Annotated in this window: 56 protein-coding genes and 2 tRNA genes (2 of these 58 cut by a window edge); 33 read left to right on the top strand and 25 right to left on the bottom strand. The window is 73.4% G+C overall.

The annotated features are described in order from the left end of the window. The 6 genes from SM452_RS01585 to SM452_RS01560 all read left to right on the top strand — a co-directional run. Positions 1-1860, top strand: the 3' portion of a protein-coding gene (locus SM452_RS01585; RefSeq protein WP_463839381.1) for an ATP-dependent helicase. Its footprint begins 1830 nt before the window's first position; only the last 1860 of its 3690 coding nucleotides appear in the window; its start codon lies beyond the left edge, outside the window; its stop codon occupies positions 1858-1860. After that, positions 1857-5261 carry an ATP-dependent helicase gene (locus SM452_RS01580; protein ID WP_262013981.1) on the top strand — a complete coding sequence of 1135 codons (3405 nt, stop codon included), beginning with the start codon at positions 1857-1859 and terminating at the stop codon, positions 5259-5261. Before SM452_RS01585 ends, SM452_RS01580 begins: the two co-directional genes overlap by 4 nt. A gap of 204 nt (positions 5262-5465) precedes the next feature. Beyond that, positions 5466-5669: a transcription antiterminator/RNA stability regulator CspE gene (gene cspE / locus SM452_RS01575; protein WP_013288421.1), complete on the top strand. Its 204-nt coding sequence runs from the start codon at positions 5466-5468 to the stop codon at positions 5667-5669. A gap of 177 nt (positions 5670-5846) precedes the next feature. Then, positions 5847-7100: a DEAD/DEAH box helicase gene (locus SM452_RS01570; RefSeq protein ID WP_463839189.1), complete on the top strand. Its 1254-nt coding sequence runs from the start codon at positions 5847-5849 to the stop codon at positions 7098-7100. Between the two features lie 170 nt (positions 7101-7270). Beyond that, positions 7271-7456 carry a hypothetical protein gene (locus tag SM452_RS01565; protein WP_262013979.1) on the top strand — a complete coding sequence of 62 codons (186 nt, stop codon included), beginning with the start codon at positions 7271-7273 and terminating at the stop codon, positions 7454-7456. A gap of 51 nt (positions 7457-7507) precedes the next feature. Then, positions 7508-8026 carry a GNAT family N-acetyltransferase gene (locus SM452_RS01560; RefSeq protein WP_262013978.1) on the top strand — a complete coding sequence of 173 codons (519 nt, stop codon included), beginning with the start codon at positions 7508-7510 and terminating at the stop codon, positions 8024-8026. 11 nt (positions 8027-8037) lie between these two features. Here SM452_RS01560 and SM452_RS01555 read toward each other — a convergent pair whose 3' ends face one another. From SM452_RS01555 to SM452_RS01540, 4 genes are read right to left on the bottom strand one after another with little or no spacing between them, the layout of a single operon-like run. Next, positions 8038-8481 (bottom strand): RrF2 family transcriptional regulator, encoded by a 444-nt coding sequence (locus SM452_RS01555; RefSeq protein ID WP_262013977.1) that lies wholly within the window; start codon positions 8479-8481, stop codon positions 8038-8040. A gap of 4 nt (positions 8482-8485) precedes the next feature. Then, positions 8486-9370, bottom strand: a complete 885-nt coding sequence (locus SM452_RS01550; protein ID WP_262013976.1) for an ABC transporter permease — start codon at positions 9368-9370, stop codon at positions 8486-8488. Beyond that, positions 9360-10139 (bottom strand): ABC transporter ATP-binding protein, encoded by a 780-nt coding sequence (locus tag SM452_RS01545; RefSeq protein ID WP_262013975.1) that lies wholly within the window; start codon positions 10137-10139, stop codon positions 9360-9362. Before SM452_RS01545 ends, SM452_RS01550 begins: the two co-directional genes overlap by 11 nt. Beyond that, positions 10136-11197, bottom strand: a complete 1062-nt coding sequence (locus SM452_RS01540) for an ABC transporter substrate-binding protein (protein ID WP_463839188.1) — start codon at positions 11195-11197, stop codon at positions 10136-10138. The genes SM452_RS01545 and SM452_RS01540 overlap by 4 nt, the downstream gene beginning before the upstream one ends. 148 nt (positions 11198-11345) lie before the next feature. On the opposite strand from SM452_RS01540, the gene SM452_RS01535 reads away from it, so the two are divergent. Genes SM452_RS01535 through nudC form a run of 3 tightly spaced genes read left to right on the top strand, consistent with a single transcriptional unit; the run spans position 11346 to position 14940 of the window. Beyond that, positions 11346-12656: a M16 family metallopeptidase gene (locus SM452_RS01535; protein ID WP_262013973.1), complete on the top strand. Its 1311-nt coding sequence runs from the start codon at positions 11346-11348 to the stop codon at positions 12654-12656. Continuing rightward, complete coding sequence (locus SM452_RS01530) at positions 12653-13996, top strand: M16 family metallopeptidase (RefSeq protein WP_355512329.1); 1344 nt, start codon at positions 12653-12655, stop codon at positions 13994-13996. The genes SM452_RS01535 and SM452_RS01530 overlap by 4 nt, the downstream gene beginning before the upstream one ends. Continuing rightward, entirely contained in the window at positions 13993-14940 is a 948-nt protein-coding gene (nudC, locus tag SM452_RS01525; protein WP_262013971.1) for an NAD(+) diphosphatase, read from the top strand. Before SM452_RS01530 ends, nudC begins: the two co-directional genes overlap by 4 nt. A gap of 287 nt (positions 14941-15227) precedes the next feature. Here the strand turns inward: nudC and SM452_RS01520 are convergent, their stop codons facing one another. The 3 genes from SM452_RS01520 to SM452_RS01510 all read right to left on the bottom strand — a co-directional run bounded on the left by SM452_RS01520 (position 15228) and on the right by SM452_RS01510 (position 16985). Next, complete coding sequence (locus tag SM452_RS01520) at positions 15228-15497, bottom strand: hypothetical protein (protein ID WP_262013970.1); 270 nt, start codon at positions 15495-15497, stop codon at positions 15228-15230. 196 nt (positions 15498-15693) lie between these two features. Further along, positions 15694-15933, bottom strand: coding sequence for a DUF397 domain-containing protein (locus tag SM452_RS01515; RefSeq protein ID WP_194800470.1), 240 nt, complete (start codon positions 15931-15933; stop codon positions 15694-15696). 71 nt (positions 15934-16004) lie between these two features. Continuing rightward, a complete protein-coding gene (locus SM452_RS01510) occupies positions 16005-16985 on the bottom strand; it encodes a helix-turn-helix domain-containing protein (RefSeq protein WP_355512325.1) in 981 nt (326 codons plus the stop codon). A 42-nt stretch (positions 16986-17027) separates the two neighbouring features. Between SM452_RS01510 and SM452_RS01505 the strand changes: the two genes are divergently transcribed. Beyond that, positions 17028-18386, top strand: a complete 1359-nt coding sequence (locus tag SM452_RS01505) for an MFS transporter (RefSeq protein WP_355512335.1) — start codon at positions 17028-17030, stop codon at positions 18384-18386. Positions 18387-18443: 57 nt separating this feature from the next. Here the strand turns inward: SM452_RS01505 and SM452_RS01500 are convergent, their stop codons facing one another. Then, the gene (locus SM452_RS01500; RefSeq protein ID WP_091422205.1) at positions 18444-18686 is read right to left on the bottom strand and encodes a mycoredoxin; all 243 of its coding nucleotides are present in this window, start codon (positions 18684-18686) and stop codon (positions 18444-18446) included. Positions 18687-18777: 91 nt separating this feature from the next. On the opposite strand from SM452_RS01500, the gene SM452_RS01495 reads away from it, so the two are divergent. The 3 genes from SM452_RS01495 (at position 18778) to SM452_RS01485 (ending at position 21783) form a co-directional block, all read left to right on the top strand. Then, complete coding sequence (locus SM452_RS01495) at positions 18778-20901, top strand: ATP-dependent DNA helicase UvrD2 (protein WP_355512323.1); 2124 nt, start codon at positions 18778-18780, stop codon at positions 20899-20901. A 129-nt stretch (positions 20902-21030) separates the two neighbouring features. Beyond that, the gene (locus SM452_RS01490) at positions 21031-21285 is read left to right on the top strand and encodes a hypothetical protein (protein ID WP_262013967.1); all 255 of its coding nucleotides are present in this window, start codon (positions 21031-21033) and stop codon (positions 21283-21285) included. Between the two features lie 132 nt (positions 21286-21417). After that, entirely contained in the window at positions 21418-21783 is a 366-nt protein-coding gene (locus SM452_RS01485) for a WhiB family transcriptional regulator (RefSeq protein WP_194800474.1), read from the top strand. Between the two features lie 332 nt (positions 21784-22115). Here SM452_RS01485 and SM452_RS01480 read toward each other — a convergent pair whose 3' ends face one another. The 3 genes from SM452_RS01480 to SM452_RS01470 all read right to left on the bottom strand — a co-directional run bounded on the left by SM452_RS01480 (position 22116) and on the right by SM452_RS01470 (position 24931). Beyond that, the gene (locus SM452_RS01480; protein WP_135241920.1) at positions 22116-23462 is read right to left on the bottom strand and encodes an ABC1 kinase family protein; all 1347 of its coding nucleotides are present in this window, start codon (positions 23460-23462) and stop codon (positions 22116-22118) included. Positions 23463-23472: 10 nt separating this feature from the next. After that, a complete protein-coding gene (locus SM452_RS01475; protein WP_463839187.1) occupies positions 23473-24585 on the bottom strand; it encodes a TOMM precursor leader peptide-binding protein in 1113 nt (370 codons plus the stop codon). Positions 24586-24763: 178 nt separating this feature from the next. Beyond that, a complete protein-coding gene (locus SM452_RS01470) occupies positions 24764-24931 on the bottom strand; it encodes a DUF5679 domain-containing protein (protein WP_007464795.1) in 168 nt (55 codons plus the stop codon). A 474-nt stretch (positions 24932-25405) separates the two neighbouring features. Here SM452_RS01470 and SM452_RS01465 point away from each other — a divergent pair, with 474 nt between their 5' ends. Together SM452_RS01465 and SM452_RS01460 are read left to right on the top strand one after the other, a co-directional pair. Next, positions 25406-25927 (top strand): M48 metallopeptidase family protein, encoded by a 522-nt coding sequence (locus tag SM452_RS01465; protein ID WP_262013965.1) that lies wholly within the window; start codon positions 25406-25408, stop codon positions 25925-25927. A 117-nt stretch (positions 25928-26044) separates the two neighbouring features. Next, positions 26045-26671: a hypothetical protein gene (locus SM452_RS01460; protein WP_355512316.1), complete on the top strand. Its 627-nt coding sequence runs from the start codon at positions 26045-26047 to the stop codon at positions 26669-26671. A 141-nt stretch (positions 26672-26812) separates the two neighbouring features. On the opposite strand, the gene SM452_RS01455 is transcribed toward SM452_RS01460, so the two are convergent. After that, on the bottom strand, positions 26813-28084 hold the full coding sequence (locus SM452_RS01455) for a zinc-dependent metalloprotease (protein WP_091423230.1): 1272 nt from the start codon (positions 28082-28084) through the stop codon (positions 26813-26815). 115 nt (positions 28085-28199) lie between these two features. On the opposite strand from SM452_RS01455, the gene SM452_RS01450 reads away from it, so the two are divergent. The 5 genes from SM452_RS01450 to SM452_RS01430 all read left to right on the top strand — a co-directional run bounded on the left by SM452_RS01450 (position 28200) and on the right by SM452_RS01430 (position 33314). Then, a complete protein-coding gene (locus SM452_RS01450) occupies positions 28200-29213 on the top strand; it encodes a YlbL family protein (protein WP_194800479.1) in 1014 nt (337 codons plus the stop codon). A 127-nt stretch (positions 29214-29340) separates the two neighbouring features. After that, positions 29341-32337 (top strand): UPF0182 family membrane protein, encoded by a 2997-nt coding sequence (locus SM452_RS01445; RefSeq protein WP_262013963.1) that lies wholly within the window; start codon positions 29341-29343, stop codon positions 32335-32337. A gap of 171 nt (positions 32338-32508) precedes the next feature. Next, positions 32509-32582, top strand: a tRNA-Met gene (locus SM452_RS01440). A 303-nt stretch (positions 32583-32885) separates the two neighbouring features. Then, positions 32886-32959 (top strand) — tRNA-Met (locus SM452_RS01435). A gap of 106 nt (positions 32960-33065) precedes the next feature. Beyond that, the gene (locus SM452_RS01430) at positions 33066-33314 is read left to right on the top strand and encodes a hypothetical protein (protein ID WP_210900112.1); all 249 of its coding nucleotides are present in this window, start codon (positions 33066-33068) and stop codon (positions 33312-33314) included. 47 nt (positions 33315-33361) lie between these two features. On the opposite strand, the gene SM452_RS01425 is transcribed toward SM452_RS01430, so the two are convergent. Further along, on the bottom strand, positions 33362-34687 hold the full coding sequence (locus SM452_RS01425) for an ABC transporter substrate-binding protein (RefSeq protein ID WP_366622321.1): 1326 nt from the start codon (positions 34685-34687) through the stop codon (positions 33362-33364). Positions 34688-34809: 122 nt separating this feature from the next. Between SM452_RS01425 and SM452_RS01420 the strand changes: the two genes are divergently transcribed. Continuing rightward, entirely contained in the window at positions 34810-35643 is an 834-nt protein-coding gene (locus SM452_RS01420; RefSeq protein WP_262013961.1) for a phosphoribosylaminoimidazolesuccinocarboxamide synthase, read from the top strand. A 3-nt stretch (positions 35644-35646) separates the two neighbouring features. Here the strand turns inward: SM452_RS01420 and glpK are convergent, their stop codons facing one another. Further along, on the bottom strand, positions 35647-37131 hold the full coding sequence (gene glpK, locus SM452_RS01415; protein ID WP_262013960.1) for a glycerol kinase GlpK: 1485 nt from the start codon (positions 37129-37131) through the stop codon (positions 35647-35649). A 64-nt stretch (positions 37132-37195) separates the two neighbouring features. Between glpK and SM452_RS01410 the strand changes: the two genes are divergently transcribed. Then, positions 37196-38134, top strand: coding sequence for a ribose-phosphate diphosphokinase (locus SM452_RS01410; RefSeq protein WP_262013959.1), 939 nt, complete (start codon positions 37196-37198; stop codon positions 38132-38134). A 10-nt stretch (positions 38135-38144) separates the two neighbouring features. On the opposite strand, the gene SM452_RS01405 is transcribed toward SM452_RS01410, so the two are convergent. Continuing rightward, positions 38145-38612, bottom strand: a complete 468-nt coding sequence (locus tag SM452_RS01405; protein ID WP_366622325.1) for an ATP-binding protein — start codon at positions 38610-38612, stop codon at positions 38145-38147. Positions 38613-38727: 115 nt separating this feature from the next. Between SM452_RS01405 and macS the strand changes: the two genes are divergently transcribed. Together macS and SM452_RS01395 are read left to right on the top strand one after the other, a co-directional pair. Further along, on the top strand, positions 38728-39849 hold the full coding sequence (gene macS / locus SM452_RS01400; RefSeq protein WP_463839186.1) for a MacS family sensor histidine kinase: 1122 nt from the start codon (positions 38728-38730) through the stop codon (positions 39847-39849). Positions 39850-39860: 11 nt separating this feature from the next. Further along, positions 39861-40493, top strand: a complete 633-nt coding sequence (locus SM452_RS01395) for a response regulator transcription factor (RefSeq protein WP_355512333.1) — start codon at positions 39861-39863, stop codon at positions 40491-40493. 4 nt (positions 40494-40497) lie between these two features. Here the strand turns inward: SM452_RS01395 and SM452_RS01390 are convergent, their stop codons facing one another. From SM452_RS01390 to SM452_RS01380, 3 genes are all read right to left on the bottom strand, one after another. Continuing rightward, positions 40498-41070, bottom strand: a complete 573-nt coding sequence (locus SM452_RS01390; protein ID WP_262013956.1) for a DUF5709 domain-containing protein — start codon at positions 41068-41070, stop codon at positions 40498-40500. A gap of 79 nt (positions 41071-41149) precedes the next feature. Beyond that, positions 41150-41821 (bottom strand): ATP-binding protein, encoded by a 672-nt coding sequence (locus tag SM452_RS01385; protein ID WP_355512307.1) that lies wholly within the window; start codon positions 41819-41821, stop codon positions 41150-41152. Positions 41822-41877: 56 nt separating this feature from the next. Further along, complete coding sequence (locus SM452_RS01380) at positions 41878-42876, bottom strand: SDR family oxidoreductase (protein WP_463839185.1); 999 nt, start codon at positions 42874-42876, stop codon at positions 41878-41880. 192 nt (positions 42877-43068) lie between these two features. Here SM452_RS01380 and SM452_RS01375 point away from each other — a divergent pair, with 192 nt between their 5' ends. Continuing rightward, positions 43069-44337 (top strand): glycosyltransferase, encoded by a 1269-nt coding sequence (locus SM452_RS01375; protein ID WP_262013953.1) that lies wholly within the window; start codon positions 43069-43071, stop codon positions 44335-44337. On the opposite strand, the gene SM452_RS01370 is transcribed toward SM452_RS01375, so the two are convergent. From SM452_RS01370 to aroA, 4 genes are read right to left on the bottom strand one after another with little or no spacing between them, the layout of a single operon-like run. Next, positions 44220-45185, bottom strand: a complete 966-nt coding sequence (locus tag SM452_RS01370; RefSeq protein ID WP_357209831.1) for a hypothetical protein — start codon at positions 45183-45185, stop codon at positions 44220-44222. The genes SM452_RS01375 and SM452_RS01370 overlap by 118 nt on opposite strands. A gap of 60 nt (positions 45186-45245) precedes the next feature. Further along, on the bottom strand, positions 45246-46064 hold the full coding sequence (gene hisN / locus SM452_RS01365) for a histidinol-phosphatase (RefSeq protein ID WP_194800491.1): 819 nt from the start codon (positions 46062-46064) through the stop codon (positions 45246-45248). A 60-nt stretch (positions 46065-46124) separates the two neighbouring features. After that, positions 46125-47252 (bottom strand): ribosome small subunit-dependent GTPase A, encoded by a 1128-nt coding sequence (gene rsgA / locus SM452_RS01360; RefSeq protein ID WP_262013952.1) that lies wholly within the window; start codon positions 47250-47252, stop codon positions 46125-46127. After that, positions 47222-48523, bottom strand: a complete 1302-nt coding sequence (aroA, locus tag SM452_RS01355; RefSeq protein WP_355512302.1) for a 3-phosphoshikimate 1-carboxyvinyltransferase — start codon at positions 48521-48523, stop codon at positions 47222-47224. Before aroA ends, rsgA begins: the two co-directional genes overlap by 31 nt. Positions 48524-48625: 102 nt before the next feature. Between aroA and SM452_RS01350 the strand changes: the two genes are divergently transcribed. The 5 genes from SM452_RS01350 (at position 48626) to rsrA (ending at position 51980) form a co-directional block, all read left to right on the top strand. After that, positions 48626-49333 (top strand): SOS response-associated peptidase, encoded by a 708-nt coding sequence (locus SM452_RS01350; protein ID WP_262013950.1) that lies wholly within the window; start codon positions 48626-48628, stop codon positions 49331-49333. 213 nt (positions 49334-49546) lie between these two features. Next, positions 49547-49939: a WhiB family transcriptional regulator gene (locus tag SM452_RS01345; RefSeq protein ID WP_013288375.1), complete on the top strand. Its 393-nt coding sequence runs from the start codon at positions 49547-49549 to the stop codon at positions 49937-49939. A gap of 101 nt (positions 49940-50040) precedes the next feature. Beyond that, complete coding sequence (locus SM452_RS01340; RefSeq protein ID WP_262013949.1) at positions 50041-50652, top strand: alpha/beta hydrolase family protein; 612 nt, start codon at positions 50041-50043, stop codon at positions 50650-50652. A gap of 228 nt (positions 50653-50880) precedes the next feature. Further along, positions 50881-51690: a sigma-70 family RNA polymerase sigma factor gene (locus tag SM452_RS01335; protein WP_315985935.1), complete on the top strand. Its 810-nt coding sequence runs from the start codon at positions 50881-50883 to the stop codon at positions 51688-51690. A 2-nt stretch (positions 51691-51692) separates the two neighbouring features. Further along, positions 51693-51980, top strand: a complete 288-nt coding sequence (gene rsrA / locus SM452_RS01330) for a mycothiol system anti-sigma-R factor (RefSeq protein ID WP_135241896.1) — start codon at positions 51693-51695, stop codon at positions 51978-51980. 81 nt (positions 51981-52061) lie between these two features. Here the strand turns inward: rsrA and SM452_RS01325 are convergent, their stop codons facing one another. Further along, positions 52062-52136, bottom strand: coding sequence for a 50S ribosomal protein bL37 (locus SM452_RS01325; RefSeq protein WP_369752275.1), 75 nt, complete (start codon positions 52134-52136; stop codon positions 52062-52064). Positions 52137-52375: 239 nt separating this feature from the next. Here SM452_RS01325 and SM452_RS01320 point away from each other — a divergent pair, with 239 nt between their 5' ends. Both SM452_RS01320 and SM452_RS01315 read left to right on the top strand, forming a co-directional pair. Next, the gene (locus tag SM452_RS01320; RefSeq protein ID WP_135241895.1) at positions 52376-52591 is read left to right on the top strand and encodes a biotin/lipoyl-binding carrier protein; all 216 of its coding nucleotides are present in this window, start codon (positions 52376-52378) and stop codon (positions 52589-52591) included. Continuing rightward, entirely contained in the window at positions 52588-53100 is a 513-nt protein-coding gene (locus SM452_RS01315) for a GNAT family N-acetyltransferase (protein ID WP_357209818.1), read from the top strand. Before SM452_RS01320 ends, SM452_RS01315 begins: the two co-directional genes overlap by 4 nt. Before the next feature lie 6 nt (positions 53101-53106). Here the strand turns inward: SM452_RS01315 and SM452_RS01310 are convergent, their stop codons facing one another. Further along, positions 53107-53682, bottom strand: a complete 576-nt coding sequence (locus SM452_RS01310) for a TetR/AcrR family transcriptional regulator (RefSeq protein ID WP_355512297.1) — start codon at positions 53680-53682, stop codon at positions 53107-53109. Positions 53683-53801: 119 nt separating this feature from the next. On the opposite strand from SM452_RS01310, the gene SM452_RS01305 reads away from it, so the two are divergent. Beyond that, a complete protein-coding gene (locus SM452_RS01305; RefSeq protein ID WP_463839184.1) occupies positions 53802-55391 on the top strand; it encodes an MDR family MFS transporter in 1590 nt (529 codons plus the stop codon). Between the two features lie 235 nt (positions 55392-55626). Here SM452_RS01305 and SM452_RS01300 read toward each other — a convergent pair whose 3' ends face one another. Continuing rightward, positions 55627-56174, bottom strand: partial view of a tetratricopeptide repeat protein gene (locus SM452_RS01300; protein WP_463839183.1) — the 3' portion only. The gene runs 1054 nt beyond the window's last position; 548 of the gene's 1602 nt are visible here — the last part of the coding sequence; its start codon lies off the right edge, out of view; its stop codon occupies positions 55627-55629.

The raw sequence follows: 56174 nt of genomic DNA, 5'->3' as shown, positions 1-56174 counted from the left end.
GACGTGCTCTGGGCGGTGTGGCGGGAGAGCGGGCTGGCCGAACGCTGGGCCGGGGCGATCACCAGGGGGCGGGCGGCCACCGGCGAGCACGAGACCGCCCAGCGCTGGCGGGCCGAGGCCGCCGACCGTGACCTGGACGCCGTACTCGTCCTCTTCGACGCGGCGGCCCGGTTCACCGACCGGCTGCCGGGCGCGCGTACCGAGGTGTTCCTCGACCACGTCCTCGGGCAGGAGCTGCCCGCCGACACGCTCGCCGCCGCCGCCGACCGGGGTGACGCGGTACGCCTGCTCACCGCGCACGCCGCCAAGGGGCTGGAGTGGGATCTGGTCGCGGTGGCCGGGGTGCAGGAGGGCGTCTGGCCGGACCTGCGCCTGCGCGGCAGCCTGCTCGGCTCGGAGCGGCTCGTCGACGTGCTCGCCGGTCGCGCCGACGGCGCCGGGCTGCGGGCCAGCCTGGTCGGGCAGACGTCGGCGCTGCTGGACGAGGAGCGGCGGCTGTTCCACGTGGCGATCAGCCGGGCCCGGCGGCGGCTGCTGGTCACCGCTGTCGCGTCCGCCGCCGTCGGCGGGGACGACCACGAGGAGCAGCCGAGCCGCTTCCTGCACGAAATCGCAGCCGCCGACCCACCCGCCACCGGCGGAACCGGCCCGAACCCGACGGGGCACGGACCGACCGGGAACGGCTCGAACGGCCCGAACCCGGCCGGTCCGGAGCGCGACGCGCCGGACGGCTCGGCTCCGACCGGCCCGGCCCTGACCGGGAACGGCCCAACAGGTACGGCCACGCGCGGGGGCGCCGCGGACGGGCCGGTGCCGCACGGGGACGAGCACCCGCAGGACGGGCCGTCCGCCGCGCTCCCGGTCACCCTGCCGCCGCGTGGGCTCACCCTGTCCGCGCTGGTGGCGGAACTGCGTACCGCCGTCACCGACCCGGCCACGCCGATCACCCGGCGGCACGCGGCGGCGGGTGAGCTGGCGCGGCTGGCCGCCGCCGGGGTGCCCGGCGCGCACCCGGACGACTGGTGGGGGTTGCGCGGCCTGTCCGACGACCGGCCGCTTGTCGACGAGGGCGAGCCGGTGCGGGTCACCCCGTCGGCGATGGAGAGCGCATTGCGGTGCAGCCTGCGCTGGCTGCTGGAACGGCACGGCGGCAGCGGGCCGGCGAGCGCCGCGCAGGGTGTCGGCAACCTGGTGCACGCCGCGGCGATGCTCGCGGAGGACGCGAGCGTCGACCGGGAGGCGTTGCTGGAGTACGTGGCCGCCCGGTTCGACGCGATCGAGCTGGCCGCCCGGTGGATGGCCGGTCCGGAGCGGCAGCGCGCCGAGGCGATGGTGGACAAGCTGCTGCGCTGGCTGGCCGGCAACCCGCGCCGGCTGCTCGCGATCGAGCACGAGTTCGCGGTCCGCCTCGACGACCCGTCCCGCCCGATCGAGCTGACCGGCCGGGTCGACCGGCTGGAGGTCGACGACGAGGGGCGGCTCGTGGTGATCGACCTGAAGACCGGCAAGTCGACGGCGGTCACCGAGCGGGAGGTGGCCGAGCATCCGCAGCTCGGCGCGTACCAGGCGGCCGTGGAGGCGGGCGGGTTCGCCGAGTTCGGCGAGGAGCCGGGCGGGGCCGCGCTGGTGCAGCTCGGCACCGGCGCGCGGGACGCCAAGGAGCAGACCCAGGCCGCCGCCGGGGAGGGTCCGGAGGCCGGGTGGGCCACCGCGCTGGTACGCCGTACCGCGGACACGATGGCCGCCTCGACGTTCGCCGCCGTGGCCAACTCCAAGTGCCGGGTCTGCCCGGTGCGCACCAGCTGCCCGGTCTCCGGCCAGGGCCGCCAGGTGGTCGAACCGCCACCGGAGGGCTCGTGAGCGTTCAACCGGCGCTGTTCGGCGCCTCCGCCACGCCCGCGCCGCGCACCGCCGACGCGGGGCCCCGCTACACGCCCGTCGAGCTGGCCCGGCTGCTGCGGCTGCCGGCGCCCACCCGCGAGCAGGCCGCGATCATCGCCGCGCCGGTGGAGCCGCTGCTGGTGGTGGCGGGCGCCGGGTCGGGCAAGACCGAGACGATGGCCGCGCGGGTGATGTGGCTGGTCGCCAACTCCTACGTACGCCCCGAGCACATCCTCGGCCTCACCTTCACCCGTAAGGCGGCCGGCGAGCTGGCGCACCGGGTCCGGACCCGGCTCGACCAGCTCATCCGGCGGCTCGGCCGGCAGGGGCGGGACCCGCACGACGACCCGCTGGCGGGCGAGCCGACCGTGTCCACGTACCACTCGTACGCCGGGCGGATCGTCACCGAGCACGGGCTGCGCGCCGGGTACGAGCCGACCACCCGGCTGCTCACCGAGGCGTCCCGCTGGCAGCTCGTCGACCTGCTGGTGCGCAACTACGACGGCGACATGTCCGAGGTGGACCGGATGCCGTCGACCATCACCGACGCCGTGCTGGCGCTCGCCGGTGAGCTGGACGAGCACCTGGTCGACCCGGACGAGCTGGCCGCCTGGACCGGCCGGTTCTTCGCCGACGTGCAGTCCCGGCCGGGCCGGGTCTACGCCGACGTGCGCAAGGCGCTCCAGCTCCAGCGGACCCGGCTGAAGCTGCTGCCGCTGGTGCGCGCGTACGCCCGGCGCAAGGACGACTTCGAGGCGATGGACTTCGCCGACCAGCTCGCCCGCGCGGCCCGGGTGGCCCGCGACCATCCCGGCGTCGGCGTGATCGAGCGGGACCGGTTCCGGGTGGTGCTGCTCGACGAGTACCAGGACACCAGCCACGCCCAGGTGGTGCTGCTCAACGCGCTGTTCGGCGGCGGCCACCCGGTCACCGCCGTCGGCGACCCGTGCCAGTCCATCTACGGCTGGCGCGGGGCCAGCGCCGGCACGCTCGACCGGTTCCCGGCCGAGTTCGCCCGTACCGACGGCAGCCCGGCCGACGTGCTCAGCCTTACTACGAGCTGGCGTAACCGGCCGGAGATCCTCGGCGTCGCCAACACGCTGTCGGTGCCGCTGCGGGCGGCCGGCGCGCGGGTGCCGGAACTGCACGCCGCGCTCAGCGTCCGCGACCCGATCCCGCACCGCACGCCGGGCGGGCAGGCCGGCGGCACCGTGCACTGCGCGCTGCTGGAGACGTACGCCGACGAGGCCGACTGGATCGCGGACAGCGTGCTGGCGGCCTGGCGGGGCGCGGCCGGGATGCCCGGCGCGCTGCCCGAGCACATCCCGGCCGACCGCCGCCCGACCACTGCGGTGCTGGTGCGGCTGCGCAGCCAGATCCCGGCGATCGAGGCGGCGTTGCGCGCTCGCGGGCTGCCTGTCGACGTGGTCGGCCTGGGTGGGTTGCTGGACACCCCCGAGGTACGGGACGTGGTGTGCACGCTGCGCGTGCTCGCCGACCCGACCGACGGGGCGGCGCTGCTGCGGCTGCTCACCGGCGCGCGCTGGCGGATCGGCCCGCGTGACCTGGTCGCCCTGCACCGCCGGGCCCGCGCGATCGCCCGCAGCCGCCGGGAGCTGACCGGCGACGAGGGCCCGGAGATCACCGTGGACGCGCTGGACGAGGCCACGCTGGTCGAGGCGCTGGCGGATCTGGGGCCGGCGCAGGCGTACTCCGCCGAGGGCTACGCGCGGCTGCGCTCGTACGGGATGGAGCTGGCGCTGCTGCGCTACCGGCTGGACCAGTCGCTGCCGGAGCTGATCGCGGACATCGAGCGGACCATCGGCCTCGACGTGGAGGTGGCGGTCCGGGCCGGGCGGGACGGCGCGGGCGACGCCGGGCTGGCCCGCGCCCACCTGGACGCGCTCGGCGACGTGGCGGCCCGGTTCAGCGGCGAGACGCCCGGCGCCACGCTCGCCGGTTTCCTCGCCTACCTGGCCGCCGCCGAGGACGAGGAGCGCGGGCTGGCGCCCGGCGAGGTCGAGGTGGTGGCCGGCGCGGTGCAGGTGCTCACCGCGCACGCCGCGAAGGGCCTGGAGTGGGACGTGGTGGCGGTGGCCGGGATGACCCGGGGCGTCTGGCCGGGGCCGGTCCGCAACTCCGACCACTGGCTGGGCGGGCTGGGCGTGCTGCCGTTCCCGTTGCGCGGCGACGCGGACGGGCTGCCCGAACTGGGCCTGCCGGAGGCGGAGGACCAGCGTGGCGTGGCTCGGGCGCTGACCGACTTCACCGACGCGTGGCGGGCGCACGACGAGCGGGAGGAGCGCCGGCTGGCGTACGTGGCGGTGACCCGCCCCCGCCGGCTGCTGCTCTGCTCCGGCTACTGGTGGGGGGAGGGGACCAAGCGGTTCCGCGGCCCGTCGGTGTTCCTGCGGGAGGTGCACGACGCCTGCCTGGCCGGCGCGGACGGGCACGTGGTGGACGCGTGGACGCCCGAGCCGGCCGGTGACGCGGTGAACCCGACCACTGAGACGGTGCTGCGGGCCGAATGGCCGGCCGACCCGCTGGGCGCCCGCCGGCCGGCGCTGACCGAGGCGGCGGCGCTGGTCCGCCGGCACCTGGCCGACCCGGAGACGGCCCGCCGCGAGGCGGCAGTGCTCGCCACCACGGGAGCGGCGGAGGACGCCGAGGTGGCCCGCTGGCGGCGTGAGGCCGATCTGCTGCTCGCCGAGCGGGCGGAGCTGGCCCGGCAGGCCGAGGCGGTCGAGGTCGAACTACCCGGCCAGATGTCGGTGACCCAGCTCGTGGCGCTGCGCCGCGACCCGGAGGCGCTGGCCCGGACGCTGCGCCGACCGATGCCCACCGAGCCGAACCCGTACGCCCGGCGCGGTACCGCGTTCCACGCCTGGCTGGAGCAGCGCTTCGGCGCGGATCGGCTGCTCGACGTGGACGAGCTGCCCGGCGCGGCGGACGAGGACGCGGCCCCGGACGAGGCGCTGGTCGAGTTGCAGGAGCGCTTCCTCGCCAGCGAGTGGGCCGACCGGGTGCCGGTGGAGGTGGAGGTGCCGTTCGCCACCGTCGTCGCCGGCGTCGTGGTCCGGGGCCGGATGGACGCCGTGTTCGCCCGCCCGGGCGGGCGCTACGACGTGGTCGACTGGAAGACCGGGCGGCAGCCGTCCGGCCGGGAGGCCGACGCGGCGGCGGTGCAGCTGGCGGTCTACCGGCTGGCCTGGGCGGAGCTGGCCGGGGTGCCGGTGGAGCGGGTGGGCGCCGCGTTCCACTACGTGCGGGACTCCGCCACCGTCCGCCCGGCCGACCTGCTCGACGCGGAGGGACTGGCCGGTCTGGTGGCCGCCGTGCCGGAAATCCCGGGGGATCTCCCGCAGCGCACGAATCCGTGATACGTTGGCCGGGTTGCAGTTTTGGTTTCCAGAGACTCTGTGTGCGCCTGGCGGATTGTGGCCCCAGGCGCTCTTTGTTGTGTCCGGAGTTCTCCGGGCGGGGCGACCAGCAGCGACAGGCACGCCGCGTATTCCACGCGCGGGGTGCTCCTCTCCGGCCCGCAACACGTGCGGGCCGACCGTTCCGTCAAGGAGACGAAACACATGGCAATTGGCACCGTCAAGTGGTTCAACGCTGACAAGGGCTTCGGCTTCATCACCCCGGACGACGGCGGCGCCGACGTCTTCGCCCACTTCTCGGCGATCCAGACCTCCGGCTACCGGAGCCTGGACGAGAACCAGCGGGTCGAGTTCGAGGTGACCCAGGGCCAGAAGGGCCCGCAGGCGGAGAACATCCGCCCGCTCTGATCTTCGGATCAACCGGCACCACCACCGCGCCCTCTCGGGCGCGGTGCACGGGCCGGCCCGCCTCTGCCGGGCCGGCCCGTCCCTTCGGTTCGTGCTTGTGACCACCGGTTACGCCGGTGACGCGCCGTCTTCCGGCGCCCTTCCTCGACACGTGCCGCGTCGAGGAAGGCTTTCCGCATGACCACGACCCTGCCCACGTTCGCCGCCACCGGCCTGGCTCCGGCGCTCATCTCCGAGCTGGCCGCGCAGGGCATCTCCGCGCCGTTCCCGATCCAGGCGGCCACGATCCCGGACTCGCTGGCCGGTCGCGACGTGCTCGGCCGGGGCCGGACCGGCTCCGGCAAGACGCTCGCGTTCGGGTTGCCGCTGCTGCACCGTACGGCCGGTCGCCGGGCCTGCCCGGGCCGCCCGCTCGCGCTGGTGCTCGTACCGACCCGGGAACTGGCCGCGCAGGTGACCGACGCGCTCGCACCGTACGCCGCCACGCTCGGCCTGCGCTGCGCCACAGTGGTCGGCGGGCTCTCGCTGGGCCGCCAGGCGGCCGCGCTGCGCGCCGGCGCCGAGGTGCTGGTGGCCACGCCGGGCCGGCTGCACGACCTGATCGACAGGGGGGACGCGCGGCTCGACCAGGTGGCCATCACCGTGCTGGACGAGGCCGACCAGATGGCCGACATGGGCTTCCTGCCACAGGTGACGAAGCTGCTGGAGCAGGTCGCGCCGGGCGGGCAGCGGATGCTGTTCTCGGCCACCCTGGACCGCGGCGTGGACCGGCTGGTCCGCCGCTTCCTGACCGACCCGGTGACGCACTCCGTCGACCCGGGCACCGCCACCGTCACCGCGATGACGCACCACGTGCTTCACCTGGAGGCGGAGGACAAGCCGGCCGCGCTGGCGCACATCGCCGCCCGCGAGGGCCGCACGATCGTGTTCATCGCCACCAAGCACCGCGCCGACCGGGTGGCCCGCCAGTTGCTCGCCAAGGGCGTACGCGCGGCGGCGCTGCACGGCGGCAAGTCGCAGCCGCAGCGCACCCGCATCCTGGAGCAGTTCCGCACCGGCCAGGTCACCGCGCTGGTGGCGACCGACGTGGCGGCCCGTGGCATCCACGTCGACGGGCTGGACCTGGTCGTCAACGCCGACCCGCCCACCGAGGCCAAGGACTACCTGCACCGGGGCGGCCGGACCGCGCGGGCCGGCGAGTCGGGCACCGTGGTGACGCTCGTCCTGCCGGACCAGCGCCGCGACGTGGCCCGGCTGATGAGCACCGCGGGCATCAACCCCAAGACCACGCGGGTACGCGCCGGCGACGGCGAGCTGAGCCGGCTCACCGGCGCCCGGGAGCCGTCCGGCGTGCCGGTGACCATCACCGCGCCCGCCGCCGCGCACCCCGCCCCGGGAACCCGTCCTCGCCGGCGCCCGCGCCGCCGCTGACCGCGGCCCGCGCGTGACCGGCTCGTCTCCGGACGGGCGGAGCGTTCGCTCCTGAGTCGGGAATCAGTCGATGTTCGGTCGGCTGCCCGACTGCGCGACCGGACCCCGGCGGTGATGCTGCTGCGCGGGGGACCGGTCGGGGGGTCGGCCGGACGCGGAGGGAGCGGTTCATGGCGGGGGAAGCCGGATCGGGCGGAGCGCGGGAAGTGGTGCTGGTGCTCGCGGTGGCGGGGGCCGGCCTGGCGCTCGCCGCGGTGGCCGCGTTCGGGCCCTGGCAGCCCGCCGACGGCGGCTCGCCGGATCGCGGCGCCGCCCGCAGCTTCACCCCCGGGATGAGCGCCCCGCACACTCAGTAGACGCCCCGAAAAGGGGCGATGCCGGAACGGCCGGCCGCCTACGATGCGGCGGTGGACCCGTCGGTGACCGTTCGCAAGGCCCGGGCCGAGGACGCCGCCCATATGGCACGCGTGCATGTCCGGTGCTGGCAGGAGACGTACCGCGGGCTCATGCCGGACACGGTGCTCGACGACCCGGACCTCCCGGCCTTTCGGGAGCGGTTCTGGACCGCCGCGTTGACCGACGAGCGCTATCGGGAGAACCGGGCGGCGGTGGCCGAGCGGGGAGGCGAACTGGTCGGGATCGCGATGTCGGGCCCGCCGCTCGATGCCGAGGCGGCGTGGGCGCGCCAGCTGTACGTCCTCTACGTGCACGCGGCCGATCACGGCACCGGCGCCGGGCCGGCGTTGTTGCGGGCCGTCCTCGACCCGGCGGAGCCGGCGGCGCTGTGGGTCGCCGATCCCAACCCTCGTGCCCAGGCGTTCTACCGCCGGCACGGCTTCGAAGCCGACGGTACGACGCAGGTCCAGGACGGCGTATGCGAGATCCGCATGGTCCGCGACGGGCAGGTACGGCCGCCGACGTCGTGACCGGACGCGCGTCAGGGTGCCGTGGCCCGGTCGCTCAGCAGGTCGGTGAGTGTGGTCCGGTCCACGACCAGGGCGATCGCGCCGTCCACCGCCAGCCACACGTCCCGCAGGCCGGTGGCCACGCCGTGGTAGCCGGCCCGGTCGGCGGGGATGCCCCGGACGCTGGTGATCGCGCCACCGACAGCGCGCAGCACGTCACCGACGCTGATCTCGTCCGGTGGGCGGGTGAGCGCATACCCGCCCTCGGTGCCGCGGTGGCTGTGCAGCAGCCCGGCCCGCCGCAGGTCGAGCAGGATCCCCTGGAGGAAGCTGAGCGGGATGTCCTGGCTCTCGGCCAGGCTCGCTGCCTTGACCAGCTCGCCGCCGCCGGCCGCCGGGTCGCCGCTGGTGACGGCGGCGTCGGCGACGGCGAGCATGGCCCGGAGCGCGTAGTCGGCGCGCGCGGAGATGTACACGACGTCAGTTGCCGGCCTGGTCCAGCACGCCCCAGCGGCGGCGGATCGCCTTGTCGGCGGCCCCGAACGCGGTGTCCACGAGCAGGCCCACCACCAGGATGACGATCATGATGGCCATCAGGCGTGGCGCCTCGCTCAGCTCGCGTGCGTACGTGAGCTGCGCGCCGATCGAGGTGCGGGTGGCGATGACCACCAGCAGCTCACCGGCCATCAGGCTGCGCCAGGCGAACGCCCAGCCCTGCTTGAGCCCGGCCACGATGGCGGGCAGCGCGGCCGGCGCGATCACGTACCGGTAGAGGTTGAGCCCCCGGGCGCCGAGGTTGCGGCCGGCGCGGACCAGCAGCGGCGGCACGTAGTCCACGCCGTGGATGACGCCGTTGGCGACCGACGGCGCGGCGCCGAGCACCACCACGAAGAAGATCGCCTGCTCGCTGAGCTGGAACAGCAGGATGGCCAGCGGGAACCAGGCGATCGACGGCATGGTCTGCAACGCGGTGATCATCGAGCCGAGCGCGGCCCGGAGCACCTTGACCCGGGCCACGCCCAGGCCGAGCAGCAGGCCGACCGCGACCGCGGCGGCGAACCCGACCGCCGCGCGCCGGGCGGTGGTCGCAAGGCCCTCCCACAGCGCCGAGCTGAGCAGGTAGTCCCCGAGGTCGCCGAAGACCACCGCCGGGCCGGGCAGCGCCCACGGTTCCTTCCACCCGGACCAGACCACCGCCTGCCAGATGGCGACGGCCAGCGCGAGCGCGGCGAACTTGGGCCAGGTGGCCGACCACAGGCGGCGTACCCGGGACGGGCCCTTCTCCCGGCCGGCGATCTCCAGGGCGTCGAGTCCGGAGATCTCCGCGTCGGTACGCGCCGACCCGGCGAGGGTGTCACTGGCCATGCCGGCCCACCTCCTTGCGCAGCCGGTCGGTGACCTCGGCGGCGATGGCCGAGACCTCCGGCGAGTCGATCCGCCGGGGGCGCGGCACGGCGACCTCGGTGGAGTAGATGATCCGGCCGGGCCGGCTGGAGAGCAGCACGATGCGGTCGGCGAGCCGGGCCGCCTCGCGGACGTTGTGCGTGACGAACAGGACGGTGAGCTTGCGCTCGGTCCAGATCCGCTCCAGCTCGTCGTGCAGGATGTCGCGGGTCATCGCGTCCAGCGCGCCGAACGGCTCGTCCATCAGCAGCACCGGCGTCTCCAGCGCGAGCGTGCGGGCCAGCGCGACCCGCTGCCGCATGCCGCCGGAGAGCTGGTGCGGCCGCTTACGGCCGAACTCGGACAGGTGGACCGTGCGCAGCAGCTCGGCCACCCGCTCCTTGCGCTGGTCACGGGGGAGCCCGCGCAGCTTCAGCGGCACCTCGACGTTGCCCTCGACGGTCAGCCAGGGGAACAGCGCCGGCTCCTGGAACATGAGTCCCGGGTTGACGCCCTCGCCCAGTTCGATCGTGCCGCCGCTGGCCCGGTCCAGCCCGGCGACCAGGTTGAGCAGTGTGCTCTTGCCGCAGCCGGACGCGCCGACCATGCAGACGAACTCACCCGGGGCGACATCGAGCGACAGCCCGTCCAGCGCCAGGACCGCCTGCTCGCCCTGGCCGTACACCTTCGTCACGCCGCGCAGCGCGACCGAGCCGGTCGCGCTGCGCGGGGTCGTGCCGGTCGTCGTCACGGCTGGCTGACCTCGGGCTTGCCCTGCGTCTTGAGCACCTCGTTGAGGTACTTCAGGTCGTAGAGGCCGTTCAGGTCGACCGGCTGGGTCAGCCCGACCGCGACCGCGTGGTCCAGACCGGTCTTCAGCGACGACGGGATCGGGTCGTTCGTGAACTCCAGCGTCGGCCAGGCCTGCTTGATCAGCTTGAGGTCCAGCGGCTTGCCGGTGATCTTGCCGATGTGGTCGGAGATGGCCTGCTGTGCCTCGTCCGGCCTGGTGTTGACGAACTCGTTCGCCGCGACCTGGCCCTCGACCAGCTTCTTCACCACGTCCGGGTGCGCCTTGAGGAACTTGGTGCTGACCAGCAGGTTGGTGATGACGAACTTCTTGTCCGGCCACAGGTCGCGCTCGTCAACGAGCACCTTGCCGCCGGCGTTGACCAGCCGGGAGACGAACGGCTCGGGCACCCAGGCGCCGTCGATGGCGCCGCTGCCGAACGTCTCGACCGTCTGCGCGTTCTCCTGCGGCACGATCTTGACGTCGCCGCCGCCCTCCTTGGTGGTCTCCAGGCCCTTCTCCTTGAGCCAGAAGCGCAGCGCCACGTCCTGGGTGTTGCCGAGCTGCGGGGTGGCGATCTTCTTGCCGCGCAGCTGCTCCACCGAGGTGATGCCGGGCTTGACCACGAGCGCGACGCCGCCGGACGCGGCGCCGGAGATGACCCGGACCGCCTCGCCCTTGGACTTGGAGAAGGCGTTCACCGTCGGGTTCGGGCCGATGTACGTGGCGTCGAGCGCGCCGGAGAAGACGGCCTCGATGGCGGCCGGGCCGGCGTTGAACGTCTTGGTGTCCAGCTCGACGTCGCTGCCGAGCTTCTCGGCGAAGATCCCCTTCTCCACGCCGACCACGGCCGGGGCGTGCGTGATGTTGGGGAAGTAGCCCAGGCGCAGCGTCACCGGGCCGGACCCGGCGGCGGCGTCGCTGTCCTCGCCGCAGGCGGCGGTGGTGCCGAGCGTGGCCGCGCCGACCGCGGCCAGGGTCGCCAGGGTGACCAGGCGGCGCAGGGGAAGCCCTCTCATCGAATGTCCAATCCGCAGTATTCCTATTTAGTTGGTAGGAAGAGTGGGGCAAGCGGCCGTCGGCGTCAAGACCCGTCCCGCAACAGTCCACCGTTCGGCCAGGGCACACCGGCGATAGAGCCGGTGCCGAGGCGCTAGTGTCGATCTCGTGCCGACGCGGAGAGCGAAGATCCCAGCGACGAAGTACCCAGTCGAACGGTTCACCCTCGACAACGGCCTGCGCGTGGTGCTCACGCCGGACCGCAGTGCCCCGGTCATCGGGGTAGCGGTGGTCTACGACGTCGGCATCCGCTCCGAGCCCGAGGGACGCACCGGGTTCGCCCACCTCTTCGAGCACCTGATGTTTCAGGGCTCGGAGAACCTGGAGAAGCTGGCCCACTTCCGGCACGTCCAGGGCGCGGGCGGGACGTTCAACGGCTCCACCCACCTGGACTACACCGACTATTTCGAGACGCTTCCCGCGAACGCCCTGGAACGGGCGCTGTTCCTGGAGGCCGACCGGATGCGCGGCCCCCGGCTGACCGAGGAGAACCTGCGCAACCAGGTCGACGTGGTCAAGGAGGAGATCCGGGTCAACGTGCTGAACCGGCCGTACGGCGGGTTCCCCTGGCTGACGCTGCCCCCGGTGATGTTCGACACCTTCCCCAACGCGCACGACGGCTACGGCTCCTTCGTCGACCTGGAGTCGGCGACAGTGGCCGACGCCGCCGACTTCTTCCGCCGCTACTACGCCAGCGGCAACGCCGTACTCGCGGTCAGCGGCGACATCGACGTGGCCGAGGCGACCACGCTGATCGAGCGGCACTTCGGGGACGTGCCGGCCCGGCCCGCCCCGCAGCGGCCCGACTTCGCCGAGCCCGACCTGACCACCGAGCGACGCAGCACGTACACCGACGCGCTGGCCCCGCTCCCGGCGGTGGCCGGCGCGTGGCGGGTGCCCGACCCGGTCAGCGACTTCGCCGGTTATCTGCCGTACGTGGTGCTGGCCGAGGTGCTCACCGACGGCGACGCCTCCCGGCTGGTCGAGCGGCTGGTGCAGCGCGACCGGTCGGTCACCAGCCTCGGCGGGTACCTCGGCTTCATGGGCGACCCGTTCGACGTCCGCGACCCCACCGCGCTGCTGCTCCAGGCGCACCTGCCGCCCGGCGGTGACGTGGACAAGGTGCTGCGCACCATCGACGAGGAACTGGACCGGCTGGCGACCGGCGGGCTGACCGAGGGGGAGCTGGCGCGTACCCAGGCCCGGATGGCCACCCACCTGCTGCGCGACACGGACGCGGTGCTCGGCCGCGCGTTGCGGATGGCGGTGCTGGAACAGCAACGCGGCGAACCCGGCCTGCTCAACGACCTGCCCCGGCTGGTCGGCGAGGTGACCGAGGAGCAGGTCCGCGCCGCCGCCGCCACCCTGCGGCCCGAGCGCCGCGCGGCAGTCGAGGTCATCGCGGGAGGTGCTCGATGAGCACGGGTACGACCACCGCCACCACCGTCCGGCCGCTGCCGGCACTCGGTCCGAACCGCCGCCTCAAGGTGCCCAAGCAGGCCGAGCGCACGCTTGCCAACGGCCTCACCGTGATCGCGGTACGCCGATCCTCCGTACCGCTGGTCGAGCTGCGACTGTGGATGCCGTTCGGGCGCACCCACCTGGCCCGCGGCGCGATGCTGGCGCAGACCATGCTCTCCGGCACCGAGGCGCACAGCGCCACCGAGCTGGCGGCCGAGTTGCAGAAGGTCGGCGGCGGACTGACCGCCGGCCTCGACCCGGACCGGCTGATGCTCTCCGGCGCGGGCCTGGTCACCGGCCTGGACCGGATGCTGGAACTGCTCGCCGAGGTGCTCACCGGCGCCACCTACCCGGCCGACTGGGTGGAGACCGAGCGGGACCGCCTGGTCGACCGCATCCAGGTCGCCCAGAGCCAGCCGTCGCACCTGGCCCGCACCGCGCTGCTCAAGCGGGTGTACGGCCGGCACCCGTACGCGGAGCAGACGCCCGACCCGGACCAGGTCCGGGCGGTCCGCCCGGCCGCGTTGCGCCGGCTGCACGCCGAGCGGGTGCATCCGGCCGGCGCGGTGCTGGTGCTCGTCGGCGACGTGGCCCCGGAGCGGGCGCTGGACGCGGCCGAGAAGGCGCTCGCCGGGTGGCGCGGTGACGGACACGTCGCCGAGCTGCCCCCGGCGCCGCCGCTGGAACCCGGGCCGTTGCTGCTGGTCGACCGGCCCGGCTCGGTGCAGTCCTCGGTACGCCTCGCGCTGCCGGCGGTGCCCCGCACCCACCCGGACCACGCCGCGTTGCAGCTCGCCAACCTGATCTTCGGCGGCTACTTCTCCTCCCGCTGGGTGGAGAACATCCGGGAGGACAAGGGCTACACGTACGGGCCGCACTCGCTCGTCGAGCACTCGGTGGCCGGTTCGCTGCTCGTCGCCGGCGCCGAGGTGGCCACCGAGGTGACAGCGGCGGCGCTGGTGGAGACGACCTACGAGCTGGGCCGCCTGGCGACGGTGCCGCCGAAGACCGACGAGCTGGAGCAGGCCCGTCAGTACGCGCTCGGCACCCTTCAGCTCGGCATGTCCACCCAGGCCGGTCTCGCGTCGCTGACCAGCGCGTACGCCGGCAACGGGCTGCGGCTGGACTTCCTCGCCGAGTACGCCGCCCGGCTGGCCGCCACGACAGTGGACGACGTGGCCGAGGTGGCCGCCCGCTACCTGGCCCCGGCGCGCGCGGTCACCGTCGTGCTCGGCGACGCGGCGCGGGTGGCCGAGTCGCTCGCCGCGCTGACACCGGTGCGTACGGAATCGGCATGAGCGGCGAACCCGCCCCGCCGCTGGCCCGGTCGACGCTCGACCGGGCCGCGCACCGGCGTGGCGATCCGGCCTGGCTGACCGAGGCGTGGGAACGGGCAAGGGTGCTGGTGCTCGACTCCGCCGCCGAGGGGCGGGCGCTGGTCCGGGGCGCGTCTACCCCGCCGGAGCTGGTCCTGGTCGGCCCCGGTGAGCTGCCCGAGGTGCCCCGGTCGGTGCCGATGTTCCTCGGCGTCGAGCCGGACGGTGTGCCGGTGTTCGCGGTGGACGGGCCGCTGCCGGCGCTGCCGGACACCCGTCCGGCCCACCTGCGCGAGGTCGGTCACCTGATGACCGACCGGGACGCGGGCCTGTTCACCACCGCGCTGGCGCTGCTCAACTGGCACCTGCGGCACGGCTACTCGTCGACGACCGGCAAGGCGACGAGCGCCGACGAGGCCGGCTGGTCGCGGATCGACCCGGACGGCGGCCGGGTCTGGCCGCGTACCGATCCGGCCATGATCGTGCTGGTGCACGACGGGATGGACGGCCCGGACGGCCGCTGCCTGCTCGGCAACAACGCGGCCTGGCCGCGCACCCCGGGACAGCGCCGCTACTCCTGCCTGGCCGGATACGTCGAGCCCGGCGAGTCGGCCGAGGCCGCCGTGCTGCGCGAGGTCCGCGAGGAGGTGGGCGTCCCGGTCGAGGAGATCGTGTACGTGGGCAGCCAGTCCTGGCCGTTCCCCGGCTCGCTGATGCTCGGCTTCCTGGCCCGCGCCGACGCGGACGCGCCGATCCGGGTCGACCTGGCCGAGATCGCGCACGCGCGCTGGTTCACCCGCCGGGAGATCGGCGCGGCGCTGGCGGGCGAGCCGGTGCCGGTGGGCGGGGGAGACCGGCTGGTCCTGCCGCCGCCGTCGTCGATCGCGTTGTTCCTGGTGCACCGCTGGCTCGACGGCCACTGCTGACCCGCACTGGTTCCGCCCGCCCGCCCGTCGGGTTGGGGTGTTTCGGGCTGGTGGGTGGCGCCAGTTCGGGGAAGTGGCGTGGTCGGGGGCGGTGGGATGCAGCCACCTCCCCGAACTGGCGAGGCCGGGCGGACTCGGGCCGGGTGGGCCTGGGGCGGGGACGCGGCCCCGACCCGGACCGTCGTTGCCGCGACGGTCGCGGGCCGGGAACACGTGCCGTCGAGGCCGGGTGAGGCGGGAAAACGGCGGGGGAGGCCGGTCCGGCCACGACGGACGTCAGCGTCCGGTCATCCACCGTCCCAGCGGTACGGGTGCCCGGGGGTGGGTTCCGCGATCGGCAGCACCTTGACCCGGTGCCGGCCCGCGCGTACCGCACCGACGGCGGACAGTGCGCGGGCGAGCAGGAGTGCGGCGTCCCGGTCCTCGGCGTGGACGACCTGGCGGCGGGGTTCGGGCGTGCACGTCTCGTCCCGCAGGCGGCCTCCGCCGGCCCAGGCGGCGGCGATGTCGGCGTCGGCGGCGGTGCGGATCTCGGTGCGGACGATCAGGAACCGCATGGTGTCCCCCGGACAATCGGCGGTTACACGCTGGAACTTCCACGTCACTCCCGCGTCATGTTACGCCGATGTGTCCGCCCGGCAAGGGGAACGCGCCAGCTCGACCGATCGGGGGATCCCAGGTCAGCACCGTTGTCGGGGATGGACGCGCGAGGGGCCGCCGGCTCGCGCCGACGGCCCCCCGTGGTTCGCCGGATCAGTCCAGATCGAACTGACCGCTCTTCGTGCCGGCGAGGAAGCCGAGCCAACCGGCCCGGTCGAACAGCAGGACCGGTCCGCTCGGGTCCTTGCTGTCCCGCAGCGCCACGGTGCCCGGCCCGGAGCCGAGCGGTGCGACCTCCACGCAGTTGGAGGTCTGGCTGCGGGTGCTCTTGCGCCAGGCGGCGCCGGCGAGCCGTCCCGAGCGGGCGGTCGTGCTGGTGTGGATCTCGTTCATGGTGCTTGCTCCTGGTGAGGTGCTCCGATGGGACCGAGCGACGCCGGAGCGCGGGCGGTGTCCGTGCCGGATCACCGTTCCGTGGTGAGGCGCCCCGAGTCCCGGCGACGCTGGGCCGGCGCCGTTGCCGGCCCGTACGCCACCGTGGACTCGACTGCCGTGCCGGTCAGCCGTCCCGTCGCCTCGATCAACCAGGAGAGGGTGTCCGATGCGGAGAGTGCCGACGAGCATAGCCACTCGAACACCACTTTATAGCGATTTAGGGTGTTTGCCTCGGTCGACATGACGTCGGTGAACCCACCTTCGATGGCGAGTGTCTCCGGATCGAGGGGATCGGCGAACCGGTAGACCGAGAACGCGGTCGGCGGAAGGTACCAGTCACCGACCCGGGTGTCCCGCAGCAGCAGACGCAGCGTCACGTTCGGCAGCAGCGCCATCTCGCACAGGTGGACGAGCTGTTCGTGCAGCACCTCCGGCGGCCCGGCCCGGCGGCCGAGCGCCGCCTCCTCCAGCACCGCCGTGTAGCGGGGAACGTCGGGGGAGCGGGTCAGCAGCGACTGGCGGGCCTGCCGCGCGCGTACCTCGGTCTCGGGATCCTCTGTCTCCGGGTCGCCGGCCTCGGCGGCGACCTGCGCGGCGGACATGATCCGGTGCCGGGCGTACCCGGGCGTCTGCAGCAGCCCCGGCACCAGCACCGGGTTGTACTCGGAGATCTCCGCGCAACCCGCCTCCAGCTCGGCGAAGGCGCGCTGCTGCTGGGTCATCACCGGGAAGTTGCGCAGCCAGCCGCGCATGTCGCCGGCCTCGTGGGTGATCCCGGTCAGCTCCGCGCGCTGCTCCTCGTCGGCGCCGTAGAGCGTCAGCAACACGTCCACGTCGTCCGGGTCGGGGCGGCTGCGGCCGTTCTCCAGACGGGACAACTTGGATGCGGATGCCCAGCCGATCCGCTCGATGACCTGGTCACCGGTCAGACCGGCCTGTTCGCGGAGCCGACGCAGCTCGATGCCGAGGCGACGACGGCGCAGAATCGGGCCTGGTGCGGCAGGAGGCACGGCGTCCTCTTTCCCGTCGACCGTCGCTTGACGCGACGGTAACTGTATGAAATTCGCCCCCCACGGTCAGTATGGACGGCGCGACCGGCGTCGGAGGCTCCGGCACGGGCGTGTCACGAGACAAAAAGAGGACCGTGGAGGGACCTGATGCGCACCGTCCTGCGCCGCCCCGACTTCCGTCTCCTGTTCGCCGCGCTCGTCGCGAGCATGGCGGCGGAGTCGGTCCTGCTGCTCGCCCTGGCCGTCTGGGTCAAGGACCTGACCGGCTCGGACAGCATGGCCGGGGCGACCATCTTCGCGGTCATCGCGCCGATGGCGCTCGCCCCGCTGGTCGGCTGGGTGGTCGACCGCTACCGCAGGCGGCAGTTCTTCATCGCCGCCAACCTGGTCGCGGCAGTGCTGCTCGGCCCGCTGCTCATGGTCCGGGACAGGTCCGACGTCTGGGTGATCTACGTGGTCGCCGCGCTCTACGGGCTGTCGTACATCACGCTCACCGCCGTACTCAACGGACTGATCCGGCACCTGGTTCCGCCCGACCTGCTCGCCGACGCGAACGGGCTGCTCCAGACCGTTCGGCAGGGCCTGCGGCTGATCGGGCCGCTGGCCGGGGCGGGCGTGTACGCCGCCGTGGGCGGCTGGCTGCTGGTCCTGCTCGCCATGACCGGCTTCGTCACCGCGGCGGCGGTGGTCGCGCGGCTGCGCGTGGAGGAGGGCACGCCGGCACGGCCCGATCGGCGCGGGCCGTCCGAACTGGGTGCGGGGCTGCGCCACCTGACCGGCGAACCGGCGCTGCGCCGGGCGCTGCTCGGGTACGGGCTGGGCTCGCTGGTGATGGGTTTCACCGAGTCGCTGATCTTCGCGTACGTCGATCTGGGCCTGCACCGCGACGCCGCGTTCGTCGGCGTGCTGGTCATGGTGCAGGGCGTCGGCGGGCTGGTCGGCGGCCTGTTCTCGGCCGCAGTGGTCCGCCGGTTCGGCGAGGTCGGCGCGCTCGCGGCGGGCGTGACGTTCTTCGGACCGGCCGCGCTGGCGCTGGCGTACCCCCGGTTGTGGCTCGGGGTGGTGGCGCTGCTGCTGGCCGGCCTGTCGCTGCCGCTGACCATGGTGGGGTTGAACACGCTGATCCAGCGGCGGACGCCGCCGCGGCTGCTCGGCCGGGTCACCGCCGCGTCCGAGGCCCTGGTCAGCGGGCCGCAGGCGCTCTCCATCGGCACCGGCGCGCTGCTCGTCGGCGTGTTCGACTACCGGCTGCTGTTCGCCCTCGTCGGTGCCGTCACCACGGCAGCCGGCCTCTACCTGTGGCGGGGCCGCGGACTGACCGCGCCGGTCGCCGTGCCGGTACGGATCCCGTCACCACGCCGGCCGGCCGACGACGGGGTGCTCAGCCGCGGAGGCTCCTGACCGACGGCGAACGGCCGCACCCGGATCGGGTACGGCCGCTCGTGGTGTCGCGGGAGATCAGCCGGGCAGCGCCGCGAGGTGCTGCTTGACCTGGGTGATCGAGGGGTTGGTCAGGGCGCTGCCGTCGGCGAAGCGCAGCGTCGGGACGGTCTGGTTGCCGCCGTTGACGCTCATCACGAAGTCCGCGGCCGCCGGGTCCTGCTCGATGTCGACCACCTCGTACGCGATGCCCTCCCGGTCGAGCTGCGACTTCAGCCGGTGGCAGTAGCCGCACCACGGGGTGGAATACATCGTCAGCATGGTCTGATCCTCCAAGGGGTGACTCGCGCCCGGTCCGATCAGGCCAGGCTAACCGCTGCAACGTCACACGATGCTGGGATGATTCCCTGCTGTGGGCGTTCACTCAGCGGCGGAACGGGTGCTGGCCGGGCTGGATCCGGAGCAGCGCTCAGCGGTGACCGCCCCGGCCGGCCCGGTCTGCATCCTGGCCGGCGCCGGCACCGGCAAGACCCGGGCGGTGACCTCGCGGATCGCGTACCGGGCGCTGACCGGCGACATCGCCGGCCGGCACGTGCTGGCGGTCACGTTCACCGCCCGTGCCGCCGCCGAGATGCGCAGCCGGCTCGGCGTGCTCGGGGTGCAGGGGGTGCAGGCGCGCACCTTCCACGCCGCGGCGCTGCGGCAGGTCCGCTACTTCGCGCCCCGGCTGCTGGCCGGGCGGGCCATGCCGGAGCTGCTGGACAGCAAGGTGCGGGTGGTCACGCTCGCCGCCGCCAAGGTCGGCCTGCGCGCCGACCGGGCCGCCGCGCGGGACCTGTCCGCCGAGATCGAGTGGGCCAAGTCGTCGCTTGTCGAGCCCGGGGAATACGTGGTCGCCGCGGCCAAGGCGCTGCGCGAGACGCCGTACGAGCCGGCCCGGGTGGCGGACGTGTTCGACGCGTACGAGCGGCTCAAGCGCGGCAACGGGGTGATCGACTTCGAGGACATGCTGCGCGCCGCCGTCTGGGGCATCGAGGAGCACCCGGACGTCGCCGAGCAGGTGCGCAACCAGTACCGGCACTTCGTGGTCGACGAGTACCAGGACGTCAACCCGCTCCAGCAGCGGCTGCTGGAGGCGTGGCTGGGCGGCCGGGACGACCTGACTGTGGTCGGCGACGCCAGCCAGACGATCTACTCGTTCACCGGCGCCACCTCGTCGTACCTGGTCGACTTCCCCCGCCTGCACCGGGGCGCGACAGTGGTCCGGCTGGTCCGCGACTACCGCTCCACCCCGCAGGTGGTCGGGCTCGCCAACGCGGTGATCTCGCAGGCCCGGGGCACCGAGGCGCGGCTGCGGCTGGAGCTGCACGGCCAGCGCCGGCCCGGCCCGGAACCGGACCTGCGGATCTTCACCGACGAGCCGGCCGAGGCGAACGCGGTCGCCGCCCGATGCCGGGCGCTCGTCGCGGCCGGCACCCCGGCCCGGGAGATCGCGGTGCTGTTCCGCACCAACGCGCAGTCCGAGGCGTACGAGAAGGCGCTCTCCGAGGCCGGGGTGCCGTACGTGCTCCAGGGCGCGGAGCGGTTCTTCGAACGGCCCGAGGTGCGCCAGGCGATGATCGCGTTGCGCGCCGCCACCCGGTCGGCCGACGCGGGGACCCCGCTGCCGGCCGCCGTGGTCGAGGCGCTCACCGCCGTCGGCTGGGCGCCCGACGCGCCCCCGCCGGGCGGCGCCGCCCGCGAGCGGTGGGAGGCGCTCGCCGCGCTGGTCCAGCTCGCCGAGGAGTACGCGGCGCAGGCCGAGGAGGAACCGGGCCTGACCGGGTTCACCGAGGAACTCGCCCGGCGGGCCGCCCAGCAGCACGTGCCCACAGTCGAGGGCGTGACGCTCGCGTCGCTGCACTCGGCGAAGGGGCTGGAGTGGGACGCGGTGTTCCTGGTCGGGCTGGCCGAGGGCACGCTGCCCACCACGTACGCGAAGACGATGGAGCAGGTCGAGGAGGAACGGCGGCTGCTCTACGTCGGGATCACCCGGGCCCGGGAGTGGCTCTGGCTGTCGTACGCCACGGCCCGCTCGCCGGGTGGCCGGGCCCGGCGGCCGTCGCGGTTCCTGCCGCAGCTCGACCGCTCCGGCGGCGGTGAGCGGGCCGGCGGCGCCGGGCCGGCGCGGCGGGCCGAGCGGCGCCGGCCGCAGGTGGTCTCCTGCCGGATCTGCGGCGCCACGCTGCTCGCCGGCGCGGACCGCAAACTGGGCCGCTGCCCGACCTGCCCGTCCGACATCGACGAGGAGCTGTACGAGCGGCTGCGCGAGTGGCGGCAGCGGGTGGCGGGCGCCCAGAAGGTGCCGGCGTACGTGGTCTTCACCGACGCCACGCTCACCGCGCTGGCCGAGCGGAAGCCCGGCCGCACCGAGGAACTGGTGGCGATCGCCGGGATCGGGCCCCGAAAAGTCGGGCTTTACGGGGATACGGTGCTCGCCCTGGTGGCCGGTGCCACGGTGGACGACGTCTGCTCACAGAAAACTTCTGAAAACTAGCCGTAAATCGTTTGCCCTCCCCCGAGGGCGAGGAATAGCCTCATGACACACCTCGCGAGCGGCGCCGTTCTGGCTGCTCAAGAGGGATGAGTCCACGGTCGGCACGAGGAGAGTAGGGAGGTGGCACCAGTGAAGATCTTCAACTATGAGCGTCTCGCGGCGATGCCGTCTGCCGTCGCTCCGCTGTCGGCCGTCCGGGTGGCCCTCGCTGCTCGACCGTCGGCTCCGCAGGTGCACCAGGTCCCGGTTCAGGCCGAGCTGAACCTGACCGTTGCGCCGATCGCCGGAGTCGAGGGGACCAGTGGCTTCGCGGGCAAGGGCATCGATGGCGCCAAGAAGCGCACGGATGTCCGCGGTGTTCCACCTCGAGGTAGACCGGTCTGATCCATCAGACCACCGGCTCACCTCGAGGCCGCGGAACCCGCATACCGGGATCCGCGGCCTCAGTTTTTTGTCCCGCCGAAGTACGTCGGAATGCGATCCACGAGATCGAAGTGAGAGAGAGGTGACCGGAGGATGAGTCTGGCGTTGGCCCCCCTCGACGTGAGCGTCGACGTGGAGGCGAACCTGCCCTGCCGGAAGTTCGACCCCGACCTGTGGTTCTCCGACTCGCCCGCCGAGCTCGAGCTGGCCAAGTCGCTCTGCGGGGACTGCCCGCTGCGCGTCGAGTGCCTGGCCGGGGCGGTGGAGCGAGCCGAGCCCTGGGGCGTCTGGGGCGGCGAGATCTTCGAGCGTGGCGCGGTCGTCCCGCGCAAGCGGCCCCGTGGCCGTCCGCGCAAGGAGGACCTCGCCCGTGACGCGCAGCTCCGGGTCGAGGCGGAGGCGCGACTGGCGGCCAGCGGGCTGTCCGAGTCGCGGAACTCCGTCCGGCTGGCAGCCTGACACACCTACGTTCCGAAACCGACCGATGCCGGTGTCCCTCCACCGGCCGACCTGAAAGAGAAACCCTGATGCTGAACCTGCCGAACGGATTCGAGATGCAACTACTCCACGAAGCGTTGTCCAGGGCTCGAATGCGCCGGCCTCAGGCCGGTCGCACCACCACGAGCACTGAGGCAACCCGTTCCGCCCGTACCGTCGCCATGCGGAGTCGCAGCCAGTCGGCCCGCGACCTGGGCGTTCTGTAGAACGATCGTGAGGAAGGGGCGGTGACCTAGTCGGTCACCGCCCCTTCGCCGTGCTCGTGGCCGGCCCGCTCGCCGGCCGGCCTGCGCTCAGGCCACCGGCGCGAAGCCCGGCAGCCAGCGTTCCAGGATCGACCGGTAGGACGCCTTCGCCTCCAACTGGCAGAGCACCCCGATCGACCCCAGCGTGACCCGGTGGATCATCAGGTACGACGGCGGCAGGTTGAGCTGCCGGCTGAGCTGGTAGGCGGGCGAGCGCGGGCTGGCCAGCCGGGTCGCCTCGGCGCGCAGCCACGCCCGGGTGAAACGGAACTCGTCGGCGGCGATCGGCTCCAGCATCGGACGCAGGAAGTCGAGCACGGCCGGGGCGTCGATCGACTCGGTACGGCTGACGAAGCCCTCGGCGCGCAGCCCCTCCACCACACCGTCGGCGTCCTCGCGCAGCGCCAGCGCCGCGATCCGGCCGATCGGCTCGGGCGTGCCCTGCGGCATCCGGGCCACCGCCCCGAAGTCGATCACGCCGAGCCGGCCGTCCGGGAGCAGCCGGAAGTTGCCCGGGTGCGGGTCGGCGTGCAGCAGACCGGCCCGCTCCGGCGCGGACAGGTGCAGTTCGGCCATCAGCCGGCCGGCCTCGTTGCGCTGCTCCTCGGTGCCCTCCCGGATGATCTGCGACAGCGGGATGCCCTCCACCCACTCGGTGATCAGCACCCGCGGCGCGGCGTCGAGCACCTCCGGGATGAAGATGTCCGGGTCGTCGGCGTACGCGGCCGCGAACGCCCGCTGCGACTCCGCCTCCAGCTCGTAGTCCAGCTCCTCGGTGATGCGCTCGCGCAGCTCGGCCAGCAGCGGCTTGACGTCCAGCCCCGGCTGGATGGCCCGGAACATGCCGCCCAGCCGGGAGAGCTGCTTGAGGTCGGCGAGCAGGGCGTCACCGGCACCCGGGTACTGGATTTTCACGGCCACGTCCCGGTGCCGGGGACCCCCCTCCGCTTCGTACCCCGGATCGCGCCAGACCGCCCGGTGCACCTGGCCGATGCTGGCCGCGGCGGCCGGCGTGTCGTCGAACTCGACGAACCGGTCGCGCCAGTCCGGGCCGAGCTGCTCGGCGAGCACCTTGTGCACTGTCGCCGCCGGCAGCGGCGGCGCGGCCTCCTGAAGCTTGGTGAGCGCCTGCCGGTAGGGCGCGGCGACCTCCTCGGGCAACGCCGCCTCGAACACCGACAGGGCCTGGCCGAACTTCATCGCCCCGCCCTTGAGCTGCCCGAGCACGCTGAACAACTGCTCGGCGGTGCGCTGCTGGATCTCGGCGGAGATGACGTCGGACGCGAGGCCGGTCACCCGCTTGCCCATGCCGAGGACGGTTCGACCGGCGAACCCGAGCGGCAGAGCGGCGAGTTTGGCGGTGCGGGACACGGCCCGGCGCGGGATGTCGGTCACCCGGCCATTGTTACCGACGCGGGGCCTCCGCTGCTGCCGTGCGGCGGGTAGTGGCCGGGGCCGACCGGATCGGGCGACGCCGGCAGCAACCGCAGGAGGGGTGCGGCGGCCACCGTCGGTAGCGGACCCGGCCCGGCCCGCGGATCTCCACCGCGCCGCCGAGCGTCTCCGGCTGGGCGCCGTCGAGCTGGGCCAGCACCTCGGCCGTCGCGAAGGCCGCCGCGGCGAGCCGGGTGGCGGCGGCGCAGGCCCGCTCGCCCCGGTCGGCGGCGAGCTGGGCGGCCAGCGCGGGCCAGTCCGGATCCCGGTCGCCCCGGTGCAGGTCGAGGCAGCGCAGGCAGGGACCGACGGGCGGGCGGACCAGCGGGCCGATCACCGGTACGCCGCCGCGCAGGTCGAGCAGCAGGTGCGGCTGGCGCCGGCGGGCGTACCCGGTGGCCAGCAGCTCGGCCGGACGGTCGACGCCGAGCTGCACCACCAGGTCCGGCCGGGCCGCCCGCGACGGGACGGTGACCGTTCCGGGCGCGCACCGCTCCAGCGCCGCGCGTACCGCGAGGGCCAGCGGCCGGCCCAGCTCCGCGGCGGTCAGGCCGGTCCCGACCAGGTCGCCGGCGCCGACCGGGCCGGCCAGATCGGGTACGACGTGCCCGACGCCGGCCTGCGCCAGCGCGACGGTGACCGCGGCGCCGAGTCGGCCGGTGCCGGTGACCAGCACCCGGGCGTCGCGGCGGCGGCGCAGTAGCCGGGCCGGTGTGCCGGGCAGGTCGGGCGACGCGAGCGCCAGCGCGGTGGCCTCGGCGGTCAGGCGGGCCCGTGTCGTCCCGGCGAGGTCACGGGGGAGCAGTGCCTGCGCCGGCACCACCAGCCCGGCGTCCCGGAGCGTGTCGAACAGGGCGCGTGCCTCGTCGGGCGGGACCCGGGCGGCGCGCGCCTCGGCCAGCACGGCGCGTTCGCTGCGGGTGCCGTCGAGCAGGTCGAGCAGGCGGGCCGTCCCCGGCGAGGACATCTCCAGCAGCACCGCGCGGCCGGGCGGCTCGCCGAGCTGGAGCGTGTGCCGGTCGCGCCAGAGCCGGGTCAGGCCGGGGAGCAGGACGGGACGGACGAGCGGTGTCGGGTCGGTCACGCCACTGATCGTGACCGTCTCCGCGCGCTCCGTCGCTCGTTGTCCACAGGTGCGGCGAGCCGTGGCCAGCGTTGTCCACAGGTTCTCGCCGGTTTTCCACAACTAGCCGGTAACTCTGTCGGCTACACGACCGGGGAGGACGGCCGACGGCCGCCCTCCCCGGTGTCTGTCGTACGGGTCAGACCTTGGCCTTGCCCAGGATGCGGTTCACTGTTGTGCCGCACACCGGGCACTTGCCCTTGGCCATGTTCATGCCGGTCTTCGAGACCTCCACGTGCCCCTCGAAGTCCCGCTTCTCCTTGCACTTCACGCAGTAACCGTTGTAGGTCTGGGCCTGGTCGGCCACGGTAGCCTCCTCGTCTCGTCCGCCGGAGGTGTCCCGGCGGTCTCCCTGCGGCGGCCCACGCGTGGCACCGGCGCCGGGGGGTTCTCCGCGGTCAGTCACCTGACCGTGGTTGGCGGACCCTACCCAGGTACGGGCAGTTCCATGTCAGCTGTGCGCCGACTCTGTGAGCAAGTCGACGTCGAGAGTGTGCATGCCGAGTAACGTCGGATAAGTCAGTTTCGCGCGGACACGCCGGATGAATGCACCCAGATCCGCTTCGGGTGGCCCCGCCGACTGTCACTCGTCGTAGATCACTTAACGTGAACAGGGCCGGTCAGGTGATGGTCAGCTACCGTCGCAAAGAATTTTTTCCGGACTCCTGACAATCAACCGCCACTTTCCGGGCGCGTGTCGTCGTGTTGACTCTTGCGGAGTCCTGGTCAGTACGCATTAGCTTTCCATCGTGACAGTCAACCGAGGCTGCGCGGACCGGTAATGGCCGTGACGCGGAAGCCCGTCGTCGAGGTGCGGCGCAGCCAGCGTCGGCGGCGCACGGTGTCCGCGTACCGGGACGGTGAGCGCGTCGTCGTGCTGATCCCGGACCAGTTCTCCCGGGCCGAGGAGAGCGAGTGGGTCGACCGGATGCTCGCCCGGCTCGCCGCCCGGGAGGGCCGGCTGGCCCGCTCGGACGCCGAACTGCTCGCCCGCGCCACCCGCCTGATCGACCTCTACCTGACCGAACACGGGTCGGCCGCCGCTCCTGCGAGCGTCCGCTGGGTGACCAACCAGAACGGCCGCTGGGGCTCCTGTACGCCCGCCGACCGCACCATCCGGATCTCGCACCGGGTCCAGGACATGCCCGACTGGGTGATCGACTACGTGCTGCTGCACGAGCTGGCGCACCTCATCGTGCCCAGCCACAACGCCGACTTCTGGGCGCTGGTCGCCCGCTACCCCAGGTCGGAGCGTGCCCGCGGCTACCTGGAGGGCGTGGCAGCCACCGCCGCCGTCCCCTGACCACCGCCCACCGCCCACCGCGGTCGATCATGAAGTTGGCCCGGCGTCTCGTCCGCTTCGTCACCGCCAACCTCATGATCGTGAACGGACTCCGGCGGGTGGGGTTAAGGTCGGCGAATGTCGCGACGTGTGGTGGTGGCGCTGCTCGGCCCGGTGACGTGGACGCCGCCCGGAGTCGATCCGGCGCGATGGCGTACCGCGCTCGCCGAGGACGTGGTCGACCTGCTCGCCACGCTGAACGAGGTCGAGACCGCCGTCGCGGTCACCGCCCGCGACCGATGGCTGGCCGACGCGGTGGTCTGGCCCGGCACCCAGGTGTACGAGGTGCCCGAGCCGACGCCGAACGCGGTGTTCGCGGCGGTGGTAGCCGGACGGCACACGTCGAAGCCCGGTGAGGGCCAGGTCGCGGTGGTGGCGGCGGACGCGCCGGACGTGCCCGGGCTGACGCTCGGCAAGCTGCTCCGGCCGCTCACCACCCGGCCGGTGGCGGTGGCCCCGGTCGAGGGGGACGGAACCGGGCTGCTGGGAGTGGCGGCGCGACTGCCCGTACCGGCGTGGCTGCCGGCGCTGGACCTGGACGCGACCGCGCCGGCCGAGGTGCGGCGGGCGGCACCGAGCCCGGGCGACGTGGCGGTCACCGCCGGCTGGCACCGGATGCGCGGCCCCGCGGACCTGGCCGCCCTCGATCCGGCCGTCGAGGGCTGGGAGGCGACGCGCGCCCTGCTGTCCGGCCGCCCCGTCTGACACCCCGCCCGCCACGCCCCCTCCGCACGCCGCACCCACGAGGCCGCCGATTCGCCGATCTTGGAGTTGTGGCACCTTGCGGAAGCCGCATTCGGGACATCCTGGGCGCCACAACTCCAAGATCGACGGTGAGAGGCCGCGTCAGCGCTTGTCGTCGTCCTCGCCGGGGGACTTCTCCTCCGGGGCGCCGGGGGCGGAGAAGTCGAAGTTCGCCAGCTCGTCGTCGAGATCGGTGCTCGTCGTGGCGAACGCCTCCGGGGCGGCGAAGTCGTCGTCGGAGGGCAGCAGGTCCGGGTGGCCCCAGACCGCGTCCCGCCCGGCGATGCCGCGGTGCTCGGTCAGCGCCGCCCACAGCACCGTCGCCTCACGCAGGCGGCGGGGCCGTAGTTCGAGGCCGACCAGCGCGGCGAACGTCTGCTCGGCCGGGCCACCCGCGGCACGGCGGCGGCGGAACGCCTCGCCGAGGCGTACCACGTTGGGGAGGCGGTCACCGGCGGCGCTGTCGACGACGTGGCAGACCCAGCCCTCGACCAGGGCGAGTACGGTCTCCAGCCGGGCCAGCGACGCCTTCTGGGCGGGCGTGTCCTCGGGCGTGAAGATGCCCTCCAGCGCGATCGCCTGCATCGACTCCGGGTCGGTCGGGTCGACCCGGCCCATCGCCTCCTCGATCGCCTCCCGGTTGACCCGGATGCCCGCGGCGTAGTTCTCCACCGCGGTCAGCACGTGCCCGCGCAGCCACGGCACGTGCTGGAACAGCCGCTGGTGGGCGGCCTCGCGCAGGGCCACGTAGAGGCGTACCTCGTCCTCGGGCAGCTCCAGGCCCTCGCCGTACACCTTGATGTTGGCGGGAACGAGCGCGGCGGTGCCGGCGGGGCCGAGCGGCAGGCCGATGTCACCGGCGGAGAGCACCTCGGCGGCGAGCGAGCCGAGCGCCTGGCCGAGCTGGCCGCCGAAGAGGGCGCCGCCGAGCGTGGCGACCATCGACTGCATCGGGCCGAGCTGGGCGCGGGCCTCCGGCGGCACCAGGTCGCCCATCGCGCCGACCATCCGGCTGGCCACCGGGTCGCAGAGCTTGCGCCACACGTCGAGCGTCTTGAAGATCCACTCGTTGCGGTTCCAGGCGACCGAGGTGCGGATGCCGGAGGGCCACGAGGTCGCCGGCTCCAGCCACAGGTCGGCGATGCGCAGCGCCTCCTCGACCGCGTTGCGTTCGAACGGCGACACCGCCGGGTCGCCGGCGGCGGCGAGCTGGCTGGCGGCTACCTGCCGGGCCAGGTCCCAGTTGACCGGCCCGCTGCCCGGCGCCGAGAGCAGGTGCTGCAACTGCGACATGAACTGCTGCATCGCCGCGGGATCGTTGGGGTCTGGTGGTTGACCACCCGGGAGCGCGAAGCCGAACGGAATATCAGGCACGACGTCTACGGTACGCGGGCCCTGCCGCAGGTCGTGCCACTCGGCGTTGCGCTGAGGGCGAAGTCCGCCGGTCACCGCGCCGGATGGCAGGGGACGGATCGGTACGCTCTGGCCCATGAGACGTCGCGGCGTGACCGTCCTCCTCGGTGCCCTGCTCACCGCCCTGCTCAGCATCGGCGTGCTGAGCGTGCCGCTGCCGTACGTGGTGCTCGGCCCGGGTCCGACGGTGAACACGCTGGGCAGCGAGGACGGCAAGGAGGTCATCCAGGTGACCGGCCGCGCGACGTCCACCTCCGCCGGTCAGCTCCGGCTCACCACAGTCGGTGTCCAGCCGACGGTGCGGCTGCGGTCGGCACTTGCCGGATGGTTCTCCTCGGACGAGGCGGTGGTGCCACGGGAGCTGGTCTACCCGCCGGGGGAGTCGCAGGAGGAGGTCGAGAAGCGCAACGCGGAGGACTTCCAGAACTCGCAGACCAGCGCCGAGACGGCGGCGCTGCGCGAGCTGGGCTACCCGATCAAGGTGCTGGTCAAGGCGGTCACGCCGGGCGGCCCGTCGGTCGACGTGCTGCGCCCCGACGACGTGGTCACGTCGGTCGACGGGGTGCCGGTGACGAGCGCGGCGAAGCTCACCGAGCTGATCCGGGCGAAGCCGGCGGGCACCGCGTTGACGATCGGCTACACCCGTGGCGGCACCCCGGGTACGGCCACGGTGACCAGCCGCGAGCAGGACGGCCGGCCGCGCATCGGCGTGGAGATCGACCAGCAGCAGCCGCACCCGTTCACCCTGAAGATCGATCTGGGTGACATCGGCGGGCCGAGCGCCGGACTGATGTTCTCGCTCGGCATCATCGACAAGCTGGAGCCGGCCGACCTCACCGGCGGGAAGATCATCGCCGGTACCGGCACCATCGACGACGAGGGTCGCGTCGGCCCGATCGGCGGCATCGCGCAGAAGCTGGTCGGCGCCAAGGACGCGGGCGCGAAGGCATTCCTGGTGCCCGCCGACAACTGCGCGGAGGCGGTCCGCAACCCGCAGCCGGGCCTGCCGCTGCTGAAGGTCGCCACGCTGAGTGAGGCATTGACGGCACTCGAGACGCTGCGCGCCGGGGGACAGCCGACGCGCTGCTGACGCGGGCCGGGCGGCGGTCACGGCGCGGATCGTGACGTGACCTTGACCCGACGTGCTCAGGAACACCCCGTACTCTTGGTGCCTGGTCGGAGCCGATCACATCGAGCGTGCGGAGCCAACAGTGGTCATGCGTAGCAGTCCCTTACCGAGGATGAGCCGGCGCGGACGCGTCACCATCGGTGTCCTGATCGGGGTGTTCATCTTGTTCACCCTCCTCGGGTGGGGCGTGAACGCCTGGACCGACTGGCTGTGGTTCGACGAGGTCCGCTACACCCAGGTCTTCACCGGCGTGCTCGCCACCCGCCTGCTGCTGTTCCTGGTGGTCGGCGCCGGCATGGCGCTGCTCGTCGGCGGCAACCTCTGGCTGGCCCACCGGCTGCGGCCCAAGATGCGCCCGCACTCGGCCGAGCAGGCCACCCTGGAGCGCTACCGGATGCTGCTGAGCCCCCGGCTCGGCACCTGGATCGCGCTGGCCGCCGCCGTCGTCGGGCTGTTCGCCGGCCTCTCCGCGCAGAGCCGCTGGGGCCAGTGGCTGCTGTTCCGCAACGGCGGTGACTTCGGCGTGAAGGACCCGGAGTTCGGCGTCGACGTCGGCTTCTACGTCTTCCAGCTGCCGTTCTGGCGCTACGTGCTCGGCGTCGGCTTCACCGCGGTGGTGCTGTCGCTGCTCGGCGCGCTCGCCGTGCACTACATCTTCGGCGGCGTACGCCTCCAGGGCGTCGGCGACCGGATGACGAACGCCGCCCGCGCCCACCTCAGCTCGCTGGTCGCCGTGTTCGTGCTGCTCAAGGCCGTCGCCTACGTGCTGGACCGGCGGGCCATGCTGCTGGAGTACAACGAGGGCGCCAAGCTCTACGGCGCCGGCTACGCCGACGTGAACGCGCTGCTCCCGGCGAAGGAGATCCTCGCCTGGATCTCGATCGTGGTGGCGCTGGCGATCATCGTGTTCTCCAACGCGGTCATGCGGAACCTGGTCTGGCCGGGCATCTCGCTGGCCCTGCTGGGCGTCTCCGCGGTGGCGATCGGCGGCATCTACCCGTGGGCCGTGCAGACGTTCGAGGTCAAGCCGAGCGCCCGGGACAAGGAGGCGCCGTACATCGAACGCAGCATCAAGGCCACCAGGTCCGCGTTCGGTCTCGACGGCACGAAGACCACACCGTACGCGGCCAGCAACCTCGTTCCACCCGCCAGCCTCGCCACCGACACCTCGGTGGTGTCGAACATCCGGCTGCTCGACCCGCAGCTCGTCTCCGAGACGTACACGCAGCTGCAGCAGGTCCGCGGCTTCTACGACTTCGGTTCGAAGCTGGACATCGACAGGTACTCGGTCAAGGACAAGACCTCCGACTACGTGGTCGGCGTCCGTGAGATCAACTACGGCGAGCTGACCGACCAGCAGAGCAACTGGATCAACCGCCACACCGTCTACACCCACGGGTACGGCCTGGTGGCCGCCCCGGCGAACCAGGTGGTCTGCGGCGGCCAGCCGTACTTCGTCTCCGGCTACCTCGGCGAGAAGGCGCAGGAGGCGTGCTCCTCGCCGACCGAGGAGATCCCGGCCCAGCAGCCGCGGATCTACTACGGCGAGCGGATGGAGGCGAGTGACTACGCGATCGTCGGGCAGAACGGCGACCGCAACGTCGAGTTCGACCGGCCCACCTCCACCGGCGGTGAGCAGTACTACACCTACACCGGCGAGGGCGGCGTCAAGATCGGCTCGTTCCCGCGCCGGCTGCTCTACGCGATCAAGGAGCAGGAGTCGAACTTCCTGCTCTCCGAGGCGGTCAACGAGAACTCGAAGCTGCTGTACGTGCGTAACCCGCGCGACCGGGTGGAGAAGGTCGCACCGTTCCTCACGCTCGACGGCGACCCGTACCCGGCGGTGGTGAACGGGCGCGTCCTGTGGATCATCGACGGCTACACCACGGCGGCGACCTACCCGTACGCCGAGCGGGTCAACCTCCAGGCCGAGACGACCGACGAGCTGACCGGCCGGGGCACGTTCCAGCTCGCCCGGGAGAACGTCAACTACATCCGCAACTCGGTGAAGGCGACTGTCGACGCGTACGACGGCACGGTCAAGCTCTACTCGTACGACGACACCGACCCGGTGCTCAAGGCGTGGAACAAGGCGTTCGGCGGTGATCTGGTGCTGCCCAAGGGCGACATCCCGGCCGAGTTGGCCGAGCACTTCCGCTACCCGGCCGACCTGTTCAAGGTGCAGCGCAACCTGCTGACCAAGTTCCACGTCACCGACCCCGGCGACTTCTACTCCGGCCAGGACTTCTGGCAGGTGCCGAACGTGCCGGACGCGCCGGACAGCGGGCAGAAGCAGCCGCCGTACTACCTGTTCACCCAGTTCCCCGGGCAGGACGGGCCACGCTTCCAGCTGACCTCGGCGGTGACTCCGAACGGCCGGCAGAACCTCGCGGCGCTGGTCTCCGGGTCGTACGTCGACGGGCAGCCGAAGCTGGAGGTGCTGGAGCTGCCGGACCAGACCCGGATCTCCGGTCCGACGCAGGTGCACCAGCAGATGACCAACAACGGCGACATCCGGCAGCAGCTGAACCTGCTCTCCTCGAACCAGGCGCAGGTGCAGTACGGCAACCTGCTGTCGCTGCCGTTCGCCGACGGCATGCTCTACGTCGAGCCGGTGTACGTGAAGAGCAGCAGCCAGGACGCGTACCCGCTGTTGCAGAAGGTGCTGCTCTCCTACGGTGACGGCGGCTCGTACGTGGTGCTCGCCAACAACCTCGGCGACGGCATCAAGCAGCTCGTCGAGCAGGGCAAGCGGGCACCGAACAACAACCCGCCGCCCAGCACCGACGACAACCCGACGCCCACGCCGTCGCCGTCGCCGACCGGGGGTGACAACAACACGCCGCCGATGAGCGGGGAGCTGGCCCAGGCGGCCGCCCGGGTACAGACCGCGATCGGCGAGGTCAAGGCCGCGCAGGCGTCCGGCGACTTCGAGCGGTACGGACGTGCGCTGAAGGCGCTGGACGAGGCGATGAGCGCGTTCCAGCAGGCCCAGGCCGCGGCGAACGGCTCGGGCAACCCGGCGCCGTCGGGCAGCGTCTCGCCACCGGCGCCGACGTCACCCGCGCCGTCACCGGGCGGCTGACGCCGAACTGACACCACGAGCCCGTGGTCCGGGACCGCAACGGTCAACCGGACCACGGGCTCGTGTCGTCAAACGGACTCCCGACCACGATCCCGGACCGGGCGTTCTTCGCCCTGACCGAGTACCCGTTTTGCGCCTCCGCGGGTCGGTGCGCTACGGTTGTCGAGCCGACGCGGGGTGGAGCAGCTCGGTAGCTCGCTGGGCTCATAACCCAGAGGTCGCAGGTTCAAATCCTGTCCCCGCTACTCGTGACGAAGGCCCCGGAGTTCTCTCCGGGGCCTTCGCCGTTCTCGCGGGTGTCCTACGCACCCATGTGCGGGTCGCACGCCATGGCCCACGGTCCGCGACCGGCCCGGCAGAAGAGAAGTCCCGAGACGCGTATGACTGTGAGTCATAGTTATGACTCTCAGTCATATCGTTTTCGACCAGAGTGTCTCGGGTTCGACCTCGCCCGGCGAGACGTCGGATCGTCGTGCGGCGCCCGAGGCGGGGATTCCGGGTACCCGGCTGATCTCCAGGAACGGAGTGCGATAAGCTTTACGAGCCGACGCGGGGTGGAGCAGCTCGGTAGCTCGCTGGGCTCATAACCCAGAGGTCGCAGGTTCAAATCCTGTCCCCGCTACTCGTGACGAAGGGCCCCGGAGTTCTCTCCGGGGCCCTTCGCCGTGTCCGGCGACATCCTCGCTGTCCGCCGTGCCCTGGTTGCGGGCCTCGGCGAGGATGGGGTCATGTCTGCATGGAACAAGTGGTGGGGCCGCCTGGGCGCGGTCCTCGGTACGGTCGTGCTGTCGGTCTTCGTGCCGGTCGCGGCCTGGGCGTCGTCCGGCACCGGCGAGATCGTGGTGGAGGCGGCGCGCCGGCGTTCCCGGGGCGGCTTCGGCTTCCTCGGCCTGCTCTGCTGCCTCGTGGTGGTCGGCGGCATCGTGCTGCTGGTGGTGCTGCTGACGCGCGGCCGCCGCAACCGGCCCCCGCGCTGATCCCCGGCCCACCCCGCCCACGCCGGGGCGGGGTGGGGAGGGGTGGGTCAGCCGGCGAGGGCGGCGTTCGCCTGGGCCATGAAGCGGGAGGTGGCGGTACGGGCGCCGGCCCGCTTGCCGCGGATGCTCTCGGCCGCCTCGATCAGCAGCGTGCGTACCGCGGCGTGCCCCTTGGGCGGCGGCGCGGGCGACGGGCCGGCCAGGTCGTCCAGCTCGGCGCCGAGCGCGGCCATGCTCTTCTCGGCCCGGCCGGTCACCTCCGCGGCGACGAACGAGCGCACCTGCTTGCTGGCGTTCAGGCCGCGTTCGACGCCGAGGAGCCGGCCGGCCGCCACGTTCGTGGTCAGGAAGTCGAGCACGTCCACCACGGCTTCCGGGTGGCGGGTGCCCCGGAAACCGGCCCAGTACATCGACGCCCGGGGCCACTGGGCGGCCGGCGTACCCGGGAAGGCCACCGCGCCCAGCTCGTCGTCGGTCAGGCTCTGCAACTCGGGCAGCTGATGCGACCAGGCGAAGGAGGCCGCGGTGTGCCCGGTGACCACGAGCTGGCGGGCCAGCTCGCCGCTGTCGGCCTGCTCGACCAGGGCGGCGCTCGGTGTGGCCCGGTCGAAGCGCGCCACCTCCCAGAACTCGAACCAGGCGAGCAGTTCGGCGGAGCTGAAGCCGAGCTGCCGCCCCTGGTACAGCTCGCTGCCCTGGCCGCGCAGCCAGAGCCAGAACGCCCGGTAGTCGCCGGAGGCGTCCATGGTGCCGGCCACCCGGTTGCCGGAGGCGCGGGTGACGCGGGCGGCCCAGGCCACGTACTCCTTCCAGGACATCCCGGTGCGCGGCTCGGGCTGGCCCAGGCGGCGCAGCAGCCGGCGGTTGAACACCAGCGCCGCGCTCGTCTGCGCGGCCGGCACGCCCACCGTGCGCTCGTCCACCCGGCCGTAGCGGGCCAGTTGCTCCGGCACCTCGCGCAGGTCGAGCCGCTCGTCGGCGACGTACCGGGTGAGGTCGAGCAGGATGTCCCGGCCCGCGTACTCGGCGAGCAGGGTGTCGTCGATCTGGAACAGGTCCGGCGCGTTCCCGCCGGTGGCCTGCGTGGCGAGCCGGTCGTAGTAGCCGCCCAGCCCCTGCCAGGTGACCCGGAAGCTGACCCGCGGGTTCTGCTGCGAGTACAACCGCAGCGCCTGTTCGGTGGCCGCGGCCCGGCGGGCGCCGCCCCACCAGAACACGGACAGCTCGATCGGGCCCTCGTCGGCGGCCACCTCCTCCGGGCTGCACCCGGCGAGCAGCGGCAGCCCGCCGGCGGCGAGCGGCAGCCCGGTGAGCGCGCCCAGGAACCGTCGCCGGTCGATCCCGGGACGGGGTACGGACTGCGGAGCGCGCACGGGTCTCTCTCCGAAGGTCGGGTGGACGGATCATTTCACCGGCCCCCGGCCGGGTGTCAACGCCGGGCGGGACGGCGGTGGGCGCGCCGGGCGGTCCGCGCCGGTCATGGTGTACTAGCGCCGTGGAACTTCTGCACTCGGGCAAGGTCCGGGACGTCTACGCCGACGGCGCGGACCTGATCCTGGTCGCCTCCGACCGCGTCTCCATCTACGACGTGGTGCTGCCGACCCCGATCCCGGACAAGGGCCGCCTGCTCACCGCGCTGTCGCTGTGGTGGTTCGAGCAGCTGTCCGACCTGGTGCCGAACCATGTGATCTCCGCGACGGACGTACCGGCGGAGTTCGCCGGCCGGGCGATCCGCTGCCGGCGGCTGGAGATGGTGCCGGTCGAGTGCGTGGCCCGGGGCTACCTGACCGGCGGCGGCTTCGCCGAATACCAGCGCACCGGCTCGGTCTCCGGGGTGCCGCTGCCCCGTGGCCTGGTGGAGGCGTCGATCCTGCCCGAGCCGATCTTCACGCCGTCGACCAAGGCGCCGAAGGGCGAGCACGACGAGCCGATCACGTACGAGCAGGTGGTGGACAAGGTCGGGCCGGAGGTCGCGGAGCGGCTGCGGCAGATCACCATCGACGTCTACCGGCGCGGCGCGGAGATCGCCGCCGAGCGGGGCATCCTGATCGCCGACACGAAGCTGGAGCTGGGCTGGGCGGCGGACGGCACGCTCGTGCTCGGCGACGAGGTGCTCACCTCGGACTCGTCCCGGTTCTGGCCGGCCGAGTCGTACCAGCCGGGCCGCGCCCAGTTCTCCTACGACAAGCAGTACGTGCGGGACTGGGCCACGGCGAGCGGCTGGGACAAGCAGCCGCCCGCCCCCGAGGTGCCGGCCGAGGTGATCGAGGCGACCCGGGCCCGCTACGTCGAGGTGTACGAGAAGCTCACCGGCAACACCTGGGCCTGACGCTCAGTCGACCCAGTCGAGTGTGCGCCGGACCGCCTTGTGCCACTGGCGCAGCTCGCGCTCCCGGTGCGCCGGGTCCATCGTCGACTCCCACTGCGCGTCCGAGCGCCACTTCTCCCGCAGCGTGGCCAGGTCGGGCCAGAACCCGACGGCGAGGCCGGCGGCGTACGCGGCGCCGAGGCACGTGGTCTCGGTGATCCGGGACCGGACGACCGGCACGTCCAGCACGTCGGCGAGGAACTGCATCAGCAGCTCGTTGCCGGTCATCCCGCCGTCGACCCGCAGCCGGCGCAGCGCCACGTCGGAGTCGGCGTTCATCGCGTCCACCACCTCCCGGGTCTGGAAGGCCGACGCCTCCAGCACCGCGCGGGCCAGGTGCCCCTTGGTGATGTAGCCGGTCAGCCCGGCGATCACGCCCCGGGCGTCGCTGCGCCAGTGCGGGGCGAACAGGCCGGAGAAGGCCGGCACCACGTAGCAGCCGCCGTTGTCGTCGACGGTGCGGGCCAGCTCCTCGACCTCCGGGGCGGAGGAGATCAGGCCGAGGTTGTCGCGCAACCACTGCACCAGCGAGCCGGTGACCGCGATGGCGCCCTCCAGCGCGTACACGGCGGGCTGGCCCTCGATCCGGTACGCCACAGTGGTGAGCAGGCCGTGCCGCGACGGCACCGGGCTGGCACCGGTGTTCAGCAGCAGGAAGCTGCCGGTGCCGTAGGTGCACTTGGCCTCGCCGGGCTGGAAGCAGGTCTGCCCGAACAGCGCCGCCTGCTGGTCGCCGAGCGCGCTCGCCACCGGCACCCCGGCCAGCACCCCCTGTGCGGTGCCGTACACCTCGGCCGAGCTGCGGATCTCCGGCAGCACGGCGGCCGGGACGCGCAGCGCGTCGAGCAGCTCCGGGGCCCAGTCGAGCGTCTCCAGGTCCATCAGCATGGTGCGGCTGGCGTTCGTCACGTCGGTGACGTGCCGGCCGGTCAGCTTCCAGATCAGCCAGCTGTCCATGGTGCCGAACAGCACCTCGCCGCGTTCGGCCCGCTCGCGCAGCCCGTCGACGTGGTCGAGCAGCCAGCGCAGCTTCGGCCCGGCGAAGTAGGTGGCCGGGGTCAGGCCGGTGCGGGCCCGCAGCCGCTCCTCGTCGTACGTCTCGGTCAGCTCGCGCAGCAGCGGGCCGGTGCGGGTGTCCTGCCAGACGATCGCGTTCGCCACCGGGCGGCCGGTCTCCCGGTCCCACACCACTGTGGTCTCGCGCTGGTTGGTGATGCCCACCGCGGCCAGCGACTCGGTGCCGATGTCGGCGCTCGCCAGCGCCTCGCGCACCACGTGCTCGACGTTCGTCCAGATCTCCTCGGCGTCGTGCTCCACCCAGCCGGGCCGGGGGAAGATCTGCCGGTGCTCGCGCTGGGCCACGGCGACGATCTCACCGGCCCGGTCGAAGACGATGCAGCGCGAGGACGTGGTGCCCTGGTCGATGGCGGCGACGAACTCTGCGGTCACGGCAGCACCGTACCCGCCGCGAGCGTCCACCGTCTCCCTCCGGCGGCCCGTACGATCATCAGACGTGCGTGACATTGCCGTGTTCAGCGGGTCGGCCCATCCCGACCTCGCCGCCGAGATCTGCGCCCACCTCCACGTCCCGCTGCACCCGGTGCGGGTGTCCCGGTTCGCCAACGACTGCCTGGAGGTGCAGTTGCAGGCGAACTGCCGGGAGCGCGACGTCTTCCTCATCCAGCCGCTGGTGCCGCCGGTGCAGGAGCACCTGGTCGAGCTGCTGCTCATGATCGACGCGGCCCGGGGTGCGTCGGCCGCGCGGATCACCGTGGTGCTGCCGCACTACGCGTACGCGCGGTCGGACAAGAAGGATGCGCCGCGCATCTCCATCGGTGGCCGGCTCGTCGCCGACCTGCTCACCTCCGCGGGCGCGGACCGGGTGCTGGCCATGACGCTGCACTCGCCGCAGGTGCACGGCTTCTTCAGCGTCCCGGTGGACCACCTCCACGCGCTGCGCGAGCTGGCCGCCCACTTCAAGGGGTACGACCTGAGCAACGCGGTGGTGGTCTCGCCGGACCTGGGCAACGCCAAGGAGGCGGCCGCGTTCGCCCGGATGCTCGGTACGCCGGTGGCGGCCGGCGCGAAGCAGCGTTTCAGCGACGACCGGGTGCAGATCAGCACGATCATCGGTGACGTGGCGGACCGGGACGTGATCGTGCTGGACGACGAGATCGCCAAGGGCAGCACGGTGATCGAGCTGATCTCGCACCTGCGCGAGCGGCGGGTCCGCTCGATCCGGCTGGCCTGTACGCACGGCCTGTTCTCCAGCGGGGCACTGGAGCGGCTGAGCGGGCAGGAGGGCGTCCTGGAGATCGTCTGCACCAACACGGTGCCGATCCCGGCGGAGAAGCGGGTGCCGAAGCTGGAGGTGCTGTCGGTGGCGCCGGCGCTGGCCGAGGCGATGCGGCGGATCCACAACGGGGAGTCGGTGAGCGCCCTGTTCGCCTGACGGTGGCGGGTCAGCCGTCCAGCGGGCCGGTGACGGGCTGGCGGGTGGCGAGCGCGGCGGTGATCCGGACGACGGTGCCGGCGTCGCCGCTCTCCACCTCCATCGCGTCGCTCAGCTCCCGGGCCAGCCAGAGGCCCCAGCCGCCGGCGGTGTCCGGCGCGGGCCGCTCGCGGTCGCGCAGCCGCCGTTCGCTGATCCCGGGCCCGTGGTCGGCGACCTCGCAGACCAGTTCGCCGTTCCGCTCCCAGAGCCGTAGCCAGCCCTGCCCGCCGCCGTGGCGGACCGCGTTGGTGATCAGCTCGTTTACCGCCAGCACGAAGTCGTCCAGCCGTTGGCCGGACAGGCCGGAGCCGTGCGCGCAGGAGGTGACCGAGTGCCGCAGCCCGGTCACCTGCGCCTGGTCGAAGGCGGTGGCGAGAAGCAGGGAAGGTTCGATGGGCACAACCGTACGCGGTGCGGGGAGTTCTGCGTCTGTCATGACCCCGTCCCGACGATGCTCCTCGACGACTTTCGCGGCATTTCCACCGTACGTCAGGGTTTCTCGGACCGCACCGCCCGGGGTGGCCTGGACCGGCTGTGACAGGGTGGCCCACATGCCGTCGTCCTCCGGCCTCGAGGGCCCCTTCTGGCGATCGATAGCGGTGTTCCGCTTCGCCGCGCTCGCGTACGTCGGACTGGTCGTGCTGCGCGACGCGGACCGCTACGCACACCCGGTCGCCGCGGGCGGTGTCCTGCTGGCGATGCTGGCCTGGAGCGGCGTGACGGCGGCCGGCTACGGCCGTCCGGCCGGGCGGCGCTGGCCGCTGCTCCTGGCCGACCTCTGCGTGGTGCTGGCGATCATCCTGGTCACGCCGTGGGTGGTGGGCCGCGCGGCGCTCGCCGCCGGGGTGCCGATGCTGACCGCCGCCTGGCTGGCCGGGCCGGTGCTCGCCTGGGCGGTCTCCGGCGGGCGGCGACGTGGCGCGGTGGCCGCGATCGTGCTCGGCGGCGCCGACCTCGCCACCCGGGACCGGATCAGCCCGTCCGCGCTGACCGGCGCGATCCTCATGCTGCTCGCCGGCGTGGTGGTCGGGCACGTGGCGCGGCTGGCGGTGCAGGCGGAGGAGCGGTTGCAGCGGGCGGTGGAGCTGGAGGCGGCCACCCGGGAGCGGGAACGGCTGGCCCGCGACATCCACGACTCGGTGCTCCAGGTGCTCGCGCTGGTCCGGCGGCGCGGCGCGGACCTGGACGGCGAGGCGGCCGAGCTGGCCCGGCTGGCCGGCGAGCAGGAGGAGGCGCTGCGGGCGCTGATCGGCCGGACGGGCGCGCCACCGGATCGGGCCGGGGACGAGCAGGACCTGCGCGACCTGATCGACAGGTACGCCTCGGCCACCGTCGTGGTGTCCGCGCCCGCCACACCGGTGCCGCTGCCGGCGCGGGCGGCCGGTGAGCTGGGTGCCGCGGTCGGCGCGGCGCTCGACAACGTGGCCCGGCACGCCGGCGGGCGGGCCTGGGTGCTGATCGAGGACGAGGAGGAGACGGTGACCGTCTCGGTACGCGACGAGGGGCCGGGAATCCCGGAGGGGCGGCTGGCGGAGGCCGCCGCGCAGGGGCGGCTCGGGGTGGCGCAGTCCATCCGGGGCCGGGTGGCCGACCTGGGCGGCGAGGTGCGGATCGTTTCCGCGCCCGGCGCCGGCACCGAGATCGAGCTGGTCGTGCCGAGGAGCCGCGGGTGAGCATCCGGGTGATGGTGGTCGACGACCACCCGATGTGGCGCGAGGGCGTGGCCCGGGACCTCACCGAGGCGGGTCACCAGGTGGTGGCGACGAGCGGGGAGGGCCGGCAGGCGGTACGGGTGGCCGCGGCGGCCCGTCCCGACCTGGTCGTGCTCGACCTCCAGCTGCCGGACATCTCCGGCGTCGAGGTGATCCGGGGCCTGCGCGCCGCGCTGCCCGACGTGCGGGTGCTCATGCTGTCGGCCAGCGGTGAGCCGCAGGGCGTGCTGGACGCGGTCAAGGCCGGCGCCACCGGCTACCTGATCAAGTCGGCCGCACCGGCGGAGTTCCTGGACGCGGTGCGCCGCACGGCGGCCGGTGAGCCGGTGTTCACGCCCGGCCTGGCCGGGCTGGTGCTGGGGGAGTACCGGCGGCTTGCCGCGGCGCCGCCCGCCCCGGACGACGACGCACCCCGGCTCACCGAACGGGAGACCGAGGTGCTGCGTCTGGTCGCCAAGGGGCTGTCCTACAAGCAGATCGCCGACCGGCTGAGCCTGTCCCACCGGACCGTGCAGAACCACGTGCAGAACACCCTGGGCAAGCTCCAGTTGCACAACCGGGTCGAGCTGACCCGGTACGCCATCGAGCGGGGCCTGGACGACTGAGCGGTCAGCGCGCCTCCGGCGGCCGGGTCTCGTGCACCGCCAGCTCCTCCGCGCTGGCCCCGCCACCGGCCGCGCCGGCGTCGTAGGCGACGTTGTCGGTCTCCTGATCGGTGTGTGCACCCTCGTCCGGTTCGACCAGCCGTCCCACCTGGTGGTCGGCGACGCTGCCGAGCTGGCCGTGGTCGTACACGGAGACCGGGGAGTGCGGGTCCGAGACCGGGCCCGGGTCGATCACGTCGGCGTCGAGCTGGGCCTGCGCGGCGGCCTCCTCGCTGTCCGCCTCGGCGGCGATGTCCGGGTCGACCGGGCCGGCGAGCGGGTCGTCGGCGGGGCGCTCGTACTGCTCGCGCTGGAGCTTGTAGTCCAGCGACTCGCCGTCGAGCTGCTCCTCCGCCGTGGTGCCGAACTGGTCCACCGCCACCGGCGTGCGGTCGCCGGGGATCTGGGCCGGGTCCGGGCCGTCCGCCTCGCGCCCGGTCAGCACGTCGTCGTGGGCGCTGGAGTCGTCGTCGGCGGTGTCGGGCAGGCCCGACGCCTCGGGATCGGACACGGGGGTGGGGTACTCGTCGTCGCGCATGCCCGGGAACTACCCACTGCGCTCCCCGCCCTAACCGCGACCGGCCGGGAGGATCGGGAGAAACAGTGCGAAAAGCACCTCAGTTGCGGTACGCCGTCTCGTCCTCGGCGTACAGCACGCACCACACCACCTTGCCGTCGGGCAGCGCCGTGCTGCCCCAGCGCCGGGCCACCGTGTCGATGAGCAGCAACCCTCGCCCGCCCACCGAGTCCACCGGCGCCGGACCGCCGTACGCGGGCCGCCCAGTCGAGTGGTCCCGGACCGCGAGGTGCAGCGCGCCGCCGCGCGGGGCCAGCCGGAGCGTCATCGACGTGACCGCGTGCGCCACCACGTTGTTGACCATCTCGGTGACCGCGATGCAGGCCGGCTCGGTCAGCTCCGGCAGTCCCCACCTGGCACAGCCGCCGGTCACCAGCACCCGCGCCTCCCGGGCGGCCTCGACCACCGGGGGCAGCTCGGCGTCGAGCGGCTCGGGCGGCGCGTCCGGTGGCGGCCCGTCCGGGTCGAGCAGCAGCCGCGCGGCGGGCCAGTCGTCGACCGCCCGGCAGACCTCGTCCAGCGCGTCGCGTGCCACCGGATCGGGGATCCGCACCCCGGACAGGTCCACGAGCAGCACCCCGGGGTGCCGCCACAAACGGGCGAGCAGCGCGTCCCGTACGGCTTCCACCTCGGACCGGTCGAGCACCCCGGTCAGCCGGACCGTCGGCGAGGAGTCGTCGGTCTCCACCAGGCAACGCGCATCCGTCGGCATGATCGCCCCATTGTGTACCTCGGTCCGCGCCCGCGCACCGGTCCGGTCGACGGGACTCACGGCCGACCGGCCCGCGACCGGCGGCTGAGAGCCGCCACCGTGCCGACCGCCGTGCCGGCGGCCAGCCCGACCGCCGCGGTCAGCCGCAGCACCTGCCCGCGCCGGCCGGACCACCCGTCGGTCCGCTCCGCCGCCGCGTCCGGCATGAAGACCGCGCCGGTCGAGTCGGCGCGTACGCCGGGGCCGAACTGGGTGCGCGCGGTGTACCAGCCCAGCACGCGCTCGGCCAGCGCCGGGGCGAGCCGCCACTGGAGGCCGATCAGCCGGGCCGCGCCGCCCGCGTACGCCTCGCGCCGGGGACGCCGCAGCAGCCGGACGATCGTCTCGGCGACCATCTCCGGCGGGTACACCGGCGGCGGCGGGGTCAGCTCCCGGCCGGAGTGGTTGGCCGCGTGCCGGAAGAACGGCGTGTCGATGGTGGCGGGCAGCACCGTGCAGATCGAGATGTTCCCCCGGCCGGTCACCCGCAGCTCCTGCCGGACCGTGTCGGCCAGCCCGCGGATCGCGTGCTTGGTCGCGTTGTACGCCGACTGGTACGGCATCGCCACCTCGGCCAGCACCGAGGCGTTGTTTACGAGCACCCCGCCGCCGGCCGCGTCGAGCCAGGGCAGCGCGGCGCGCGTCCCGTACACGGCGCCGAGCAGGTTCACGTCCACCACCCGGCGGAACTCGGCCATCGGGATCTCGTCGAACAGCCCCACGGTGCCCACCGCCGCGTTGTTGATCCAGGCGTCGATCCGGCCGAACTCGGCCACCGCCCGCCCCGCCAGCCGCTCCACGGCCTCCGGGTCGGTCACGTCGGTGGGCACCACCAGGGCCCGGCCGACCAGTTCCCGGCAGTACGACGCGACCCGGCGCAGCGCGGACTCGGTCCGGGCCGCCAGCACCACGTCGGCACCCCGGCGGGCCAGCGCGTACGCGGTGGCGGCGCCGATCCCGCTGGAGGCGCCGGTGATGACCACTGTTGCGTCGGAGAGGCTGCGGGTCAGGGGCATTCCCCGTCGGTACCCCCGGGCCGGGCGGTCATGCCGACCGTTTTCGCCGGTGATCGGCTTCGGACGGCTGTCCCGTCCGCGGGACGCCGTGGCCGGGCGACGCCGATCTGTCAGGTTTGGGCGCACCGGACCTGGGTTAATGGGACGCTCTGACCGGAGACCCCGCTCGCAGAGAACGCATGGAGGTGCACCATGCGCGTCGGCCTTGTATGCGCGCACGCCGGCTCGTCCACCGACGGTCCCACCGTCGGGACGCAGGAGCACATTGCGCGCGTGGCGGCGGAACTCGCCGCCCGGGGCCATGACGTCCGCGTCTACGAGCGCCGTGCCGCATCCGCCCAGCCTGCCCTGACCGAACTCGACGGCTACCGGGTGGAACGTGTCCCGGTCGGCCCGCCCGACATGCTCTCCACCGCCGAGCTGGTCCCGTTCGTCGCCGAGTACGGCCGCTGGCTGGCCGGGCAGTGGGCCGGGGACTGGACCCCCGACGTGGTGCACGGGCACTACTGGGTCGGCGGGCTGGCCGCCGCGCACGCGGTCCGCGCCACCGACATCCCGGTGGTGCAGACGTTCCACTCGCTCGGCGTGGAGCAGCTGCGTCACCTCGGCCGTGAGTACGGCGGGCCGGGGGAGCGGATCCCGCTGGAGCGGGCGCTGACCCGGGCCGTGGACGTGGCGGTGGCCCAGTGCAACGACGAGGTCGACGAGCTGACCCGGATGGGCCTGCAACGCACAGCGGTGGCGATGGTGCCGACCGGGGTGGACACCGGCCAGTTCCACCCGGACGGCGAGGCGGCCCCCCGGGACCAGCGGCCCCGGATCCTCTCCGTCGGCGGGCTCGCGCCCGGACACGGGCAGGACGACCTGATCCGGGCCATGCGGCTGGTGGGTGACGCGGAACTGGTGATCGCCGGCGGTCCGCCGCCCGAGCGGCTGGACGGCCACGCCGAGGCGCGCCGGCTGCGCGACCTGGCCGAGCGGGCGGGCGTGGCGGAGCAGGTGAAGCTGGTCGGCGCGGTGCCGCACGACCAGATGGCCACCTGGTACCGCTCCGCCGACGTGGTGGCCTGCACCGCGCACTACGCGTCGGCCGGGCGGGTGTCGCTGGAGGCGATGGCCTGCGGCGTGCCGGTGGTCGGCTACGCCATGGGCGGCATCGCCGACGCGGTGGTGGACGAGGTGACCGGCAAGCTGGTGCCGCCGGGTGACGTCCGCACGCTCGGGGTCACCCTGCGCCGGCTGCTGTCCGACAACGCCGGACGGTTCGCGTACGGGCACGCCGCGGTGGACCGGGTCCGGTGCAGCTACACCTGGGAACGTACCGCCGCCGCGCTGGAGCGCCTCTACGAGCGGGTGATCGGGCGCCGCCGTCCGGCCACGGGAATCGAGCCGACGCCGGTCGAGGCGACGCCGCCGGTCGAGGTGGTCGTCTCCGAACGCGGGCCGGTCGAGGCGGCCTGAACCGGCACCATCCCGGCGCCCGTGATCGCCTTCTGACGGGCGCTGGCGTGGTGGTGCTGCGGTTCGGCGTACCGGGTCAGGCCGACCACCGCCGCGAGCGTCACCAGGAAGCCGAGCCCGGCCAGCCACTCCCGGCCGGGCCAGATCTTGTCGTTGAGCAGCAGCAGGCCGACGATCGCGGCCGGTACCGCGCCGGCGGCGTCCATCGCGGCGACCGCCGCCGTGGTCGAACCGCGCTGCATGGCCAGCCCGAGCAGCAGCTGGCCGATCAGCGAGTGGACGATCAGCAGGTAGAGCAGCGGGTCGCGGACGAACGCCTCGACCGATCCGGCCGAGGCGAGCGGGCGGGCCGCCACCGCCGCGGCGGAGAACGCCATCCCGGCCAGCGACCCGAGCACCACCGACCCGAGCGCGCCGTGCAGCCGGGCGGCGAAGAAGCCGGAGGCGGCGATCGCGACCACCGCCACCGCCAGGCCGACCAGCCCGGCGGTGCCGAGCTGCCGTGACGGCGCCGGCTGGGCGGAGAGCACGAGCGCGGTGATGCCGGCGAACAGCAGCACCAGCAGTACCACCTCGGCTGCGGGCAGCCGCCACTTGAGCACCAGCACGCCGAGGACGGCGGTCACCCCGAGCCCGGCCGCCACGCTGGCCTGGACCAGGAACAACGGCAGGTCGCGGCGGGCCAGGAAGGCCAGCACGAAGCCGACGACCTGGCAGGTCAGGCCGATCAGGTACGTCCGGTGCCCGGCCAGGCGCAGCAGCAGCCCGGGGTCGAACGTGTGGTGCACGGTGGTCCGCGCGGCCGCGACCGACTGGAGGAGGTTGGCGAAGCCGTACGCGATGATCATCGCCGCCAGGAAGCACCAACCGGAGGAAACCACCTGGCGAGGATAGAGGCTCCCCCGGGGTCAGCGCTCGGCTGGACGGCCGAGCCGGGCCAGGATGTCGTCGTGCAGCGCCCCGTTGCTGGCCACGGCGCTGATGTCGGCGGAGTCGGCGCCGGCCGGCGCGGGCCGCCCGGCCAGATCCGTGACGACTCCGCCCGCCTCGGTGACGATCGGGACCAGCGCGGCGATGTCCCACAGCGACAGCTCCGGCTCCACCATCACGTCCAGTGCACCCTCGGCCAGCAGCATGTAGCCGTAGAAGTCGCCGTACGCGCGGCTGCGCCAGGTGTCGCGCATGAGCTGGAGCACCGCGTCCAGCCGCCCGGCCTGCTCCCAGCCGGTCAGCGACGAGTAGCAGAAGCTCGCGTCGCCGAGCGCCGTCACGCCGGAGACCCGGATCGGCGTGCCGTCCGCCGGGCCGGTGCCGGCGAACGCGCCCGCGCCGAGCGCGCCCCACCAGCGGCGGCCCAGCGCCGGGGCGGAGACCAGGCCGAGCACCGGCCGGTCGTGCTCCAGCAGCGCGATCAGGGTGGCCCAGACCGGTACGCCCCGGACGAAGTTCTTCGTGCCGTCGATCGGGTCGATCACCCAGCGCCGCCCGTCCGGCCCGGCCGGCGGCTGCTCGCCGTACTCCTCGCCGAGCAGACCGTCGCCGGGACGGTGGGCGGCCAGCAGCGCGCGGATCTCCCGTTCCACGGCGGTGTCCGCGTCGGAGACCGGGGTCAGGTCCGGCTTGGACTCGACGCGCAGGTCGAGCGCGCGGAACCGGGCCGAGGAGACGGCGTCCGCGGCGTCGGCGAGCAGGTGGGCGAGGGCGAGGTCGTCGGCGTACCCGGTCATGACGGACACGCTAGTGGCGGCGGCCCGGCCGGCGACGGCGGGTCGCCGCCGGTCCGCCGGTCAGGACCCGGCGAGCGGATCGCCGGGGTTGCGCTCCGGCTCGCGCGGGTCGCCGTCGCCGCTGCGGGAGGCCAGCAACCGGCGGTACGAGGCGAGCCGGCGCGCGTCCGCCCTCCCGGCGGCCACCCAGGCGTCGAGCGCGCAGTCCGCCTCGTCGGCGGTGTGCGGGCAGTTGGCCGGGCAGTCCACGGTCGCCTCGACCAGGTCGGGGAAGCCGTGCAGCAGGCTCTCGGCGGACACGTGGGCCAGCCCGAAGCTGCGTACACCGGGGGTGTCGACGATCCAGCCGGTGTCGCCGTCGGCGCCGGGCTCGGCGGGCAGGTGCAGCGCCACCGCGCTGGTCGACGTGTGCCGGCCCCGGCCGATCGCGCTGACCGTGCCCACCGCCCGTTCGGCGTCCGGGACGAGGCGGTTGACGAGCGTCGACTTGCCCACCCCGGAGTGGCCCACCATCACCGAGACCCGGCCGGCGAGCAGCGCCCGCAGCGCGGCCAGGTCGGAGTCCGGGCGGATCAGCACGTACGGCAGCTCCAGCTCGGTGTAGTAGCCGAGCACCGCCTCCGGGCCGGCCAGGTCCGCCTTGGTGAGGCAGAGCAGCGGCTCGATGTCGGCGTCGTACGCGGCCACCAGGCAGCGGTCGATGAACCCGGTACGCGGTGGCGGGTCGGCGAGCGCGCTGACGATCACCAACTGGTCGGCGTTCGCCACCACCACCCGTTCCAGCCGCCCCTCGGCGGTGGTCTCGTCGTCGTCGGCGGTGCGGCGCAGCACCGAGGTCCGCTCGGCGATGCGCACGATCCGGGCCAGCGCGCCCGGCGCACCGGAGGTGTCCCCGACCAGCCCCACCCGGTCACCCACCACCACCGACTTGCGTCCCAGCTCGCGGGCGCGCATCGCGGTCACGAGCGGCGCGTCCGGCCCGGCACCGGACAGCACGCAGGTGTAGCGGCCCCGGTCGACGGCGATGACGAAGCCCTCGACGGCGTCGGCGTGGCGGGGCCGGGTGCGCGTTCGTGGGCGCGACGACCGGCCCGGCCGGACCCGGACGTCGTCCTCGTCGTACTCACGCCGCTTCGTCGCCAGGACGTCCCCCGCTCTCAGTTCTTGCCGGTCACCATCCCCGACCATAGTGCCGGGAACTCCGGCATGGTCTTGGAGGTGCACGCCACGTCGTCGACCTCGATGCCGGGGACGGCCAGCCCGGCCACCGCCGCCGCGTGCGCCATCCGGTGGTCGGCGTACGTACGGAACGTCCCGCCGCGCAGCGGTCGGGGCCGGATGTCCAGCCCGTCGCGGGTCTCGGTGATGTCCGCGCCGAGCGCGGTGAACTCCTTCGCGAGCGCGGTGACCCGGTCGGTCTCGTGGCCCCGGATGTGGCCGATGCCGGTGAGCCGGGACGGACCGTCGGCGAGCAGCGTGAGCGCGGCCAGCACCGGGGTCAGCTCGCCGACGTCGGAGAGGTCGGCGTCGATCCCGCGCACCGTGCCGGTGCCGCGCACGGTCAGGCCGTCGGTGCCGAGGCTCACCTCGCCGCCCATCCGGTGCAGCAGGTCCCGAAGCCGGTCGACCGGCTGGAGGCTGCTGCGCGGCCAGCCCTGCAGCGTCACCTCGCCGCCGGTGACCAGCGCGGCGGCGAAGAACGGCGCGGCGCCGGACAGGTCCGGCTCGATCTCCCAGCCGCGCCCGGACAGCGGGCCCGGCTCGACCGTCCACACGTCGGGCGTGGTGTCGTCCACGGCGGCGCCGGCCGCGCGCAGCATCTGCACCGTCATCCGCACGTGCGGCGCGGACGGCACCGGCGGCCCCTCGTGCCGGACCACGACGCCCCGGTCGAAGCGGGGCGCGGCGAGCAGCAGCCCGGAGACGAGCTGGCTGGACGCGGAGGCGTCGATCACCACGTCGCCGCCGGTCACCCGGCCCGCGCCGAGGACGACGAGCGGCAGGCTGCCGGCCGGGGGTGCGTCGATGCGGACGCCGAGCGTGCGCAGCGCGCCGATCAGCGGCCCGAGCGGCCGGGTCCGGGCGTGCGGGTCGCCGTCGAACGTGACCCGCCCGGCGGCCAGTCCGGCCACCGGGGGCAGGAAGCGCATCACGGTGCCGGCCAGGCCGACGTCGACGTGCGCCGGGCCGGCCAGCGGGTGGGGGCGGACCAGCCAGCGGTCGTCGTCCGAGATCGACATGTGGGCGCCGAGTGCGCGCAGGCCACCGGCCATCAGTTCGGTGTCCCGGGCGCGCAGCGGCCGGGCGAGTGTCGACGGCCCGCCGGCGAGCGCGGCGAGCACCAGGGCCCGGGCGGTCATCGACTTGGAGCCGGGCAGGCGCAGCGTCGCGGCGACCGGGTCGCTCGCGGTCGGCGCGGTCCACTGCTGCGGCGGACGCGTCGCGGTCGGATTGCTCACCGTTACATTCTGCCAAGCTCGCGGCCTGGTGGAACCGTCCGGCGCCGCTGCTCCCGTTGGGCGGGACAGCCGGAACGTCCGGATGCGGCTAGCGTGGGCGCCATGTGCGGGAGGTACGCCACGACCCGGAGCGCCGCCGACCTGAGCGCGCTGTTCGAGTCGGCCGACGAGACCGGCGGGGTGACGCCGGACTACAACGTCGCGCCGACCGACCCGGTGCCGCTGGTCCGGCTCGCCCCGGAGGGGCACCGGCTGCTCTCCCTCGGCCGCTGGGGCCTGCTCCCGCAGTGGTCGCGCAGCGCCGCCGGGGCCGCCCGCATGATCAACGCGCGGGCCGAGACGGTCGCCACCAGCCGGGCGTACGCGCCGTCCTTCGCCCGCCGTCGCTGCCTGGTCCCCGCCGACGGGTGGTACGAGTGGGTCCGCCTCGCCGACGGCGGGCGGCAGCCCTACTTCATGACCCCGCGGGACGGCTCGGTCCTGGCCTTCGCCGGCATCTGGTCGGTCTGGGAGTCGGCCGGTGCGGCCCGGCTCACGTTCAGCGTGCTCACCACCGCCGCGGTCGGCGAGCTGGCCGAGGTGCACGACCGGATGCCGCTGCTGCTGTCGCCGGAGCGCTGGGCGGAGTGGCTCGGCCCGGCCGAGGAGCCGGCGGAACTGCTCGCGCCGCCGGACGCCGGCCTGCTCGCCGGGCTGGAGATCCGGCCCGTGTCCCGGGCCGTCGGCGACGTCCGCAACGACGGCCCGGAGCTGGTCGCCGCGGTGGCTCCGGCGGGTGCCGGGACGGCCGCCGGACCGACGCTGTTCTGATCACGCTCCGCCACATTTGCGCGCCCCGTTTGCCGGGGTTAGGTCGGAAAAGTCGCCCGGACGTTCAGTCAGTTTCATTGAAGACCCTTGTCCTTACGTATTCGAATGCGATAGAACACAGCGCCGGTGATGGGCGTCTGTTCGCACGGGGCGGATGACACTCATCGATCTTGTGAGAGATCTACGCCGGTTCCCACGGGGGAGGTGGGTGTATTGACACGGGCACGTATGCCGCGTCCGCACGAGGTAGCCGCCGCGCGGCGCGATCCGCGACTGCTGCGGGCGCTGAGCGAACGACGCCAGGACGACGCGTGGCGCACCAGGGGCACCTGTCAGAACGTCGATCCGGAGACGTTCTTTCCGGCACCGAACGAACCGGCCGACGCGGCGGTGGCGCTCTGCCGCACCTGCGACGTCCAGGGCTCCTGCCTGGCCTGGGCGCTTGAGGTGGGCGACTGCCACGGCGTCTGGGGCGGCACCACGCCGCGTGAGCGGCGCGCCATGCTGGTGGCCTGGCGCAGCGAGGTGCAGCCGGATCCGGACGCGCTCGACGACGCCGGTCCGCCGGTGCGCGACCGCCTGCTCACGCTGGTTCCGCTGAGCTGATCCCGACGTCGCCCGTGGTCCGCTCCGGCAGGGCCGCGGGCGACGTCGGCGTCTCCGCGCCGAACCACCGGCGGGCGCGCCGGTCCGCGCACAATGGGCCGGTGCGGCACGACGACGAGATCGACACCCCACGCGGACCCGCCCGGCTCCGCTTCGACACACCCGCCGACGCCACCACGGTGCTGGTGCTCGGGCACGGCGCCGGTGGTGACGTGGACGCGCCCGACCTGACCGCGGTGCGGGACGCGGTGCTCGCCGCCGGGGCCGGGGTGGCCCTGGTGACCCAGCCGTACCGGGTCGCCGGGCGACGCGCGCCCGCTCCCGCCGGGCACCTCGACGAGGCGTGGACGGCGGTGCTGGCCGACCTGCGTCGCCGTGCCCCGCTGGTGCGCCACTGGGTGGTCGGCGGCCGGTCCAGCGGCGCCCGGGTGGCCTGCCGTACCGCCACCGCCGTCGAGGCGGCCGGAGTGGTCGCGCTGGCGTTCCCGCTGCACCCGCCGGGACGACCGGAACGCTCCCGGGCCGGCGAACTGCTCACCGGGCTGCCCACGCTCGTCGTCAACGGCGACCGGGACCCGTTCGGCGTGCCCGAGCCGGGCCCCGGCATCGAGGTGGTGGTCCGGCCGGGGGAGCGCCACGACCTGCGCCGCGATCCGGCCGGTACGGCCGCCGTGGTGCGGGACTGGCTGCGCGTACACGGGTGGTCGTGCTGACCGGGCGGCGCGCGCCGTGACCGTCCGGCGCGGCGGGTCGTTGCACCGGTTGGTGCCGGCCGCCCGGTTCGGGCGCGCCGGGGCCACCCTCCCAGGCCCTTCCTGGTCCCAGCGTCGGTCGCGGCCGAGGCCGGGACCAGGATCGGGTGGGGCCGGAGGAATGCCACGCCCCACAACTCGCGTTACTTCCCTTGGACGACGACAGAGCCATCGCGAGGGGGGTGACCGGTGCCGACCGAGACACGGAGCCGGGAACGGGACGAACGGGACGAGCGCCAGCTCCGGCGGCTGCTCGACGCGCCGGAGTGGCCCGCGGCGGCGTCGGTCGTGAGCACCGGCACACACTCCGGAAGTGAATCTGCCGGCAAGCGGGTACGCGTATCCTCGGCGGGAAAGCATCCGACGCGAGGGGATGTGCGGTTGACCACCGAGAAGACGGACGAGCGCAGGGCCCGCTTCGAGCGGGACGCGATGCCCTTCGTCGATCAGCTCTACGCTGCCGGGCTGCGGATGACCCGCAACCCGGCGGACGCGGAGGACCTGGTTCAGGAGACGTACCTGAAGGCGTACGCCGCCTTCCACCAGTTCGAGCAGGGCACGAACCTGAAGGCCTGGCTCTACCGGATCCTGACCAACACCTACATCAACACCTACCGCAAGCGGCAGCGCCAGCCCATCCAGGCGCCGACCGAGGAGATCACCGACTGGCAGCTCGCCGAGGCCGAGTCGCACACGTCCAGCGGCCTGCGCTCGGCCGAGACGGAGGCGCTCGACCGGCTGCCGGACAGCGACGTCAAGGAGGCCCTCCAGCAGTTGCCGGAGGAGTTCCGCCTGGCCGTCTACCTGACCGACGTCGAGGGCTTCTCCTACAAGGAGGTCGCCGACATCATGGGCACGCCGATCGGCACCGTGATGTCCCGTCTGCACCGTGGCCGACGTAATCTGCGGAAGCTGCTGGAGCAGTACGCGGCGGAGCGGGGTTTCAGCGCCGCCTCGTCGAAGAAGGGTTCGACCGCCGCCGCCGGCCGGGAGGTGTGACCGTGAGCTGTGGACAACCGCACGAGACGGACTGCCACGAGGTCCTCGCCGAGGTCTACCTCTACCTCGACCTGGAGTGCGCCGAGGAGCGCCGGGTGCTGATCCGGCACCACCTGGACGAGTGCGGGCCGTGCCTGCGCGAGTACGGCATCGAGCAGGAGGTCAAGGCGCTGGTCGCCCGGTGCTGCGGCAACGAGGCGGCCCCGGAGAAGCTGCGGGAGCGGCTGCGCCTGCGGCTGACCGAGCTGGTGGTCTTCGAGACCACCGAGTCCCGCGAACTCGCCGACTGACGAACGACGCGAAACGGCCCGGGTCCGATCACGGACCCGGGCCGTCTCGCTGTCCGGCGACTGCGCCGCCTGATCGGATGATCAGGAGTTGGGGCGCTTGCCGTGGTTGGCGCTGCTCTTCTTACGGGCCTTCTTCTTGCGGGCCTTCTTCGCCATGCTCTGCCTCCTTGTACTGGTCACGGTTCCGTCCGCGGCGGGGCGCGGCGGAAGGTCGCGGTGTGGCCCACCGGGCTCGCCGGTGGCCGACCCGCACGATGCTAGTGCCGTCACCGCCCGCCGGGGCGCGGCGGGGCGGATCGCGGCCCGGTGGTGCGCGGCCCGGCGTGACCGGCGTCATGATTGGATACCGTTCGCAGGATTGTCGGGGAGCTGTCGGGGAGAGGGAGGGCCGCGAGATGGCCGAGGAGATCCGCGCCGAGATGGTGGCGAACGTCTGGAAGGTCGTCGTGGCGGCCGGCGACACGGTGTCCGAGGGCGACACCCTCGTCATTTTGGAGTCGATGAAGATGGAGATCCCGGTGGTCGCCGAGTCCGACGGCGTGGTGCAGAAGCTCGCCGTCAACGAGGGCGACGTGGTGCAGGACGGCGACCTGATCGCGGAGATCGGTTGACCGGCCTGCGGGTGCGCCGCGCCGAGCCGGCGGACTTCCCCGTCGTGGCCCGGCTGACCGTCGCCGCGTACGAGGCGGACGGCCAGCTCAAGGACGAGAGCGGGTACGCGCCGGTGCTCGCCGACGTGGCCGGCCGCGCCGAGACCGGCGAGGTGCTGGTGGCCGTCGACGACGCCACCGGCCAGGTGCTCGGCGCGGTGACGTTCGTGCTGCCCGGCACCCCGTACGCCGAACTGGCCGGCCCGGGCGAGGCCGAGTTCCGGATGCTCGCCGTGGATCCGGCCGCGCAGGGCCGGGGCGCTGGCGCCGCGCTCGCGGCCGCCTGCGTGGCGCGCGCCACGGAGCTGGGCTGCACCGCCGTGGTGATCTGTGTCCGCGCCGGGATGGCGGCGAGCGCACACCGCCTCTACGAGCGGCTCGGTTTCGTCAGGTACCCGGAGAAGGACTGGACGCCGCTGCCCGGCATCGACCTGCGCGGCCTGCGGCTGGACCTGACCGCGGCGGGCTGAACCGGCTCAGCCCTGGCCGGTCTCGCCGATCTTGGCGAGCAGCTCGTCGGCCACCTGGAGCGCGATCCGCTTGCGCTCGTCGTCGGTGATGCCCGGCACGCGTACCGCGAACCAGCTGCTGTGCACCGCGAACAGCGTGAGCGCGGCGCGGAGCTGGGCGGCGGGTGAGTCGTCGCCGCGGCACAGCTCGTGCGCCAGCCGCATCATCCGGTCCCGCATCTGCTGGCCGGCGACCAGGCTCTTGAGCACCGTCTGGTTCTGCTCGAAGAAGCGCATCACCTGGGGCAGGTCGCCGGCGAACATGCTGTCGGCGTATTTGCCGATCAGGGCGCGCCGGGTCGCCAGCGTGGGCGGCTGGTCGGCGGCCCAGGCGATCAGCTCGTCCATCCGGCGCAGCCGGTCGTCGACCAGGCTGGTGACGATCTCGTCCTTGCTCTTGAAGTGGTAGTAGAGCGCCGCCTTGGTCACGCCGAGCCGCTCGGCGATCTCCCGCAGCGACGTCTTCTCGTAGCCCTGTTCGGTGAAGAGTTCCAAGGCGACGGCCTGGATCCGCTCCCGCGTGCCACCTGTGGTCTCCCTCACCGGCCGACATCCTTCCAATCCGCTTGACGTGCGCCCGCCATCAGCTTACCGTCCGGCTAGTAAGCAAACTAGCCGGGCGGCAAGTAAGTCGATCATCCGATCTGCGGGGGAGCCTACCGATGAGTCAACCAGCCCAGGTGACCACGAGACCCAATGTCCGGGTCGTCCTGTTCGGTCTGATGATCGCGATGATGCTCGCGATGCTCGACAACATGATCGTCAGCACCGCGCTGCCGCGGATCGTCTTCGAGTTCGGCGGCGCCGACCACTTCACCTGGGTGGTCACCGCGTACGTGCTGGGCACCACCGTCTCCACGCCGATCTGGGGCAAGCTCGGCGACCTGTACGGCCGCAAGACGGTCTTCCTCACCGCTGTGGTCGTGTTCCTGGTCGGCTCCGCGCTCTGCGGCATGTCCGGCTCCGGCGTCTTCGGCGGCGCCGACACCGGCATGACCGAGCTGATCGCGTTCCGCGCCGTCCAGGGCCTCGGCGCGGGCGGCCTGATGGTCGGCGTCATGGCGATCATCGGTGACCTGGTCCCGCCCCGCGAGCGGGGCCGCTACCAGGGCATGATCGCCGGCATCATGGCCATCGCGATGGTCGCCGGCCCGCTCGTCGGCGGTTTCATCACCGACAACCTCTCCTGGCGCTGGGCGTTCTACGTCAACCTGCCGCTGGGCGGCGCGGCGCTGCTGGTCCTCGCCACCACCATGCACCTGCCGAAGTACCGCACCGAACACAAGATCGACTGGCTGGGCGCGGCGCTGCTGTCCGTCGGCATCACCGCGATCGTGCTGGTGACCACGTGGGGCGGCAACGAGTACGACTGGATCTCGCCGCAGATCCTCGGCCTCGCCGTGCTGGCGGCGCTCGCGCTCGGCGCGTTCGCGGTGGTGGAGCGGCGCGTGCCGGAGCCGATCCTGCCGCTGAGCCTGTTCGCCAACCGCAACTTCGCGCTGATCTCGGTGATCGGGTTCCTGCTCGGCTTCGCCATGTTCGGCGCGATGAACTTCCTGCCGCTCTACCAGCAGACCGTGCAGGGGGCGTCGGCCACGAACAGCGGCCTGCTGCTGCTCCCGCTGATGTTCGGCATGCTCGTGGTGTCGCTGGTGGTCGGCCGGACCATCACCAAGACCGGCCGCTACCGCGTCTTCCCGATCGTCGGCGGCGTGGTCATGGTCGCCGGGATGGGCCTGCTCAGCCTGCTGGACGTGGACACCGGCAAGGCGCAGTCCTCGCTCTACATGATCGTGCTCGGCGTCGGCATGGGTTTCCTCATGCAGACCTCGATGCTGATCGCGCAGAACAGCGTGGAACAGAAGGACCTCGGCGCGGCCAGCGGCGCGGCCACCTTCTTCCGGTCCATCGGCGGCTCGTTCGGCGTCTCCCTCTTCGGCGCGATCTTCGCCAACCGCCTGGCCGACTCGGCCGCCGGTGCCGCGTTCGCGGGCTCGGGTGGCGAGGGCGGCGCGATGGACCTGGAGGCGCTCAAGAAGCTCACCGGCCCGATGCGCGAGGCGGTGCTCGGCGGCCTCTCCGACGCCATCTCGCACGTCTTCTTCTGGGCCGTCCTCTTCACGGTGGCCGTACCGGTGCTCGCCTGGTTCATCAAGGAGGTGCCGCTGCGCGCGACGAACGACGTACCGCCGGCCGGCACCACACCGGAGGACGAGGCCGAGGCCGCGCTCGGCAAGGCCCCCGTCGCCTGACTCACCGTCGCGGCCCCGCCACCCCCGAGGGGTACGCGGGGCCGCCGCGTACCCACTCCAGTGAGGCGCCGCGGTGCCCCGGTGCCCGGTGCTTCCGCCCGCTGCCCGCCAGTTCGGGGAGGTGGCGGGGTCCGGGGCGAGTTGATCGCGCCACCTCGGCGAGGTGGCGGCGCTCGGCTGGGTGGTGGGGGCCGGGGAGCGGGCAGGAAATGGGGCCCCGGGACGGTCCCGGCGCTCAGCCTCGGCGGAACAGGGCGGTGAGGCGTCGCCAGAGACGCCGGAGCGGACCGCCCTCGGCGCCGGCGATCAGCCGTTCGGCGGTGGCGCGTGCCGCCGGGTCGAGGGCGGGGGTGGCCCGCGCCAGGTACGCCAACGACACCGCCACCGGGGTACGCCGGATCGGCCCGGCGGCCACCTCGGCGATCCGCCCGGACACCAGCGCGGCCACGTCGGCGCGGGTGTCCGGATGCACCCAGGCGGCGGTGACCAGGGCGAACAGTGCCGCCTCGGCGGCCGGTCCGGGATCGCCGGCGGCCAGTTCCCCCAGCACCCGACGCCGGGTCGACCACTCCCACGGCTCGTCGGTGCGGTGGTGCAGCAGGCCGAGGCAGGCCCAGACCTGCGCGCAGCGCGTCCACAGTGCCGGATCCTGCCCGCCGAGCACCCGGCCCAGCGCTGTCGCCGGCGCCTCCGGCGGGTGTGCCAGCAGGGCGAGCAGGTCGGCGAGGTCCAGTGTGGCCAGCCCGACCGCGGCGTCGTACGCGGCCGGCGGATGTGCCCACG

This window comes from Micromonospora sp. SYSU B005, assembly GCF_055362685.1.
Note: the sequence above shows the minus strand (reverse complement) of the source record. Positions and strands in the feature narration are given on the sequence as shown.

Coding starts and splice junctions, on each gene's coding strand:
- cspE (WP_013288421.1), top strand. CDS start 5,466: ATGGCAATTGGCACCGTCAAGTGGTTCAACGCTGACAAGGGCTTCGGC.
- SM452_RS01570 (WP_463839189.1), top strand. CDS start 5,847: ATGACCACGACCCTGCCCACGTTCGCCGCCACCGGCCTGGCTCCGGCG.
- SM452_RS01565 (WP_262013979.1), top strand. CDS start 7,271: ATGGCGGGGGAAGCCGGATCGGGCGGAGCGCGGGAAGTGGTGCTGGTG.
- SM452_RS01550 (WP_262013976.1), bottom strand. CDS start 9,370: ATGGCCAGTGACACCCTCGCCGGGTCGGCGCGTACCGACGCGGAGATC.
- SM452_RS01540 (WP_463839188.1), bottom strand. CDS start 11,197: ATGAGAGGGCTTCCCCTGCGCCGCCTGGTCACCCTGGCGACCCTGGCC.
- SM452_RS01530 (WP_355512329.1), top strand. CDS start 12,653: ATGAGCACGGGTACGACCACCGCCACCACCGTCCGGCCGCTGCCGGCA.
- nudC (WP_262013971.1), top strand. CDS start 13,993: ATGAGCGGCGAACCCGCCCCGCCGCTGGCCCGGTCGACGCTCGACCGG.
- SM452_RS01520 (WP_262013970.1), bottom strand. CDS start 15,497: ATGCGGTTCCTGATCGTCCGCACCGAGATCCGCACCGCCGCCGACGCC.
- SM452_RS01515 (WP_194800470.1), bottom strand. CDS start 15,933: ATGAACGAGATCCACACCAGCACGACCGCCCGCTCGGGACGGCTCGCC.
- SM452_RS01500 (WP_091422205.1), bottom strand. CDS start 18,686: ATGCTGACGATGTATTCCACCCCGTGGTGCGGCTACTGCCACCGGCTG.
- SM452_RS01485 (WP_194800474.1), top strand. CDS start 21,418: ATGAGTCTGGCGTTGGCCCCCCTCGACGTGAGCGTCGACGTGGAGGCG.
- SM452_RS01465 (WP_262013965.1), top strand. CDS start 25,406: ATGGCCGTGACGCGGAAGCCCGTCGTCGAGGTGCGGCGCAGCCAGCGT.
- SM452_RS01460 (WP_355512316.1), top strand. CDS start 26,045: ATGTCGCGACGTGTGGTGGTGGCGCTGCTCGGCCCGGTGACGTGGACG.
- SM452_RS01450 (WP_194800479.1), top strand. CDS start 28,200: ATGAGACGTCGCGGCGTGACCGTCCTCCTCGGTGCCCTGCTCACCGCC.
- SM452_RS01445 (WP_262013963.1), top strand. CDS start 29,341: ATGCGTAGCAGTCCCTTACCGAGGATGAGCCGGCGCGGACGCGTCACC.
- SM452_RS01430 (WP_210900112.1), top strand. CDS start 33,066: ATGTCTGCATGGAACAAGTGGTGGGGCCGCCTGGGCGCGGTCCTCGGT.
- SM452_RS01405 (WP_366622325.1), bottom strand. CDS start 38,612: ATGACAGACGCAGAACTCCCCGCACCGCGTACGGTTGTGCCCATCGAA.
- macS (WP_463839186.1), top strand. CDS start 38,728: ATGCCGTCGTCCTCCGGCCTCGAGGGCCCCTTCTGGCGATCGATAGCG.
- SM452_RS01395 (WP_355512333.1), top strand. CDS start 39,861: ATGGTGGTCGACGACCACCCGATGTGGCGCGAGGGCGTGGCCCGGGAC.
- SM452_RS01390 (WP_262013956.1), bottom strand. CDS start 41,070: ATGCGCGACGACGAGTACCCCACCCCCGTGTCCGATCCCGAGGCGTCG.
- SM452_RS01385 (WP_355512307.1), bottom strand. CDS start 41,821: ATGCCGACGGATGCGCGTTGCCTGGTGGAGACCGACGACTCCTCGCCG.
- SM452_RS01380 (WP_463839185.1), bottom strand. CDS start 42,876: ATGCCCCTGACCCGCAGCCTCTCCGACGCAACAGTGGTCATCACCGGC.
- SM452_RS01375 (WP_262013953.1), top strand. CDS start 43,069: ATGCGCGTCGGCCTTGTATGCGCGCACGCCGGCTCGTCCACCGACGGT.
- SM452_RS01370 (WP_357209831.1), bottom strand. CDS start 45,185: ATGATCATCGCGTACGGCTTCGCCAACCTCCTCCAGTCGGTCGCGGCC.
- hisN (WP_194800491.1), bottom strand. CDS start 46,064: ATGACCGGGTACGCCGACGACCTCGCCCTCGCCCACCTGCTCGCCGAC.
- rsgA (WP_262013952.1), bottom strand. CDS start 47,252: ATGGTCGGGGATGGTGACCGGCAAGAACTGAGAGCGGGGGACGTCCTG.
- SM452_RS01350 (WP_262013950.1), top strand. CDS start 48,626: ATGTGCGGGAGGTACGCCACGACCCGGAGCGCCGCCGACCTGAGCGCG.
- SM452_RS01320 (WP_135241895.1), top strand. CDS start 52,376: ATGGCCGAGGAGATCCGCGCCGAGATGGTGGCGAACGTCTGGAAGGTC.
- SM452_RS01305 (WP_463839184.1), top strand. CDS start 53,802: ATGAGTCAACCAGCCCAGGTGACCACGAGACCCAATGTCCGGGTCGTC.